Source organism: Pseudomonas sp. MDV22-iso1 (genome assembly GCF_058145095.1).
The window spans coordinates 1-52,530 of the sequence record NZ_JBYVMF010000035.1 but is presented as its reverse complement, the minus strand read 5'-3'; the positions used below and the strand labels follow the sequence as shown (position 1 = coordinate 52,530).

The window sequence follows — 52,530 nt, the reverse complement described above, 5'->3', positions numbered from 1 at the left end:
GTTTTTTTGAAAGCGGGTAGACAGTGGGGGGCGAGTCCATACATAGCAGCTGGCGCAGCCTGCGTTGGGGCGCGAAGCGGCCCCGATTTTCAGGGAGACATCAAATCGTCCAAAAAGCGACCGCTTCGGTCGAGCGCGACCCCGGAGCCAACGCAGGCTTCGCCAGCTGCTACAGGGGTATGTGTTACTGCTAATTTTGTTGCATCCACAGAGCCTTGTTTTTAAAAGGCTCTTGGCTCCTCTCAATGCTGGTCAAATTAGTGGCTAATAGCTATAACTCAACTCAGGGCCATTGAGCTTTCCCGGCGCTTGGCGTTTTGAGTCTGCCTCTATGTCGTTGCACGTCATGCGCCCAAAGATCCTGGGTTTCATCAGTGAAGATGCTTCGGCCTGGCTGGTTGCGCTGCTGGTATTGCTCGTCGGCGGCATTCTCACGGGGCTGCTGGCCTGGTCGACACTGAATCTGTTTCACCATCAATTGCGGCAACGCTTCCAACTGCTCGCCAGTGAACGTTACAGCCGTATCGAAGAACGTTTTGAAGATCAGGAACAGCGCCTGGACGGGTTGCGCCGGTTCTTTGCCAATTCCGGCACGGTGTCCCGCGAGGAATTCGACGGTTACGCCAGGCCACTGTTGCATCGCACCCAAGCCTACTCATGGGCGCCGCGGATCTCCCGTGCCGCGCGGCCTGCGTTTGAACGCGAGGTGCAGGAAGAAGGGTTGAGCGAGTTTCGTGTCCGCGAACTGGATGCCACCGGGCAGTTGCAAACGGCTGCTGAGCGGGACGAGTACGCTCCGGTGCTGTACACCCAGACCCAAAGCCGTCTTCCCACCCCTCTGGGATTCGATTTGCTTGCGCAACCGTTGCGCCGCGCCACGCTGGAGCGGGCCGACAGCCATGGTGGCATGGCGGTGTCGCAACCACTGTATCTGCTGGGGATTGAGCCGACCTATGCCCGGGGAATCCTGTTGGTGGCACCGGTCAGCCGGCAGCCGGCGGCGGGGGGTATGCCGGATGGTTACGTCATGGCCGTTATCAGCATGCGCCAACTGCTTGCAGACGGATTGCCGGAGGATAATCACGATTTCCTCTCGGTGCGCATTCTTGATCTGTCCACCGGGGATCAGCATGAAGTGCTGTATGAGTCGAGCAATACGCCCGCCGTCAGCGAACTGTCATCGACGCAACTGATCCGTCTGGCCGACCATGATTATCAGGTTGAAATGCGGCCCAGTACCTCGTTTCTGCAGGCCAACCATTCTTCGGTGAGCAGCCTGGTGGTGTTGGGCAGCTTACTCAGTCTGCTGCTCAGCGCCTTGCTTTACGTGTTGGTCAGCCAACGTCAGCGGGCGCTGAAACTGGTCGAGCAACGGACCCAGGAACTGCGTGCCCGCGAGCAGGAGTTGCGCGGCACCCACGGGCAACTGCGTGGTGTGCTGAACGCCGCGACGCAGGTGGCGATCATCGCCACCGACCTGCGCGGCGTCATCACCACGTTTAATGCCGGTGCCGAACACATGCTCGGCTATTCCAGTGCCGAAGTGGTGGGGCACATGACCCTGGAGAATCTGCACCTGCCCCGGGAATTGGTGGCGCGTTCGGCGGAGTTGAGCGCGCGGTATGGCAAGCCGATTCCCACCTGTCAGGCGATGCTGGTCGAGGGCGGTGAGGAGGGCGGTCATGAAGCGCGGGAATGGACGCTGGTGCGCAGCGATGGCAGCCACCTTGCGGTGAACATGTTGGCGACACCGGTGCTCGACGAACTAGGCCTGTGGGTCGGACACCTGGCGATCTGCATCGACATCACCGAACGCAAGCGCGTCCACGAAGCACTGGCGGCGCGTGACCTGCTGTTGAAAAAGCTCAGTGCCCATGTGCCGGGCGGGATCTACCAGTTCAAGATGGAATTCGACGGGCGCTTCAGTGTGATCTACGCCAGTGACGGGATTCGCGAGATCTACGAACTCGAACCGGATGTGCTGCTGCTCAATGCCGAAGCGATCTTCACCCGGATTCATCCGCAGGACACCACGCGGGTGCGCGCCTCGATCCGCGCTTCGGCGGACAACCTGAGCCCGTGGCGCGAGGAGTATCGCGTGCAATTGCCCCTGCGTGGGCTGCGCTGGGTCCGTGGCGAAGCGACCCCTGAGGAACTGCCCGGCGGCGGTGTGCTGTGGCATGGCTACATTTCAGACATCTCCGACCTCAAGCGCGTGGAAGAAGAACTGCGGGCGCTGTCGGTGACGGATTCACTGACGGGTATTCACAACCGCCGCTACTTTCAAGAGCGCCTGACCACCGAAATGGCCAGGGTCGAGCGTGGCGGCGGCGAGTTGTCGGTGATCATGCTCGATGTCGATCACTTCAAACGGATCAATGACCAGCACGGTCACGCGATCGGTGACCGGGTGCTGCAGGCCGTGTGCGAGCGTATCGGCGCTCGCCTGCGTCGAACGGATGTGTTTTGTCGTTTGGGAGGCGAGGAATTCATGGTGCTCTGCCCGGATATCGGCGGCGAGCATGCGCATGTGCTGGCGTTACAGCTATGGCAGGCGTTGCGCAGTTCGCCGATTGACGGCGTCGGGATCGTTACGGCGAGTTTCGGTGTGGCCAGCTGGCGAGTCGGGGAGGGCGCGGACGCGCTGTTGCTGCGGGCGGATTCGGGGGTGTATGCCGCGAAACAGGCGGGAAGGGATCGGGTAGAGGCAGAAATAACCTGAAGGTGCACCCAAACCCTGTAGGAGTGAGCCTGCTCGCGATTGCGTCGTGTCATTCACCATTAAGTGTCGACTGACACGACGCCTTCGCGAGCAAGCTTTGCTCCCACAGTTGATCTTCTGTGTCTGGACGAGTCGGTTACAGCACCGACGCCGTCTCTGGCAGTTTCGGCTGGCGATACAGGTCCAGCAGCACCTGATCCAGCACCGACGATGCGCCGAAGGGAGCCTTGTCGTTGAGGATCGCGACCACCGCCCAGGTATTGCCGTTGATGTCGCGGCTGAAGCCGGAGATCGCTCGAACGGTGTTCAAGGTGCCGGTCTTGACGTGCGCTTCACCGCGCATCGCGGTGGTCTTCAAGCGCTTGCGCATGGTGCCGTCGGTGCCGGCAATTGGCATCGAGCTGATGAACTCGGCAGCGTACGGGCTGCGCCAGGCGGCCTGCAGCATCGCCGCCATTTCCCGGGCGCTGACACGCTCGGCGCGGGACAGGCCGGAGCCGTTTTCCATGATCAGGTGCGGCGCGGTGATGCCTTTCTTCGCCAGCCACTGACGAACCACGCGCTGGGCAGCCTTGGCGTCGTCGCCATCGGCGTCGGTGCGGAACCGCTGGCCCAGGCTCAGGAACAGCTGCTGTGCCATGGTGTTGTTACTGTATTTGTTGACGTCGCGGATGATTTCCGCCAGGTCCGGCGAAAAAGCCCGGGCCAGCAATTTGGCATTTTTCGGCGTAGGCGCCAGAACGTCCTTGCCCTGAATGCTGCCGCCCAGCTCTTTCCAGATGGCCCGGACCGCACCGGCGGTGTAGGTCGCGTGGTCCAGCAGCGACAGGTACGTCTGGGAGCTGCAGCCATCGCCCAACTGGCCGCCAACCGTCACGGTCACGCTGCCATCGGGTTGGGTCACCGGGTTGTAGCGCACGCCGCCGGTGCACTGCTTGGAGTTGATGGCCTTGACCTGATTTTCGATACGGATCGAGGCAATCGGTGGCTCGACCGACACCAGTACCCGGCCGTTGTCATTGCGGGCCACAAAGCGCAGGGCCTTGAGATTGACCATCAGCGAATCGGGTTTGACCAGGAACGGCTTGTTCTCGTCATTGCCGTCATCGTTGAACTCGGGCAGTTGCGGTTGCGTGAAGAAATTGCGATCCAGCACCAGGTCGCCGGTGATCTGCGTGACGCCATTGGCGCGCAGGTCTCGCATCAGCAACCAGAGTTTTTCCATGTTCAGCTTCGGATCGCCGCCACCTTTAAGGAAGAGGTTGCCGTTGAGAATGCCGCCGCTGAGGGTGCCGTCGGTGTAGAACTCGGTTTTCCACTGGTGGTTCGGGCCGAGCATTTCCAGCGCCGCGTAAGTGGTGACCAGCTTCATGGTCGACGCCGGGTTGACCGAGACGTCCGCATTGAAAATGGTCGGTGTGCCCGGGCCGTTGAGCGGAATCAGCACCAGGGACAGGGCGTTGTCCTGCAGTTTGCTGGCCTTGAGGGCCTTTTCAACGTTGGGAGTCAAACCGGTATTAATGGGCGCAGCGGCAAGCGGGAGGGCCAATGGGAGAAGTAAACCGGCCAGCAACAATGGACGCAAAGATTTGATCATATGAAATAGAACCCTACAGCCGAGGGGAAAAAGACGAGGGCATGAAGATAAATTCCCTCAGTAGTCATGAAAGTGTCGGCATTATGCCCCAAGGTGTAGGGGCTTGTGCCGTGACCTGGCCCGCTAATAAGCTATTTTTTTACCGACGGTAGGTCGCCGCGCCCAGAGAGTCGGGCAATTGGCGGCTTAAACTGCTAAAGTGCCGCCCGTTATTACTTATGAGGATTGTTCCAATGGCGACTAACCGTTCCCAGCGTCTGCGCAAAAAACTGTGCGTTGATGAATTTCAAGAGCTGGGTTTCGAACTGAACCTGGATTTCAAAGAAGATTTGGCTGATGAAGCCATTGATGCTTTCCTCGATGCGTTCCTGCAAGAAGCCATGGAAGCCAACGGTCTGGGTTATGTTGGCGGCGACGACTTCGGTCTGGTTTGCCTGCAGAAACGTGGCTCGGTATCCGAAGAGCAGCGCGCTGCTGTTGAAGCCTGGCTCAAAGGCCGCAGCGAACTGACCGAAGCAACCGTCAGCCCGCTGATCGACGTCTGGTACCCGGAAAAGCCAATCAATCCGGTAGCTTGATGTTAGAAAAAACGGCGACCCAAGGGTCGCCGTTTTTTTATGCCTGCTTTTTGTAGGAGCGAGCTTGCTCGCGATGGACGTTAACGATTACGCGTTTTTTCTGAATACACGCGGCGCCCTCGAGTCCATCGCGAGCAAGCTCGCTCCTACAAGGGATCAGGCTTTACGCCAATTCAAGATCACTAACGTCACCACCCCCGCCACAATCCCCCAAAACGCCGAACCGATGGAAAACAGCGTCAGCCCCGACGCCGTCACCATGAAGGTGATCAGCGCCGCTTCACGCTCCTTCACTTCGCTCATGGCAATGCTCAGCCCATTGATGATCGAGCCGAACAACGCCAGCGCCGCAATCGACAGCATCAGTTCTTTGGGCAGCGCGGCAAACAGCGCCGCCAGTGTCGCACCGAACACACCGGCGATCCCGTAGAAAATCCCGCACCAGACCGCCGCCGTGTAGCGCTTGTTGCGATCTTCGTGGGCATGCGGCCCGGTGCAGATCGCTGCGCTGATGGCCGCCAGGTTGATCCCGTGTGAACCGAACGGTGCCAGCAGCAGCGAGGCGATCCCGGTGGTGGTGATCAGCGGTGACGCGGGCACGTTGTACCCATCGGCGCGCAAAACCGCGATCCCTGGCATGTTTTGCGAGGTCATGGCCACGACAAACAGCGGAATGCCGATGCTGATGGTGGCCGCCAGGGAGAAGTGCGGCGTGGTCCACACAGGCGTCGCCACTTCCAGGTGGAAGCCACTGAAGTCCAGCAACCCCATGAACCCTGACAAGGCCGTACCGATCAGCAATGCAGCCAGCACGGCATAACGCGGCGACAGGCGCTTGATCACCAGATAAGTGAAGAACATCCCCAAGACCAGCGCCGTGCGATGCTGCGCCGCGACAAAGATTTCACTGCCGATCTTGAACAGAATCCCCGCCAATAACGCCGCCGCCAAGGAGGCCGGAATCTTTTTGACCAGACGCTCGAAGCTGCCGGTCAAACCACAGATCGTGACCAGGACGGCGCAGGTGACGTAGGCGCCGATCGCTTCGCCGTAGCTGACACCGCCGAGGCTGGTGATCAGCAACGCTGCGCCGGGCGTCGACCAGGCGATGGTGATGGGCGTCCGATAACGCAGGGACAAGCCGATCGAGCACACCGCCATGCCAATCGAGATCGCCCAGATCCACGACGAAATCTGCCCGCTGGTCAGGCCGGCGGATTGGCCGGCCTGGAACATCAACACCAGGGAGCTGGTGTAGCCGGTCATCATGGCGATGAAACCGGCAACGATCGCCGAAGGTGACGTATCGGCCAGAGGGCGGAGCTGCGTGTGCGTGGCGTCGTTCATGACGGGGTGTTCCTTGCTCTAGTGAAGATGCCCGAGCCTTTGTAGCAGCTGGCGAAGCCTGCGTCCGGCTGCGGTGTGGCGAGGGGATTTATCCCCGTTGGGTCGCGCAGCGGCCCCAAATCTTTACGACTGCTGCGCAGCCGGACGCAGGCTTCGCCAGCGGCTACATGACCCAGGTTAACGCGCGGGTTATGGATTCAAGCCTAAACTCAAACGTAACCCTGCGTTGCAATACAGCGGAGGCAACAAACAGCCGTACAGTCGTGTTGCCACCATCCATTGTGTACAATCGCGGTGTTTTTTACGCGATACTTGCCAGCGACCCACTGTGCCGTATTACAGTCACGGTCAATTCGCCGCAGTTCTCCCGACTCGAGTGCCCATGAACGAACAGTTGCAGCCCCTCAAGAAACAACCGCGAGCAGGCAAAGCCGGCCGCAGCGGTACCCAGGACGATATTGTCTACGCGCATATCTTCGAGGCCATCCTCGAGCAGCGTCTGGCGCCCGGCACCAAGTTGAGCGAAGAAGCGCTGGGGGAAATTTTCGGGGTCAGTCGCACCATCATTCGCCGTGCGCTATCGCGCCTGGCCCATGAAGGGGTTGTGCTGCTGCGTCCCAATCGCGGCGCAGTCGTTGCCAGCCCGAGTGTCGAAGAGGCACGGCAGGTGTTCCTGGCCCGGCGTCTGGTGGAGCGAGCGATCACCGAACTGGCGGTGCAGCACGCGACAGCCGAGCAGATCGCCGAGCTGCGTCAGATGGTCAACGACGAGCGCGACAGCTTTTCCCGTGGCGATCGCGGTGCAGGTATCCGTCTGTCGGGCGAGTTCCACCTGAAACTGGCTGAAGCGGCAAAGAATGCACCGCTGATCAGCTTCCAGCGCAGCCTGGTGTCGCAGACCTCGCTGATCATTGCCCAGTACGAAAGCGGCAATCGCTCGCACTGTTCATACGACGAGCACACCCAGTTGATCGATGCCATCGAAGCGCGCAATGGTGAGCTGGCGGTAGATTTGATGATGCACCACATGGATCACATCGACAGCAAGCTCAACCTTGACGAAGAAAGTGCGTCGGATGATTTGCACGCGGTGTTCTCGCATTTGTTGCAGACCAAGAAGCCTGGGCGGCCAGCGGCCAAGCTTTAAAAGATCGCAGCCTCGTTTCACTCGACAGCTCCTACAGGAGTACGAGTTCCTCTGTAGGAGCTGCCGAAGGCTGCGATCTTTTGATCTTTCTGACAGGCAATAAAAATCCCCCGGGCTGAAAAGCGGCGGGGGATTTTTTATGCCTGAAGACTTAGCGCTGATGCACCAGTGCACCCGCCGCATAGGTCTGCAGCACCGTCCGGTCATCGCCCAGCGTCATCAGTACAAACAACGTCTCGGCAATGTTGTTGGCCTGCTTCAAGCGATAGCTGAGAAGCGGCGTAGCGTTGTAATCCAGCACCAGGAAATCCGCGTCGGTGCCCGGCAGCAACGTGCCGATCTTGTCTTCCAGACGCAGCGCACGGGCACCGCCCAGGGTCGCCAGGTACAGGGATTTGAACGGGCTCAGTCGTGCGCCTTGCAGCTGCATGACTTTGTACGCTTCGTTCAAGGTTTGTAGCAGGGAGAAACTGGTACCGCCGCCGACGTCCGTCCCCAAACCGACATTCAGTTTGTGCTTCTCGGCCATCGGCAGGTTGAACAGGCCGCTGCCGAGGAAGAAGTTCGAGGTCGGGCAGAAAGCGATGGCCGAACCGGTTTCTGCCAGTCGCGCGCACTCGTCGTCGCACAGGTGCACGCCGTGGGCGAAGACCGAGCGCTCGCCGAGCAATTGGTAGTGATCGTAGACGTCCAGATAGCCTTTACGCTCCGGGAACAGTTCCTTGACCCACTCGATCTCTTTCAGGTTTTCGCTGATGTGGGTCTGCATGTACAGATCTGGATACTCGCTGAGCAACTGCCCGGCGAGGGTCAATTGTTCCGGCGTACTGGTCGGGGCAAAGCGCGGCGTGACCGCGTAGTGCAAGCGGCCCTTGCCGTGCCAGCGTTCGATCAATGCCTTGCTTTCCACGTAGCTGGATTCAGCGGTGTCGGTCAGGTAGTCCGGCGCGTTGCGGTCCATCATCACTTTGCCGGCGATCATGCGCAGGTCCAACTGCTCGGCAGCTTCGAAGAACGAGTTCACCGATTGCGGGTGCACGCTGCCAAATACCAGTGCCGTGGTGGTGCCGTTGCGCAGCAATTCCTTGATGAAAATGTCCGCGACTTCGTCGGCGTGAGCCTTGTCGGCGAACTGGCTTTCGCACGGGAACGTGTAGGTGTTGAGCCAGTCCAGCAGTTGCTCGCCGTAGGCACCGACCATGCCGGTTTGCGGCAGGTGAATGTGGGTGTCGATGAAGCCCGGGGTAATCAGGGCGTCCTGATAGTGGGTGATGTCGATATCGGCCGGCAGGGTCGGCAGCAATTCGCTGGCGTGGCCTATGGCGCTGATCTGGCCGTTATCGACCACCAGCAAGCCGTCCTCGAAATACTCGTAGGAGGCTTCGATGCCCACTTCGGCGGGATCGGCGATGCTGTGCAGGATGGCGGCGCGGTAGGCTTTTCGAGTCAGAGGCATTGTCGTTCTCAATTCGTGGCTTTCAGGTTTGAAGCGTGGCTGCGACGTGAAGCGGGCAGCAGCTTGGCAATCGGTTCGGCGCTGGACGTTTGCTGGCCGAAATTGGCGTTGTAGGTGGCGATGATTTCGCCGGCGATGGAGATAGCGATTTCCACAGGCAATTTGCCTTTGACGTCGCCGATGCCCATCGGGCAGCGCATGCGTTGCAGCACGGCGCTGTCGAAACCGCGATCACGCAGGCGATGTTCGAACTTCACCCGTTTGGTCTTCGAACCAATCAGGCCGAAGTAGGTGAAGTCGTTGCGCTTGAGGATTGCGGCGGTGAGTTCGAGGTCGAGCTGGTGATTATGGGTCATGACGATGCAGTAACTGCCGGCGGGCAAATCGTCGATTTCATCCACCGGTTCTTCGGCGACGATCTTGCGCACGCCGTGGGGAATCAGCTCAGGGAACTCCGCATCCCGCGAGTCGATCCAGCGCACGCGACAGGGCAGGCTCGCCAGCAGCGGCACCAGTGCACGGCCCACATGGCCGGCGCCGAACACGGCGATCTGCGCCTGGACCTGGCCCATGGGTTCAAACAGCAACACGGTCACGCCGCCACAGCATTGGCCCAGGCTGGCGCCGAGGCTGAAGCGCTCCAGGTGCGTGTCCTGCTTGCCACTGGCGAGCATTTCGCGGCCGATCTGCATGGCCTTGTATTCCAGGTGCCCGCCACCGATGGTGTCGAACGTCTGGTGGGCGCTGATGACCATCTTCGAGCCGGCATTGCGTGGCGTCGAGCCGAGCTCTTCGATGATGGTCACCAACACGCAGGGTTCACCGCGGTTTTGCAGGTCGGCGAGGGCGTCGATCCAGTTGTACATGTTTCACCTCGACATCTGTGTAGTCAGTTCGGGCCTCATCGCCAGCAGGCTGGCTCCCACCTTTGGATCTCTGTTAGCCACAGAATGTGTGCTCACTAAAAATCCACTGTGGGAGCTAGCCTGCTAGCGATTGGAGGCGACTCGGTCTTAAAGCGAAGCCAACTCCGGCTCGCCCTCAACCACCTTCGCCACCTTCAACTGACGCATCTGCTCGCAGCCCCACAACACCCGCTCCGGGGTCGCCGGCGCGTCGATGTGCGGTTGATGTTTGTAGTCGCCCAGACTCGCCACTGCATCCTTGATCGCACACCACGCCGCGATGCCGAGCATGAACGGTGGCTCGCCCACTGCTTTGGAATGGAACACCGTGTCTTCCGGGTTCTTGCGGTTTTCCACCAGCTTCACCCGCAGGTCCAGCGGCATGTCCGCGACCGCAGGGATCTTGTAGCTGGCCGGGCCGTTGGTCATCAGTTTGCCCTTGTTGTTCCACACCAGCTCTTCCATGGTCAGCCAGCCCATGCCCTGGATGAAACCGCCCTCGACCTGACCGATGTCGATGGCCGGGTTCAGCGAGGCGCCGACGTCGTGAAGAATGTCGGTGCGCAGCATTTTGTACTCGCCGGTCAGGGTGTCGATGATCACTTCACAACAGGCTGCGCCGAACGCAAAGTAATAGAACGGCCGGCCACGGGCCTGACTGCGGTCATAGAAGATTTTCGGGGTCTTGTAGAAGCCGGTGCTCGACAACGAAACCTGGGCGAAATAGGCCTGTTGAATCAGCGCTTCGAAGGTCAGGATGTGATCGCGAACCCGCACGTGGCCGTTGTGGAATTCCACGTCCTCTTCGCTGACCTTGTATTGACGGGCAGCGAATTCGACCAGGCGTTTCTTGATAATTTCGGCGGCGTTCTGCGCGGCTTTACCGTTCAGGTCAGCACCGCTGGAAGCCGCAGTCGGCGAGGTGTTCGGGACCTTGTCGGTGTTGGTGGCGGTGATTTGCACGCGGTCGATTTCGACTTGAAAGACCTCGGCCACGACTTGCGCAACCTTGATGTTCAAGCCCTGACCCATTTCGGTGCCGCCATGGTTCAGGTGGATGCTGCCGTCGGTGTAGATGTGGATCAGCGCACCGGCCTGGTTGAGGAAACTGGCAGTGAAGGAAATACCGAATTTCACCGGGGTCAGCGCCAGGCCTTTTTTCAGGATCGGGCTGTTGGCGTTGTAGCGGCGAATCGCTTCGCGACGCTCGGCATACTGGCTGCTTTCCTCCAGCTCGGCGGTCATTTCCTCGAGCATGTTGTGCTCGACGGTCTGGTAGTAATGGGTGACGTTGCGCTCGGTCTTGCCGTAGTAGTTGGCCTTGCGCACCGCCAGCGGATCGACGCCCAGATGGCGGGCAATCGCGTCCATCACTTCTTCAATGGCGACCATGCCTTGCGGACCGCCGAAGCCACGATAAGCCGTGTTCGAGGCGGTGTTGGTTTTGCAGCGGTGACCGTTGATGGTCGCATCGCCCAGGTAGTACGAGTTGTCGGCGTGGAACATCGCACGGTCGACAATCGAGGCCGACAGGTCTGGCGAGCAGCCGCAGTTGCCGGCCAGTTCCAGAGCAATCCCGTGCAGGCGACCGGTGCTGTCGAAGCCGACGTCATACTCGACGTAGAACGGGTGGCGCTTGCCGGTCATCAGCATGTCTTCGACACGCGGCAGGCGCATCTTGGTCGGCTGGCCAGTGAGGTGAGCGATCACGGCACAGAGGCACGCCGGGCTCGCCGCCTGGGTTTCCTTGCCGCCAAAACCACCGCCCATGCGACGCATGTCGACGACGATCTTGTTCATCGACACGTCCAGCACCTCAGCGACCAGCTTCTGCACTTCGGTGGGGTTCTGGGTCGAGCAGTAGACGATCATCCCGCCGTCTTCAGTCGGCATCACCGAAGAGATCTGGGTTTCCAGGTAAAAATGCTCCTGGCCGCCAATGTGCAACGTGCCTTGAATGCGATGTTCAGCGCTCGCCAATGCACTGGCCGAATCACCCCGCTGATGGGTATGACTGTCGAGCACGAAGTGACGTTTGCGCAGGGCTTCGACGACATCCAGTACCGGTTCGAGGTCTTCGTATTCGATGATCGCAGCCATGGCGGCCTTGCGTGCGGTTTCCAGGTCTTTCGCGGCCACGGCGAGCACCGGTTGACCGACGAACTGCACGTCATCGATGGCCAGCAGCGGATCGCCGGGCAGCAACGGGCCGATGTCTTTCAGGCCCGGGACGTCTTCATGGGTGATTGCGATGCGCACGCCTTCGAAGGCGTAGCAGGGCGTGGTGTCGATGCTGATGATTTTCGCGTGGGCGCGGTCCGACAGCCGGGCGTATACGTGCAGCTGGTTTGGAAATTCCAGGCGGTCGTCGATGTACTGCGCTTCACCGGAAACGTGCTTGGCGGCGCTGTCATGCTTGACGCTGCGGCCGACGCCACTGGTCAGGTCCTTGGCGAACAGTTCAGCCAGTTCGGCTTGGGTCTTCTCTACAGCGTGATGATTAGACATAAGCGGTCACCCGAGTCTCGATGTGCGGTGTTTGCAGTTCGATGAAGTATTTGCGCAGCAGGTTTTGCGCGCTGAGCAGGCGGTATTCCTTGCTGGCGCGGAAGTCCGACAGCGGCGTGAAGTCTTCGCCCAGGGCGGCGCAGGCACGTTCGACGGTGGCGTGATTGAACGGTGAGCCGAGCAAAACCGCCTCACAGCTTTTCGCGCGTTTCGGCGTGGCAGCCATGCCACCGAAGGCGACGCGGGCATCAGCGATCACGCCGTTTTCGATGCGCAGATTGAACGCAGCGCAGACCGCTGAAATGTCATCGTCCAGGCGCTTGGAAACCTTGTAGGCGCGGAACAGTTGTTCGACGCTGGCGCGGGGCACAATGATCTTTTCGATGAACTCGCTTTCCTGGCGCGCCGTGACCCGGTAATCGATGAAGTAATCTTCCAGCGCCATCGTGCGACGGGTTTCGCCTTTGCACAGAACGATCTGCGCGCCCAGGGCGATCAACAGGGGCGGCGAGTCACCAATCGGCGAGGCGTTACCGATGTTGCCGCCGAGCGTGCCCTGGTTGCGAATCTGCAAAGAGGCGAAGCGCTGCAGCAAATCGCCAAAGTCCGGGTATTCGGATTTCAACGCTTCGTAGCAATCGGAGAGGGCGGTCGCGGCGCCGATTTCCAGACGGTCGTCGAAGCGTTCGATGCGCTTCATTTCGGCGACGTTGCCGACGTAGATCATCACCGGCAAGGTGCGGTGGAATTGCGTGACTTCGAGCGCCAGGTCGGTACCGCCCGCCAGCAGGCGAGCTTGTGGGTATGCATCATAGAGGTCGGCCAGGTCGGCCACGGTCAGCGGCACCAGGCAGCGCTTGTCACCGCTGTTGAGTTCGCCGATGTCGGTGGGTGCGATGGCTTTCAGGCGGGCAATGGTGTCGGCTTCGCGAGCGTCGAATTGGTCCGGCTGTTTAGCGCAGCAAGACTGCTCGGCGGCTTCCAGGATCGGGCGATACCCGGTGCAGCGGCACAGGTTGCCGGCCAGGGCTTCGTGGGCTTTGTGCGAGTCTGGTTGGTCGCTGTTCTTTTGCAGCGCGAACAGTGACATCACGAAGCCTGGGGTGCAGAAGCCACACTGCGAACCATGGCACTCGACCATGGCTTTCTGCACGCTGTGCAGTTCGCCTTTGTATTTGAGGTCTTCGACGCTGATCAGCTGTTTGCCGTGCAGCGACGATACGAACGTCAGACATGAGTTGAGGCTGCGATAGCGAATGTGCTCGCGGCCGTCGTCATCCGTTTGCAGCTCGCCAACCACCACGGTGCAGGCACCGCAGTCACCGCTGGCGCAGCCTTCTTTGGTGCCGGGTTTGCCCACATGGTCGCGCAGATAATTGAGCACGGTCAGGTTTGGGTCCAGGGCGTGCTCGCTACGGAGTTCCTGGTTAAGTAAAAACTGGATCACGGAAGGCCTCGCAGACTCATTATTGTTGTTAACCGCTTTGAACCGAATTTATCAGGTCTGACTTTTCGGTCAATGATTTTCTGACTTAAAGGTCAGGAAAACCCGTTTTGGCGATCAACAACGCGTTCCATCAGTATTGACCCTCTCGGGATAGCCTGCTTTTTTGCGGGAATCGTGCCAAAAACCGCTGAGTGGGCACTCCGCCACAACCCCTCATGTGCGCTACACTGCGCCGCCTGTGCAGATCGAAAGAGTTTGAAGGACAATCATGACGTTCAAGGCGCCGGATAGCCTCGCCGAGCAAATTGCTCACCACCTCGCCGAACGCATCATTCGCGGTGAAATGAAGCCCGGGGAGCGGATCCAGGAACAAAAGGTCACGCTGGCCCTCAATGTCAGTCGCGGCTCGGTTCGTGAGGCCTTGTTGATCCTCGAGCGTCGCCACCTGATCGCGATCCTGCCGCGACGGGGCGCGCACGTGACCGAGTTGACGGCGCACAAGGTTCAGAGCCTGTGCACATTGATGAGCGAGCTTTATATCCTGCTCGGCAATGCAGTAGCTGCCGGCTGGAAAGTCCAGGCCGACATGGCGCCGTTCGTGCAGATCCAGCAGCGCCTGACCGACAGTTTGGAGCGCCAGGACATCCGCACCTTTGTGGATGACAGCTTTAATGTGATGCGCGCTGCGTATCCGTTCGCCAATAACCCGTATTTGCAGGAAACCGTCGAAAATCTGCAGCCGGCCATGAGCCGTGCGTATTTTCTCGCCCTGGATCAGCGCAAGGCATCGATGAGCGAGTTCCTTGAGCTGTTCGAGCGCTTGCTCGCCGCCGTGCTGGCGCGTGACTTTGCGCAAATCCGTGAAGTGCTGACCGCCTATGGCCAACGCAGCTGCGATCTGGTGGTTTCCGCCCTGACGGACGCCTAAGCGTGCGGCTCAAGTGCATCAAGCTGGCGGGGTTCAAATCCTTCGTCGACCCGACCACGGTGAACTTCCCCAGTAACATGGCGGCGGTGGTCGGGCCCAATGGTTGCGGCAAGTCGAACATCATCGACGCCGTTCGTTGGGTGATGGGCGAGAGCTCGGCCAAGAACCTGCGCGGCGAGTCGATGACCGACGTCATCTTCAACGGCTCCACCAGCCGCAAGCCCGTGAGCCAGGCCAGCATCGAACTGGTGTTCGACAACTCTGACGGCACGCTGCTGGGCGAATACGCTGCCTATGCGGAAATTTCCATTCGCCGCAAAGTGACCCGCGACAGCCAGACCACCTATTACCTCAACGGCACCAAATGCCGTCGTCGCGACATCACCGACATCTTCCTCGGCACCGGCCTGGGGCCGCGCAGCTACTCGATTATCGAGCAGGGGATGATCTCCAAGCTGATCGAGTCCAAGCCTGAGGACCTGCGCAATTTTATTGAAGAAGCGGCGGGCATCTCCAAGTACAAGGAGCGCCGACGCGAGACCGAAAACCGCATTCGTCGCACCCACGAAAACCTCGAGCGCCTGACTGACCTGCGCGAAGAGCTGACGCGTCAACTCGAGCGCTTGCATCGCCAGGCCGAGTCGGCCAGGAAGTATCAGGAATACAAAGGCGAGGAGCGTCAGCTCAAGGCCCAACTGTCGGCCTTGCGCTGGCAGGCGTTGAACGATCAGGTCGGCCAGCGCGAGGCGATCATCGGCACCCAGGAAGTCACCTTCGAAGCCCTGGTCGCCGAGCAGCGCAACGCCGACGCGAGTATCGAACGCCTGCGTGACGGGCACCACGATCTGTCCGAGCGCTTCAATCTGGTGCAAGGGCGCTTCTATTCGGTCGGTGGCGATATTGCCCGGGTCGAACAGAGTATCCAGCACGGCCAGCAACGGTTGCGCCAACTGCAGGACGATCTCAAAGAAGCCGAACGCGCGCGCCTGGAAACCGAATCGCACCTGGGCCACGACCGCACGCTGCTGCTGACCCTCGGCGAAGAGCTGGACATGCTCACGCCAGAACAGGAAGTCACCAGCGCAGCCGCTGAAGAAGCCGCCGCCGCGCTGGAAGAATCCGAAACCACCATGCACGGCTGGCAGGAACAGTGGGACACGTTCAACCTGACGGCTGCCGAGCCCCGTCGCCAGGCCGAAGTTCAGCAGTCGCGCATCCAGCAGCTGGAAACCAGCATGGAGCGTCTGGCCGATCGTCAGAAGCGTCTCGGCGAAGAGCGTGCGTTGCTGTCGGCGGACCCGGAAGACGCCGCGATCATGGAACTCAGCGAGCAGTTGGCCGCCAGTGAAGCGACGCTGGAAGACTTGCAGGCCAGTGAAGAGGCCCAGGTCGAACGCCTCGAACAACTGCGCCAGGAATTACAGCTCGCGCTACAGAATCAGCAACAGGCACAGGGTGATCTGCAGCGTCTGAACGGACGCCTCGCATCCCTCGAGGCCCTGCAGCAAGCTGCGCTCGACCCTGGCACCGGCACCGCTGAATGGCTGCGTGAGCAACACCTGGCGGACCGTCCCCGTCTGGCCGAAGGCCTCAAGGTTGAAGCCGGTTGGGAGTTGGCGGTGGAAACCGTTCTGGGTGCCGACCTGCAAGCAGTGCTGGTGGATGATTTTGGTGATTACGACCTGGCCGGATTTGCCCAAGGAGATCTGCGCTTGCTCAGTCCGGCCAGTGACGGGCTGCGTGTTGCCGGCAGTTTGCTCGACAAGGTTGAGGCGCTGATCGATCTGTCGCCTTGGCTGGGGCAGGTCAAACCGGTCGACAACCTCGAACAGGCCCTGGCCCAGCGCAGTCAACTGAGCGCCGGCCAGAGCCTGATCAGTCGCGACGGTTACTGGGTCGGCCGGCACTTTCTGCGCGTGCGTCGGGCCAGTGAAGCGGAAAGCGGCGTGCTGGCTCGCGGTCAGGAAATCCAGCGCCTGAGCATTGAGCGTGAAGAGCGCGAAGCCACGGTCGAAACCCTGGAAACCCAGCTGCAAAATCTCAGGGCACAGCAGCGTCAGCAGGAGAACGGCCGCGAACATTTGCGTCGCCTGTTGCAAGACGAAGCGCGTCAGCAAGGCGAGCTGAAAGCCCAGTTGTCCGCCGGCAAAGCCAAGGTCGAGCAATTGACCCTGCGCCGCACACGGCTGGACGAAGAGCTCACCGAACTTGCAGAGCAACGTGCCCAGGAACACGAAAACATCGGCGAGGCGCGCCTGCAATTGCAAGAGGCCCTCGACAGCATGGCCCTCGACACCGAGCAACGCGAGCTGCTGATGGCCCAGCGCGACAGCCTGCGCGAACGGCTTGATCGCGTGCGGCAGGAAGCCCGCCAGCATAAGGATCATGCGCATCAGTTGGCGGTGCGACTTGGTTCGCTCAAGGCTCAGCACGATTCAACACGGCAAGCATTGGAACGACTGGAAATGCAGTCCGAACGCCTGACCGAAAAGCGCGAGCAATTGAGCCTCAATCTGGAGGAGGGCGAGGCACCGCTGGAAGAGCTGCGCCTCAAGCTCGAAGAGTTGCTCGACAAGCGCATGACCGTCGACGAAGAACTCAAGACCGCGCAGATCGCCCTGGAAGACGCCGACCGCGAATTGCGCGAGGCCGAAAAGCGCCGCACCCAGGCCGAACAACAATCCCAGCTGATTCGCAGTCAACTGGAAATGCAGCGCATGGAATGGCAAGCGCTGACGGTGCGTCGCAAGACCCTGCAGGATCAGTTGCTGGAAGATGGCTATGACCTGCACGGCGTGCTCGCCACGCTGACGGCAGAGGCCAACGAGAAAGACGCCGAAGAAGAACTCGAACGCATTGCTGCACGGATTCAGCGCCTGGGTGCGATCAACCTCGCGGCCATTGACGAATACACGCAGCAATCGGAGCGTAAGCATTATCTGGATGCGCAAAACGACGATCTGGTCGAAGCGCTCGACACCCTCGAGAACGTGATTCGCAAGATCGACAAGGAAACCCGTAACCGCTTCAAAGATACCTTTGATCAGATCAATGGCGGTTTACAGGCACTTTTTCCAAAAGTTTTCGGTGGCGGACGCGCGTATTTGGAACTGACGGGCGAAGATCTACTCGATACAGGGGTAACGATCATGGCGCAGCCGCCAGGAAAGAAGAACAGCACCATCCATTTGCTCTCCGGTGGCGAAAAAGCCCTGACCGCATTGGCCCTGGTTTTTGCGATCTTCAAGCTCAATCCTGCGCCGTTCTGCATGCTCGATGAAGTGGATGCGCCTTTGGATGACGCGAACGTTGGACGCTATGCACGGCTGGTCAAAGAGATGTCCCAGACAGTGCAGTTCATCTACATCACCCACAACAAGATCGCCATGGAAATGGCCGATCAACTGATGGGGGTGACGATGCACGAACCGGGCTGTTCGCGACTGGTGGCGGTGGATGTCGAGGAGGCGATGGCGTTGGTGGACGCCTAGCAGCGTAGCCACAAGCGGCAAGCTTTGAGCGGTCAGTGACGAGCTTGCGGCACCTGGCGTGGAGCTTGTAGCAGCGAAGCCCTGTAAAGTTGCCTTTGGTCGTGCTAGTTTAATATCAATTTTTCGTATGCGTGGGCAAAACGCCTGTCAGAACATAGAGTTGGCGCCACGTTTTAAAGCGGTTTGCGAGTTGTAAACCCCTTATTTTTCAGCATTTTTTATAGAGGCACGGGATTACATGGAAATCGGTCTGCGCGAGTGGCTGATCGTCATCGGCATTATTGTCATTGCCGGTATTCTTTTCGATGGCTGGCGCCGTATGCGCGGCGGCAAGGGGAAACTGAAGTTTCGTCTTGATCGAAACCTGTCCAATTTGCCGGACGAGGACACCAGCGCCGAGCTGTTGGGCCCGCCCCGCGTTCTGGATACCCATAAGGAACCGCAACTGGACGAGCATGACCTGCCGTCGGTGAGCATGCCTGCCCGTGAAGCCCGTGAATCGGGTTCCAAGCGTGGCAAGCGGGGTCACGGCGAGCCCTCTCAGGGCGACCTGAACCTTAACCTGGACCTTGATGGCGGACCGAGCTTCAGCAGCCGTGACGATGATTTCCCGGATGACACCAAGCCGTCCAGTTCGGCCGTGGAGCGGGATCAGCCGCAAGCTGAAGAAGTATTGGTGATCAGTGTGATCTGCCGCGATGCCGCTGGCTTCAAAGGGCCGGCGCTGTTGCAGAACATTCTGGAAAGCGGCCTGCGTTTTGGCGAAATGGACATTTTCCACCGTCACGAAAGCATGGCCGGCAACGGCGAAGTCCTGTTCTCGATGGCCAACGCCGTCAAGCCAGGCATCTTCGACCTGGACGACATCGATCATTTCAGCACGCCGGCTGTGAGCTTCTTCCTCGGCCTGCCAGGTCCTCGTCATCCCAAGCAAGCCTTTGACGTGATGGTGGCAGCAGCTCGCAAGCTGTCCCAGGAGTTGAATGGTGAACTGAAGGACGACCAGCGCAGCGTGCTGACCGCCCAGACGATCGAGCATTACCGTCAGCGCATCGTTGAATTCGAACGTCGTGCCCTGACCCAGAAGCGATAAAGGCAAAAGATCGCAGCCTCTTTTCACTCGACAGCTCCTACAGCGATCGCGATGTTCTGTAGGCGCTGAGTAGGAGCTGTCGAGTGAAACGAGGCTGCGATCTTTTGATCTTAACGAGATAGAACAGGAGCAGCCTCGGCTGCTTTTTTGCTTTATGAGAGAACACCCATGACCGCCGCCAAAAACCGCATTCAAGCGCTGCGCGCTGAGCTGGATCAGCACAACTATCGCTATCACGTGCTGGACGAGCCGAGCATTCCGGACGCCGAGTACGATCGGTTGTTCCATGAGCTCAAGGCCCTCGAAGCGGCCCATCCCGAATTGATCACCAGCGACTCGCCCACGCAGCGAGTGGGCAGCGCGGCGCTGTCGGCGTTCACTCAGGTGCGCCACGAAGTGCCGATGCTCAGTCTCGGTAACGCCTTCGAAGAAAACGACATGCGTGAATTCGATCGCCGGGTCACTGAAGGACTGGACCTGCCGGTCGGCGACCTCTTGGGTGGCGGGGCGGCGGTGGAGTACAGCTGCGAACCCAAGCTCGATGGCCTGGCGGTCAGTCTTTTGTATCAGGACGGCGTGCTGGTGCGCGGTGCTACGCGAGGCGATGGCACCACCGGTGAAGACATCAGCGTCAACGTGCGCACTGTGCGCAATATCCCGCTCAAGCTGCAGGGCACCGGCTGGCCCGCCACCCTGGAAGTGCGCGGCGAAGTCTTCATGTCCAAGGCCGGTTTCGAGCGGCTCAATGCCACGCAACTGGAAGTTGGCGGCAAGACCTTTGCCAACCCGCGTAACGCTGCGGCCGGCAGTTTGCGGCAGCTCGATTCAAAGATCACCGCCAACCGTCCACTGGAATTTTGCTGCTACGGCATCGGCCAGGTGTCGGCGGACATCGCCGACACCCACATCGGCAACTTGAAGCAGCTTCAGGCGTGGGGCATGCCGATCAGTCGTGAGCTGAAACTCGCCCATGGCATCGATGAGTGCCTGGATTACTACCGCGACATCGGTGAGCGCCGCAACGATCTGGCCTATGAAATCGATGGCGTGGTGTTCAAGGTCAACAGCATTGCTTCACAGCGTGAACTGGGTTTCCGCGCGCGCGAACCGCGCTGGGCAATTGCCCATAAATTCCCGGCGATGGAAGAGCTCACCGAGTTGCTCGACGTGGAATTCCAGGTCGGTCGCACTGGCGCGGTCACGCCCGTGGCGCGCTTGAAACCGGTCAAGGTGGCTGGCGTCACTGTGGCCAACGCCACCCTGCATAACATGGATGAAGTGGCGCGCCTGGGCTTGATGATTGGCGACACGGTGATCATCCGCCGTGCCGGTGATGTGATCCCGCAAGTGGTGCAAGTGGTCCTTGAGCGTCGCCCTGACGATGCGCGGCCGGTGCACATTCCGCAGCAGTGCCCGGTCTGCGGCTCCCACGTCGAGCGCACGCAACTGGTCAAACGCAGCAAGGGTCGTGAGACCGTCAGTGAAGGCGCGGTGTATCGCTGTGTCGGTCGCCTGGCCTGCGGTGCGCAACTCAAGCAGGCGATTATCCATTTCGTCTCCCGTCGTGCTTTGGACATTGAGGGGCTGGGCGACAAGAGTGTCGAGCAACTGGTGGATGAAGGCCTGGTGAATTCGCCCGCTGACCTGTACGCCCTGACGTTTGAACAAGTCGTCGACCTCGAAGGCTTCGCCGAGCTGTCCAGTAAAAAACTGCTCAGCGCCATCGAGGACAGCAAGAAACCGAGCCTGGCGCGCTTTATCTACGCTCTCGGAATTCCCGATGTCGGCGAGGAGACGGCCAAGGTCCTGGCGCGTTCTCTCGGCTCGCTGGAGCGTGTGCAGCAGGCCTTGCCGCAAGTACTCACCTACTTGCCGGATGTCGGCCTGGAAGTGGCTCATGAGATTCATAGCTTCTTCGAAGACACGCACAACCAGCAGGTGATCGCTGATCTGCTTAAACACGGCATGCAGATTCAGGATCAAGGTGAGCTGGGCGCCGAGTTCGCCGCCAGCACCACCCTGGGTGGTTTCCTCGACAAACTGCACATTCCTTCGGTGGGCCCGGGTGGTGCACAGAAGCTGGCAGACAAGTTTGGTTCACTGGAAGCGGTGATGAGCGCCGACTGGCTGGACATGCGCCAGACGCTGCCGGAGAAACAGGCGAATTCGGTTCGGGAGTTTTTTGCAGTCGCTGAGAATCGACAGATCGCTGAAGCTGCCGAGAAGCAACTGCGCGATTTCGGCATGCACTGGCAGAGCGAGAAGAAAGTGGTCGAAGGCTTGCCGCTGGCAGGGCAAACCTGGGTGCTGACCGGCTCGCTCGAGTTGATGAGTCGCGATGTGGCCAAGGACAAGCTGGAAAGCCTGGGCGCCAAGGTGGCAGGTTCGGTGTCGGCCAAGACTCATTGCGTGGTGGCAGGTCCGGGTGCCGGTTCGAAGTTGGCCAAGGCAAATGAGTTGGGGTTGAAGGTGCTGGATGAAGAGGCGTTTGTCGCGTATCTGAAAGATCACGGCATTTCTGTCGGGGATTGAAAACGTAAGATCAAAAGATCGCAGCCTGCGGCAGCTCCTTGTATCTCGACTATCGCTCCATCAGGAGCGATAGTTCTCGACTGATCATCGAGGGAGGGATCTGGAAGCCGTGCAGCTCCTTAGGCTTCTTGCCTGTGACGTAGATTGTGCTCCAACCCTCCACACTCACTCGTACAGTTCGAACGGTATCTTGGGCCCGTCTCTGGCGAGAGCCCGCATTCACAAGGTTGGACAGAGTGCAGTGATGATCGAAATTGATCTAATTGGGGAGACGGTAATGTCCAGTTTCGTCGGCGTCGATGTCGCAAAAAACACCTTTGATATCGCTACACATTCGCCAAACGGCAAGCACAAAACCAAGGCCAAACTGGCTAACGAAACCAAGGGTTTCAAAGAGTTTGAAGCCTGGTTACATAAGCAAGTCGAGCCTTCTGCCCTGATCGTGATGGAAGCCACCAGCGTCTATCACTTGGAGCTCGCTGAGTTCGTCTACAACAAGGGCTACAGGGTTTGCGTAGTCAATCCAGCCACGACCAATGCGTATGCAAAAAGCGAATTGCGTCGGATCAAAACCGATAAAAGCGATGCAAAGCTGATTGCCGACTTCGCCAAAGAAAAACATGAAAAGCTGCAGCTCTGGGCACCGGAGCCGCTGAAGTATCGCCAGTTGAAAGCCATGGTGCGCCGCCTGGATGACCTTCAGGAAATGGAGAAAATGGAGCTCAACCGTCTCGATGTGTCTGATGAGAAGGTCAAAAATTCGATCAATTCCGTGCTACGTCACATCGAAAAAGAGATCGCTGAAACGCATAAGGCGATCAAAAAACACATCGATGATGACCCGGACATGCGCCAGATGCGCGACTTGATCGTGACCATCGACGGTATCGGGCAGAAAACACTTGAGCGGCTGCTGGCCGAGCTGGGTGACTTGCGCAAATATGCCAATCCTCGCCAACTGGTCGCAGCTGCCGGGTTGAACCCCAAGCTGCAGGACTCGGGGCTGCTCAAAGGCCGCACCGTGATCTCGAAGATTGGCTCCGCACGCGTGCGGGCAGGCCTTTACATGCCCGGATTAGTCGCACTGAAGCATAACAAGGCGATCATGGACATGAAGGATCGCTTGAAGGCCAACGGCAAGGCCCCCAAGCAGATCATCTGTGCCGCGATGCGCAAACTGCTGCATTTCGTTTACGGCGTGCTCAAGTCGGGCCAACCATATGACCCGAAACTTGCGCTTGCTCAGTGAGATTCAAGACGGTATCTACAGGGATGTGTATGCAATTCGTTGGAAGGTGCGATTCCGCTTTTGTAGGAGCTGCCGCAGGCTGCGATCTTTTGATTGCACCACGCATGGCGTTGGAACCATCTTCTCGCGGCAATGATCTAGTCTTGGCAAGCCCCAGGGAGAGATCGCCATGTACCGCTTCTTCGAACAACTTAGCTCACGCATCGCCGCGCCTTTCATCAGTGAAAGTTCGCGCAACAGCAAGGTGTGGCAATGTCGCTGCGGGCAGGCGCTGTTCTTTCGCAACAGCCAGTGCCTGGCGTGTTCGGCAATGCTCGGGTATCAGCCGGAGAAAAGCCGGTTATCGTCGTTGCAACCAGGGCCGCAAGTCGATACCTGGGTCCTCGACGCCGAGCCCGACGCGGGGCTGTTCCGTCGCTGTGCCAACCTCGATTCCCCGGCCGCCTGTAACTGGTTGCTGGCGGCGGATGACCACAATGCGTTGTGCATCGCCTGCAGCCTGAACCACACCATCCCCGATCTCTCCATTCCCGAGAACCCTGAGCGCTGGCGCAAGGTCGAGACGGCCAAGCGTCGTCTGGTCGCTCAACTGGTCAGCCTCGGTTTGCAGGTGATTCCCAAGACCGTCGACGAAGAGACCGGACTGGCTTTCGATTTCATCGGCGTCGATCTCGAAGGCACGCCACCCACTACCGGTCACGCCAACGGTCTGATCACCCTGGACATCAAGGAAGCCGACGATGTCCACCGCGAGAAAATCCGCGTACAGATGCACGAGCCATATCGCACGCTGCTCGGGCATTTTCGTCATGAGGTCGGGCATTACTACTGGGACCGCTTGATCGCCAACAGCCACTGGCTGGAACCTTTCAGAAGCCTGTTCGGTGATGAGCGTCAGAGCTATGCCGATGCGCTGGAGCGCCATTACCAGCAAGGTGCGCCGCTGGACTGGCAGCAACATGCCGTCAGTGCCTATGCCACCATGCATCCGTGGGAAGACTGGGCCGAGACCTGGGCTCACTACCTGCACATGATGGACGCGGTGGACACCGCCCTCGGGTTTGGCATGAGCGCCCGGGAAATGGATTTCGACTACCAGCCGTTTCCCCCCGAAACCTTGTATGACCCACAGCACCCCGGTGGCGCCGCGTTCCTGTCGTTCGTGAACGCGTGGATCGAGCTTGCGGGCATGCTCAACGAGTTGTCGAGCAGCATGGGTCAGCCGGATTTCTATCCGTTCGTCCTGCCGCCAGCAGTGATCGCCAAGCTGCACTTCATACACCTGGTGATTCAGGAAGAGGGCGGCAAAGCGGATGAGGTGGTGCAGGTTCTGTAGCCACTACAGGCCCGAAGCAAAACATCAATCCTTGTAGCACCACCGATCCTTGTAGCAGCTGGCGAAGCCTGCGTTCGGCTGCGCAGCGGTCGTAAAACCATACACTGCGGTGTAACAGGAGAACCGTGTTTACCGGATTTACGACTGCTGCGCAGCCGGACGCAGGCTTCGCCAGCTGCTACAGGTGTTCTGTGTGCCGGGTGTTGCGTTAACCGAATGTCAAACATTTTGGCAATGGCGCATGTCATTGACCGGCCTCATATTTTTTAATCTGCTCGAACGGTTGTAACTTCGTCTCAGATAGGTACAATGGCGCGGCTCGCCGTCAGGTGAGCGTCGTTATGGTGACCCCATCGGTCCCCCCGCAACGATTACCCGTGAACCTGGTCAGATCCGGAAGGAAGCAGCCACAGCGGGAACATTGTGTGCCGGGGTGTGGCTGGTGGGGTTGCCTCCATAACGCCCCGCGAGAGTCATCTCGCGTTATCTGAAAAAAATACTTTTATGCTGTGTCTGCCATGGGTGTTGTCCAGGCGGCCTTTTGCTGTGTCCGGGTTTTGACTTCAGGGCTAAGGCTGGCCGATGTACAGGCGGATGATGTCGTCGATCTCCCCAGACATTTTCATCCGCACCAACGTACGCAGAATTCGTTGCACAGGCACCTTGGGGTCGTTGCGCACGTAGCAACCCACGCGCTGCTCCTGCAGCAATGCCACGCTTTGCAGGTGCCGCTCAGGCAGCAGGCGCTGGTTGAACCAGTCCAGTGCCCACTGATTACTCACCGCGTAGCGATAGCGACCCGCCATGAGCTTTTCCAGCACTTGTTCCTGATTGCGTGCGTCTTCGCGCTGCAATTTATCCGCGTCGAACAACGGTTGCAGGGTGGGGTAGGTGTAGCTGCGGACGGTGCCGATGGATTGCCGTGGCAGATCTGCCGGAATCACCCCGGTCAGCGGGTCTGGCCGGCTGATCAGCACGTCAGGCTGAACCCAGAGCGGGATGCTCCAGATGTAATCGCCGGACTGGTTCGGCAGCCAGGACTGCGCAGCATAGCAGCGCACGTCGACCTCACCGTGCTCCATGGCGCTCTGCACCCGCGCCCGGGGCAATACATGAAATTCGGCAGGGACACCCACTTGGGTCGCCAGGCTCAACATCACGTCGTACAAAATGCCCTGCGTCGGTCGCCCTGATTCGAATTGCACCATCGGCATGCTCCAGCTATCGGGCACCACGAAGCGCAATGGCGCTTCTGCAGCTACGCCACTCAAACTGATCAAGCACAATGCCCCCAAGGCACACCGCATAAACGCTCCGGTACGGCTGAATCCCGAGCCTTTGAAAGCTCCCTGAATGCATCTTAGCCAGATTAGACGAGCACACCGGATGCAATTTTAGCCTTGCTCCGCTAGCATTAGCCGCTTCTGCTTCCCAGTGGCGACGGTTTTCGATGAGTTATCAGGTTCTTGCACGTAAATGGCGTCCGCGCTCGTTCCGCGAAATGGTCGGCCAGACCCATGTGCTCAAGGCTCTGATCAATGCCTTGGACAGCCAGCGGCTGCACCACGCCTACCTGTTTACCGGTACGCGCGGCGTCGGCAAGACCACCATCGCGCGGATCATCGCCAAATGCCTGAACTGTGAAACAGGCATCACCTCGACGCCGTGCGGCGAGTGTTCGGTGTGCCGCGAGATCGACGAAGGTCGCTTCGTCGACCTGATCGAGATCGACGCCGCGAGCCGGACCAAGGTCGAGGACACCCGCGAGCTGCTCGACAACGTGCAATACGCGCCAAGCCGTGGGCGCTTCAAGGTCTACCTGATCGACGAAGTGCACATGCTCTCCAGCCATTCCTTCAATGCGCTGCTGAAGACCCTTGAAGAGCCGCCGCCCTACGTCAAGTTCATCCTGGCGACCACCGACCCGCAGAAACTTCCTGCAACGATTCTGTCGCGGTGCCTGCAGTTCTCCCTGAAAAACATGACACCGGAACGTGTGGTCGAGCATTTGACCCACGTACTGGGCGTCGAGAACGTGCCGTTTGAAGACGACGCCCTGTGGTTGCTGGGTCGCGCCGCCGACGGTTCGATGCGCGATGCCATGAGCCTGACCGATCAGGCCATTGCCTTCGGTGAAGGCAAGGTCATGGCGGCGGATGTGCGGGCAATGCTCGGCACTCTCGACCACGGTCAGGTCTTCGACGTTCTGCATTCGCTGATCGAAGGCGATGCCAAGGCGTTACTCGAAGCCGTCCGTCACCTGGCCGAGCAAGGTCCGGACTGGAATGGCGTGCTCTCGGAAATTCTCAACGTGCTGCACCGTGTCGCGATTGCCCAGGCCTTGCCTGAGGGTGTCGACAACGGTCACGGCGACCGCGACCGGGTGCTGGCCCTGGCCCAGGCCTTGCCGGCTGAAGACGTGCAGTTCTACTACCAGATGGGCCTGATCGGTCGTCGCGATCTACCGCTGGCGCCGGACCCTCGTGGCGGCTTCGAAATGGTCCTGCTGCGAATGCTCGCCTTCCGGCCGGCGGACACGGCGGACGCCCCGAGGCAACCGCTAAAGCCAGTGGGGATCAGCCAGGCCACAGTTGATTCCGCAAATTCAGTGGCTGCCGCGCCGGTTGTTGCGCCGGTAGTCGCTACGGCAGTTGCACCGGTCATCCCGGCGCCTGTTGCTGCGCCAGTGCCCGTTCCTCAGCCCGTTGCGCCCGTCGTCGAGCCTGAGCCGGTGGTCGAGCCTGTAGCGGTCGAACCGGTCGTCGACCTGCCCTGGAATGACCCGGTCGAACCTGAAGTCATTCAGCAGCCCGCTGTCGAGCCCATGCTGGATACTGCCAGCGAGCAGCCCGAACTGCCGCCGATGCCCCTGCCGACGCCCGACAGCGTTGTGCCGGACGCGCCTGAATGGGCGGCTGCACCGATTCCTGAGCCCACCGTGGCGCAAGTCGATGCTGCCACGCCGGGCGTGGACCTCGATGACGAGCCGCCACTGGACGAAGACTACATCGAGCCGGACATCGATTCGGCCTACAGCTACCTCGACGAACTGGCCAGCGAACATGCCGCCGAGCCTGCACCGGAGCCCGAGCCAGAACCGGCGGCCATGCCGGCCACCGGCCTGGCCCTGCAATGGCTTGAGCTGTTCCCGAAATTGCCGATCTCCGGCATGACGGGCAGCATCGCCGCCAACTGCACGTTGATTTCGATCGAGGGCGACCACTGGCTGATGCACCTGGACCCGGCCCACAGCGCCTTGTTCAACGCGACCCAGCAGCGCCGTCTCAACGATGCATTGAACCAGTACCACGGGCGTACGCTGTCCCTGAGCATGGAATTGATCAAGCCTGAGCAGGAAACCCCTGCTCAGGCTGCGTCCCGGCGCCGGGTCAACCGTCAGCGCGAGGCGGAGGAGTCGATCCACGGTGATCCGTTCATCCAGCAAATGATGCAGCAGTTCGGTGCGGTCATCCGTAACGATACTATTGAACCTGTCGAAGCCCTGGTCAGTCAGGGCTAATAACTGAAGGTGTTCGGCCGCAAGCGTCGGGCGCCGTTTTTATCCAAGTACTTTTGAGGTGATTCCCATGATGAAAGGTGGCATGGCCGGCCTGATGAAGCAGGCGCAGCAGATGCAGGAAAAAATGGCCAAGATGCAGGAAGAGCTGGCCAACGCCGAAGTCACCGGCAAAGCCGGTGGCGATATGGTCACCGTGGTCATGACCGGTCGTCACGACGTGAAGCGCGTGACCATCGACCCAAGCATGGTTGAAGGCCTGAGCGAAGACGACCGGGAGATGCTGGAGGCTGTTTTCGCCGCCGCCGTCAACGACGCCGTCCGCAAGATCGAAGCCAATAGCCAGGACAAAATGTCCGGCGTGACCGCTGGCATGCAACTGCCGCCGGGAATGAAACTGCCATTCTGATTCGCCAAAACGCGTCAGATGGGCTACAAAAAAATGCCAGGCACCGCGCCTGGCATTTTTGTTTCTGCCTGATGAGATTCGGTGTCCATGACGCCGTAATCGCGAGCAGGCTCACTCCCACAGGTGACCGGGTTCCAATGTGGGAGTGAGCCTGCTCGCGATGAAGTCGACCCGGTCTCGGGCAGAAACATCGAACGCCACACCGCCACAACGGTCTGCTCCCTATACCCCCAAATTCACGATCAAGGAGACGCTCACATGCCAGACGCATTGACCCTCAACCAACGTATCGTCCTGGCGTCACGCCCGGTAGGCGCGCCGACGCCGGAGAATTTTCGCCTGGAGCGCGAGGCGTTGCCCGACCTGGCCGACGGTCAGCTGCTGCTCAAGACCCTCTACCTGTCGCTTGATCCTTACATGCGCGGACGCATGAGTGACGCGCCTTCCTACGCCGCTCCGGTCGAAATCGACGAGGTCATGACCGGTGGCGCTGTCAGCCGGGTCGAGCGCTCCCGCAATCCGAAATTCCATGAAGGTGATCTGGTGGTTGGCGCGACGGGCTGGCAAAGCCACAGCATCAGCGACGGGCGCAATGTCATTCCGGTGCCGTCCGGGCTGCCGAGTCCGTCGATGGCGCTGGGTGTGCTCGGCATGCCCGGAATGACTGCCTACATGGGCCTGATGGACATCGGCCAACCACAAGCCGGCGAGACGCTGGTGGTTGCCGCCGCGTCGGGTGCTGTCGGTTCCGTGGTCGGCCAGGTAGCGAAGATCAAAGGCTTGCGCGTGGTCGGTGTGGCCGGCGGCGCAGAGAAGTGCCGGTATGTGGTCGAAGAGCTGGGGTTCGACGCCTGCATCGACCACAAGGCCGAGAACTTCTCCCATGAGCTGGCCCTGGCGTGCCCCAAAGGCGTCGACATCTACTACGAAAACGTCGGTGGCAAAGTGTTCGATGCCGTGCTGCCGCTGCTGAATGCAAAGGCGCGGATACCTCTTTGCGGTCTGATTGCCGGCTACAACGCCCATGAAGCGCCCACTGGCCCGGATCGCCTGCCGCAGTTGCAGCGCACGCTGCTGACCAAGCGAGTGCGTATTCAGGGTTTCATCGTGTTTGACGACTACGGTGATCGCCAGCCGGAATTCGTAAGCGCCATGGCGCCGTGGGTCCGTGATGGGAAGGTGAAATTCCGCGAAGACGTGGTCGATGGCCTGGAAAACGCCCCCGAGGCGTTCATCGGCCTCCTGGAAGGACGCAACTTCGGCAAACTGGTCGTACGGGTTGCCCAAGACTGAGTAATTGACGCTAAAGAGAGGCGCGGGTATAAACCGCGTCTCGTTGATTTGTCGGACGTTTCCCCATGAGCTTCAGCCCTTTGATTCGCCAACTGATCGATGCCCTGCGAACGTTGCCGGGTGTGGGTCAGAAAACCGCCCAGCGCATGGCGTTGCAGTTGCTCGAGCGTGATCGCAGCGGCGGCTCGCGACTGGCCCTGGCCCTCAGCCAGGCCATGGAAGGGGTCGGTCACTGCCGGATGTGCCGCACGTTGACTGAAGAAGACTTGTGCCCGCAATGCGCCGACACCCGTCGTGACGACACCTTGCTCTGTGTGGTGGAAGGGCCGATGGATGTTTACGCGGTAGAACAGACCGGTTTCCGGGGGCGCTATTTCGTGCTCAAGGGCCACCTGTCGCCTCTCGATGGACTGGGGCCAGAGGCCATCGGGATTCCCCAGCTGCTGGCGCGCATCGAAGAGGCCGGCACATTTACCGAAGTCATCCTGGCCACCAACCCGACGGTGGAAGGTGAGGCCACGGCGCACTACATTGCCCAACTCCTCAGCAACAAGGGTCTGATCGCTTCGCGGATTGCCCACGGCGTGCCGTTGGGTGGGGAGCTGGAGCTGGTGGACGGCGGGACGCTGGCGCATTCGTTTGCCGGGCGTAAGCCGATCGCTTTGTAGTGCTTGTACTGACGCCATCGCTAGCAGGCTAGCTCCCACATAGGAATTAGGGTGCTCACAAAATCCCTGTGGGAGCTAGCCTGCTAGCGATGCAAACACCTCGGTCCATCTGAATCGCACATTCCTGTTGAAAACCAAGCAAGCGCTCGGTTAACTTCGCTGAACCTTCAGTGGAGTTCGCCGATGCCTGCCTTTCAGGAATACTTCGATCCCAGCCACCAATTGGTTCGTGACAGCGTCAGACGATTCGTCGAGCGTGAGATTCTCCCGGACATCGACCAATGGGAAGAAGCCGAAAGCTTTCCCCGGGAGCTCTACCTCAAGGCCGGTGCAGCCGGGATATTAGGGATCGGTTATCCCGAGTCGTTGGGCGGCTCCCATGAAGGCGATCTGTTCGCCAAAATCGCTGCCAGTGAAGAGTTGATGCGTTGCGGCTCCGGAGGATTGGTGGCGGGGCTCGGCTCGCTGGACATCGGTCTGCCGCCGATTCTCAAGTGGGCCAGGCCTGAAGTGCGTGATCGCGTGGTGCCGCAGGTGCTGACCGGGGAAAAGATCAGCGCCCTGGCCGTCACCGAGCCCAGCGGTGGCTCCGACGTCGCGAACCTGAAAACCCGCGCTGTCCGCGACGGCGATTTTTATCGGGTCAGCGGCAGTAAAACCTTTATCACCAGTGGCGTGCGCGCGGACTTTTATACCGTCGCGGTGCGCACGGGCGACCCCGGTTTCGGTGGTATCAGCCTGCTGCTGATCGAAAAAGGCACCCCCGGTTTCACGGTGGGTCGACAGCTCAAGAAAATGGGCTGGTGGGCGTCAGACACGGCCGAGCTGTTCTTCGACGATTGCCACATACCGGTAGGAAATTTGATCGGTGCCGAGAACATGGGCTTTGCCTGCATCATGGGCAATTTTCAAAGTGAGCGCCTTGCCTTGGCATTGATGGCCAACATGACCGCACAGCTAGCCCTGGAGGAGAGCCTGAAATGGGCCCGTCAGCGCGAGGCGTTCGGCAAACCCATCGGCAAATTCCAGGTGCTCAAGCACCGCCTCGCTGAAATGGCCACGGCACTGGAAGTCTCCCGGGAATTCACCTACCGCCAGGCGGCGAAAATGGCGGCGGGGAAGAGTGTGATCAAAGAAATTTCCATGGCCAAGAATTTCGCAACCGACACGGCGGATCGCATTACCAACGATGCGGTGCAGATTCTGGGGGGGATGGGGTACATGCGTGACAGTCTGGTGGAACGGTTGTATCGGGATAACCGGATTCTGTCGATCGGTGGGGGAACGCGGGAAGTGATGAACGAGATTATCAGTAAACAGATGGGGCTTTGAGGGGCATTTGTGGTGTTGCGGCTGACGCTATCGTCGGAATGCCGCCCAGAACAGGCTCACTCCTACATTGAATTGCTGTCGTACACGAAACCCGGTTACGACACGAATCAATTGTAGGAGTGAGCCTGCTCGCGATGAGGCCCTTGAGGCCGCCGCTTACTTATCCGTCAACGCAAACTGCGTCAGGCAAAAAGTGGGAATACCCATGTCTTCCAGGCGCTGCGATCCACCCAGCTCCGGCAGGTCAATAATCGCCGCCGCTTCATGCACCCGGGCGCCCATGCGACGAATCAGGTTCGTCGCTGCAATCAGGGTGCCGCCGGTGGCGATCAAGTCATCGAACATCACCACCGAATCGCCCTCGCACAGGCTGTCCGCGTGCACTTCCAGAAACGCTTCGCCGTACTCGGTCGCATAACCTTCGGCCAGCACGTCAGCAGGCAGTTTGCCTTGCTTGCGAAACAACACCAGCGGCTTGTTCAACTGATAGGCCAGTACCGAGCCAATCAGGAAGCCGCGCGCGTCCATCGCACCGATGTGCGTGAAATCGGCCTCGACATAACGGTGGGCGAAGCTGTCCATCACCAGGCGCAAGGCCGTCGGCGACTGAAACAGCGGGGTGATGTCACGAAAGATAACGCCCGGCTTCGGGAAGTCGATCACGGGGCGAATCAGGGATTTGATGTCGAAGGAGTCGAAGACCATCGTCGAGGTGTCCTGGCAGGCTGCAAACGTCGCAGTATAACGGCGGCTGAACCGTTTCGCTCAGCCGCCATCGCTGAATCAGCCGTCGAGTGAGCCGCCGGCCAACGCGCACAGCTGGATTGGGTCCAGGATGTGGATTTCCTTGCCTTCAGCGGCGATCAGCTCGTTTTGCTGGAAGCGCGTGAACACCCGGGACACGGTTTCCACCGCCAGACCCAGATAATTGCCGATTTCGTTGCGCGACATGCTCAAGCGGAACTGGTTGGCCGAAAAACCCCGGGCACGGAAACGGGCCGAGAGGTTGACCAGGAACGTGGCGATGCGCTCGTCTGCGGTTTTCTTCGACAGCAGCAGCATCATTTGTTGATCGTCGCGGATTTCGCGGCTCATCACGCGCATTAGCTGGCGGCGCAGCTGCGGCAATTGCACCGACAATTCGTCGAGGCGATCGAACGGGATTTCGCACACCGAGGTGGTTTCCATGGCTTGTGCCGAAACCGGGTATTTTTCGGTGTCCATGCCCGACAGGCCGACCAGTTCGCTCGGCAAGTGGAAACCGGTAAGTTGCTCTTCGCCGCCATCGCTCAGGCTGAAGGTCTTCAGGGCGCCGGAGCGGACTGCATAAACGGAATCGAACGTGTCGCCCTGGCGAAACAGGAACTCGCCTTTTTTCAACGGGCGGCCACGTTTAACGATGTCGTCCAGCGCATCCATGTCTTCCAGATTCAGGGAAAGTGGGAGGCACAGAGGTGCCAGGCTGCAATCCTTGCAATGGGCCTGGTTATGAGCGCGCAGCTTAACTGGCTCGGACATTTCTTCAATCCTTGTGGGAAAAAACACACATAAGACGTAAGGGTAACTCACGAGAGGACATTCAAGCCAGTCCGCGGCGATTTTGCCGCAGGTGTTAAATCACTCGCGAAAATCGCTGGCGGTTTTGCTGCTCCAGATACGCGTCGAACACCATGCACACCGAGCGCACCAGCAATCGCCCAGCGGGAAGCACGTTGATCCTGTCGTTATCGAGTTCGATCAAGCCGTCCTTGGCCATGGCTTGCAGCTGCGGCCAGAGTTCGCCGAAGTAGCCACGAAAATCAATGTTGAACGACCGCTCTATGTCGGAAAACTCCAGGTTGAACGTGCAGATCAGTTGCTGGATGACGGCGCGGCGTACACGGTCATCGGCATTGCACACCAGGCCGCGATTGGTGGCCAGTTGAGAAGAGGCGAGGGCGTTCTGGTACTGATTGAGATCGCTGCTGTTCTGGCAGTACAGGTCGCCGATCTGACTGATGGCCGAGACGCCCAGGCCAATCAAATCGCAGTGACCGTGGGTGGTATAGCCCTGAAAGTTGCGTTGCAGGGTCGATTCTTCCTGGGCAATCGCCAGCTCGTCGTCGGGCAGGGCGAAGTGATCCATGCCGATGTAGCGATAACCGGCAGCGGTCAGTTGTTCGATCGTGCGCTGCAGCATTTCCAGCTTCTGTGCCGGTGTCGGCAGTTCGTCACTGTTGATTCGCCGTTGTGGCATGAAGCGTTCGGGCAAATGCGCGTAGTTGAATACTGAGAGACGATCGGGCTGCAGTGCGATGACTTCTTCAACGGTACGGGCAAAGTTTTCCGGCGTCTGCTTCGGCAAGCCGTAAATCAGGTCGATGTTGATCGAGCGAAACAGCAGAGTGCGCGCCGCGTCGATGACCGCGCGGGTCTCTTCCAGGCTTTGCAGGCGATTCACCGCTCGCTGCACGGCGGGATCGAGGTCTTGCACGCCAATGCTGACGCGGTTGAAGCCCAATTCGCGCAGCAGTCCCATGGTGGACCAGTCGGCTTCGCGCGGGTCGATTTCAATCCCGTAGTCACCGGAATCGTCGTCCAGCAAATTGAAGTATTTGCGCAGGTGCGCCATCAATTGGCGCAGCTCGTCATGACTGAGAAAAGTCGGCGTGCCGCCGCCGAAGTGCAATTGCTCGACCTTTTGCGCCGGGTCGAGGTGACACGCAATCAGCTGGATTTCCTGCTCCAGACGCTGCAAATAAGGCTGGGCTCGCCCGCGATCCTTGGTGATGACTTTGTTGCAGGCGCAGTAGTAGCAGATGTTTGCGCAAAACGGCACGTGCACATACACCGACAAGGGGCGCAGGGCTTTGCGGCTTTCGCGCAGTGCATGGAACAGGTCGAACGTACCGACCAGCCCGTCGAATTGCACAGCGGTCGGATAAGAGGTGTAGCGCGGTCCCGCCAGGTCATAACGGCGGATCAGATCGGTGTCCCAACGAATGGCGTCGAGCATCATGCGGGCATTCCCCCGGATAGGCTGGCAGTGTTGGCGAGTCTAGGGGGCGAGGCGTTGGGGCATCTTGATTTGCATCAAGGTCGGGGATGTGAGTCGCAGGTGATGGCCCCATCGCGAGCAAGCTCGGCTCCCACAGGAATTTTTGTACGGGGAACACCGACCTTTAGCAGCTGTCGATGCTGCAGGGTCAGTGGCCCATGAGCCAGTGCTGATGCGGTCCGGGCAACGTCCACAGGCCGAACAGTATCACCAGTAATCCGCCGGTCATGCGCACGCTGCGTTTACGTAACAGTGCCGTTACCCGTTCGGCTGCCAGCCCCGTGGCGAGCAGTACGGGCCAGGTGCCGAGCCCGAACGCGAGCATCAGCAATGCACTGTCCAGCGCATTGCCCTGGCTCGCCGCCCACAACAGCGTGCTGTAAACCAGACCGCACGGCAGCCAGCCCCACAGCGCGCCCAGCAGCAATGCCCGGGGCAGGCTCGACACCGGCAGCAGTTTGTTGGCAACCGGCTGGATATGCCGCCACAGGCCGCGACCGAGGCTTTCAATGCGTGTCAGCCCGCTCCACCAGCCCGCCAGGTACAGCCCCATGGCGATCAGCAACAACCCGGCAATGACCCGCATGAACATCGCCGCCGGACTGTTGGCGACTGCCCAGCCCGCCAGGCCGATGAGCAAGCCGGCCGTTGCGTAGCTGAGGATGCGTCCGAGGTTATACGCCAGCAACAGCCGGAAGCGTCGGCTGCGTTGCTCCTTGGGAATGGCCAGGGTCAACGCGCCCATCAGGCCGCCACACATGCCCAGGCAATGCCCGCCACCGAGCAGACCCAGAATGACCGCAGACACCAGCAGTGGCGCCAAATCAAGCATGGGGCGGTGCCTTGTCTTCCGGTTTGGCCGGGTGGCCGCTGATTTCGTCGACGGCAGCCTGGTGCTTAGGGTCCTGGTCGTCGAACAAAATACTGTGGGCCGGGCCGTCGAGGTCGTCGTACTGACCGCTGTCGACTGCCCAGAAGAAGATGTAAATCGCGATGCCCACGATCAGCAGCGCGGCCGGGATCATCACGTATAAGGCTGGCATGGGTTCAACTCCATGCCCGCGCGGCTCAGGCCGGCAGCGGGCGGGTTTCTGGCGTGGCACGGACGGTCGGCGTACTCGGCAGGCGAGTCAGGCGCAACGCGTTCAGCACCACGGTCAACGAACTGATGGACATGCCGATCGCGGCCCATACCGGCGTGATCCAGCCGAGGGCGGCGAACGGCAACATGAGGCCATTGTACAACCCGGACCACAATAGATTCTCGATGATCACCCGACGGGTTCGCCGAGCGAGGCTGAAGGCCTGTACCAGGGCATCCAGACGGTTCGACAGCAGCACCGCATCCGCGCTGGTTTTTGCCAGATCGGTCGCCGATCCCATGGCGACGCTGATGTCCGCCGCAGCGAGTACCGGCACATCGTTGACCCCGTCTCCGAGCATCAACACTTTGCGGCCTTCCTTGTGCAGTTGTCGCAGGACTTGAAGTTTGTCGTCCGGCCGCAAGCCGCCACGGGCTTCATCGATGCCCAGTTCGGCGGCAACGCTGGCGACCATGGGCGAGCTGTCGCCGGACAGCAACAGCGTGCGCCAGCCACGGGCCTTGCACGCGGCCAGCAACGCCGGGGCGTCGGCGCGCAAGCGGTCGTCGAGTACAAACCAGGCCAAAGGACCGTGACGGTCGCCGAGCAATAGCCATTGGCCGGCTTCATCGGGCATGACGGGTACGGCGGCGCCACTGAGTTCACACACAAATCCCGGCTGGCCGATGCGCAGGCGCTGTTCACCCACCAGGCCTTCGAGGCCAAGTCCCGGCGTGCTGTGCACCTCTTCGGCAGCCAGCGGTGCCCGGCCAAAAGCTCGGGCGATCGGGTGTTCGGAGCGGTTTTCCAGCGCGGCGGCCAGGCCCAGGCATTGATCGCTGTCGAGTGGGCCGAGGGGGCGGATCGACCGCAACGCCAGGCGACCTTCAGTCAGGGTGCCGGTCTTGTCGAAGATCACCGTGTCGATCTGGTTCAAGCCTTCCAGCACGTGGCCGCGCGTCAACAGCAGGCCCAGTTTGTGCAGTGTGCCGGTGGCGGCGGTGAGCGCAGTTGGCGTTGCCAGCGAGAGGGCGCACGGGCAGGTCGCGACGAGCATCGCCAAGACAATCCAGAACGCCCGCGACGGATCGAGCTCCCACCACACCAGGCCGATGACGGCGACGGCAATCAGCGACAACAACAGAAACCATTGCGCGGCACGGTCGGCAATTTCTGCCAGACGCGGTTTTTCGGCCTGGGCGCGGTCCAGCAGTCGGACGATGGCGGAGAGGCGCGTGTCCTGGCCCAGCGCCAGGACTTGAACCGTCAACGCGCCTTCGACGTTCAGCGTGCCAGCCGTCACCGCATCGCCCTGGGTGCGTGGCTGTGGCAGGTATTCGCCGGTCAGCAGGGACTCGTCGACACTCGACTGACCATCGAGAATCTTGCCATCGGCCGGCAGGATCGCTCCGGGATGCACCAGAACCTGATCGCCGACCCGTAGTTCACTGAGCAGGATGCGCTCGCTTTGGCCGTCGGCGCTGAGCCTCAGGCAGGAGGCGGGCAGCAGGTTCACGAGTTGAGCGGTGGCCGCGGCCGTGCGTTCTCGGGCGCGCCGCTCCAGATAGCGTCCGGCCAGCAGGAACAGGGCGAACATGCCGACCGCATCAAAATACAGTTCACCGACGCCGGTTATGGAGGTCCAGATCCCGGCAAGGTAGGCGCTGCCGATGGCCAGGGAGACCGAGACGTCCATGGTCAGGTGGCGGGTCCGCAGGTCGCGCATGGCGCCCTTGAAGAACGGCGCGCAGCTGTAGAACACGATCGGTGTGGTGAGGAACAACGCGACCCAGCGCAGGATGGTGTGCAACTCGGGGCTGAGGTCGATGTTGAATTCCGGCCAGGTGGCCATGGTCGCCATCATCGCCTGGAACCACAGCAGACCGGCGACGCCAAGTTGGCGCAAGGCCAGGCGATTTTCGCTGGCCAGTTGTTCGCTGGCGCGGTCGGCTTGATAGGGGTGGGCGGCGTAACCGATGTGGCGCAATTCACTGAGCACCTGGCTCAGCGGCAGTTGTGCATCGGCCCAGCGTACATGCAGGCGATGGTTCGACAGGTTGAGACGGGCTTCGGCGACGGCTGGCAGGGCGCGCAGGTGTTTCTCGATCAGCCAGCCGCACGCCGCGCAGCTGATGCCTTCCATCAGCAGGGTGGTTTCGGCTAGATCGCCGTCATGGCGCACGAAAGGTTTTTGCACGTCGGCGCGATCGTAGAGCGCCAGTTCATCGACCAGTTGCACCGGCAAGGCTTCGGGGTTGGCCGAGGCTTCGCTGCGATGCTGGTAATAGCTTTCCAGTCCCCCGGCTACGATAGCTTCGGCCACGGCCTGGCAACCCGGGCAGCAGAACTCGCGGGTTTCCCCGAGGACGGCAGCGGTGAAGCGGCTGCCGGCCGGGACGGGCAGGGCGCAGTGGTAGCAGGACAGTTGGGTGGTCATCTAAGTGGCCATGAAAACAATAGTGTTAAAACCGGGCCAGGTTCTGTGGCGAGGGGATTCATCCCCGTTCGGCTGCGAAGCAGTCGTAAAACCTGTGCGCAAACATAAGGCTGGAAGAATGCAGGGGGCCGCTTCGCAGCCCAACGGGGATAAATCCCCTCGCCACAGTGGGTGTTTACTTCTTCAGGTCTTCGGCGCCCTGTAGCGGCTCATCGCCCAGCAGCAGGTCCTTGTCATGGCTGACCTGTTCTTCCTCGAACATGCGCCAGGTTGTTCCATCCTGCACGCCCAGCAGCTCCACAAAACGACGACCCTCAACCTTGTCGTTCACCTGGCCAATGTAGCGGCCTTGTTCGGTGTCGCTTTGGGTCAGGGTGATCTTGCGGTCTTTCTCTGGCTGGGTCGGGGAGATCAGGTTGAGTTCCAGGGTTTTCGGCTGGCTGTTACCGCTCAGGTGCAGGTCGACTTCACCGGTGACGCCATCCAGATGGACCTTGGCTTGCAGTTGCAGGGTCTGCGCCAGCAGCTCACGGTCCAGGGAACGGTTGATGCCCTTGCCGGCCTCGTAGTAGTTGTCGTTGACCAGGTTGTCCGGGTTATTCACCGCAATGGTCACCATGGACAGGGTCAACGTCACCGAGCAGGCCAGGATGGCGATGATGATCCACGGCCAAAGGTGCTTGTACCAAGGACTTGCGGCGTTTGTTGCGGGCATGTTCATTTCTCTCAACGAATTTGTGGGCCGATGAATCGGCTCTTGGCTTCAACGTGGACGCTGTCGTCATCGGCATCCTTGAGGATGAATTTCACCTCGTTGGTGCTCGATGGCAGTTGTTCCGGCGCGCTCGACAGTTCCACCGGCTGGCTGAAAATCTCGCCAGCGGCGACTTTGATCTCACGCTTGCCTTGCAATTTGAGGTCCGGCAGACCGGTAGCTTCCAGCACATACGTGTGGTCGCGCTGGTCCTTGTTCATGATCTTCAGGCTGTAAACGTTTTCGATCCGGCCTTCGGCGTTCTCGCGGTACAGCACGCGGTCCTTGCTGACGTCGAAGCCCACCAGTGAACGCATGAAGAACGCGCCGATCAACAAGCTGATCATCGCCAGCAGCACCACGGCATAGCCGATCAGGCGCGGGCGCAGTTTATGGGTTTTCTGGCCGGACAGGTTGTGCTCGGTGGTGTAGCTGATCAGGCCGCGCGGATAGTCCATTTTGTCCATGATGCTGTCGCAGGCATCGATGCAGGCGGCACAGCCAATGCATTCGATCTGCAGGCCGTCGCGAATGTCGATGCCGGTCGGGCACACCTGGACGCACATGGTGCAATCGATGCAATCGCCCAGACCCTGGGCCTTGTAGTCGATGCCTTTCTTGCGTGGGCCACGGGCTTCGCCTCGACGCGGGTCGTAGGACACGATCAGGGTGTCCTTGTCGAACATCACGCTCTGGAACCGAGCATACGGGCACATGTAGATGCACACCTGCTCGCGCAACCAGCCGGCGTTGCCGTAGGTGGCAAGGGTGAAGAAGCCCACCCAGAAATACGACCAGCCATCAGCCTGGCCGGTGAAGAAATCGATGACCAGTTCGCGGATCGGCGAGAAGTAACCGACAAAGGTCATGCCGGTGACGAAACCGATCAACAGCCACATCGCGTGCTTGCTGAATTTGCGCATGAACTTGTTGGCGCTCATCGGCGCCTTGTCGAGCTTGATGCGCTGGTTGCGGTCGCCTTCGGTGACCTTCTCGCACCACATGAAAATCCAGGTCCAGACGCTTTGCGGGCAGGTATAGCCGCACCAGACGCGCCCGGCGTACACGGTAATGAAGAACAGGCCGAACGCGCTGACGATCAGAATCCCCGACAGCAGAATGAAGTCCTGAGGCCAGAAGGTTGCGCCGAAGATAAAGAATTTACGTTCCGGCAGGTTCCACCAGACGGCCTGATGGCCCGACCAGTTCAGCCAGACCGTCCCGAAGTACAACAGGAACAACAAGGCACCGCCCATCATCCGCAGGTTGCGGAACAGTCCGGTGAAAGCGCGTGTGTAGATCTTTTCTCGAGAGGCGTAGAGGTCGACGCTGTTGTTCGCGTTCTTGGTAGGCGGTGTGACGTCGTGTACCGGAATCTGGTTGCTCATCATTGCATCCCACGGCAGTGGAAAAATGCCGCGGTCAGTGCATGCCGACCGCGGTCAAAAAGAGGTGTTGCAGTGGCGCAATGATACGCCTGTCGCTCTAGGGCGAGGGTGCGACCTTTGGTCGCGTTGGGGAAAAATCATGAATGGTGTAGCAGATGTAACAAAACATGATGCAGGTCAATTGACTATAGCCGAACGTTCCTGGGCAGCGTTCAAGGCAGATATCCTCGGCCCAGGCTATCGATACCGCCCGAACCGCCAACACCCCCGGTACTGCGCGGAGGTTTGCTGGGGGTGCGCTGTTCGGCAGCAAAGCTGGCGCGACGATTTGTCGGTGTTGCGGCTGTACTTTCTTCTACTGGCGAAACATCCGCGACCACGGTGGCTTCGTCGGTCGAAACGGGATCTGCGGTATTGCAGATTTGAGTGTCGACGTCGTGTTGATCAGTCATGTGATGAACTCCTTGTTTATTGATGAGGTGCTTCCTTGTCCATGACTACTCCGCTTGGCAGAAAGTATCTGTCGGTCGGTCGTCAGGAGATTTCAAGCTACCGAAGTCTCCCGGCCAGGCCTACTGAAGAAAGGTTTCAGTTTATGAGGCTTTTAATTCATCAGGCTTAATGCAAAACGGCCCCGCCAATTCACATTGGCGGGGCCGTTTTTTATTGCATCAAGCGTTACTGAGCGTCTGCCGCCGGTGCTTTCTCGCCGTGAGACAAGCTGTAGACGTAAGCGGCCAGCAGGTGAACCTTGTCGTTACCTTGCAGCTGTTCCTGCGCAGGCATCTGGCCCTGACGGCCATAACGGATGGTCTGCTGCAGCTGAGCGAAGCTCGAGCCGTAGATGAACGCGCCCGGGTGAGTCAGGTCAGGTGCGCCCATCGCCGGGGTGCCTTTACCTGCCGGACCGTGGCACGCCACGCAGTTGCCAGCGAAGAGCTTCTGGCCGGCAGCCGGATCGGCCTTGGTGCCTTCCGGCAGCTTGCGACCATCGAGGTTGGTCAGTACGAACGCAGCCACGTCCGCAACGCCTTGCTCGCCGATCACTTCAGCCCACGCCGGCATCACGGCGTGACGACCGCCCATGATGGTGGTCTTGATGGTTTCCGGTTCGCCGCCCCAGCGCCAGTCGGCGTCGGTCAGGTTAGGGAAGCCATAAGCGCCTTTGGCGTCGGAACCGTGGCAGACCGAGCAGTTGGAGGCGAACAAACGGCCACCCATCTTCAGGGCTTGCGGGTCCTTGGCGACTTCTTCAATCGGCATGGAGGCGAATTTGGCGAAGATCGGACCGAACCTGGCGTCCGACTTGGCCATTTCCTTTTCCCACTCGTGAACGCCAGTCCAGCCGGTCTGGCCGTTGGCGAACGCGGTCTGCTTCTCGTTATCGAGGTAGTTGTACCCCGGCAACAGGCCTTTCCAGTTACCCAGGCCCGGGTACAGCACCAGATAACCCAACGCGAAGATGATGGTGCCCACGAACAGCATGAACCACCATTTCGGCAGTGGGTTGTCGTACTCCTCGATCCCGTCGAAGGAGTGGCCAACCGTTTCTTCCGTCTGCTCGGCGCGCTGACCCTTGCGGGTGGACAGCAGCAGCCAGGTCAGGGCGAAGATGGTGCCGAGACTGAGGACTGTGACGTACAGACTCCAGAACGTAGTCATCCTTTGTTACTCCTAGAAGCTTGCTCGACGTGCTTGATGGCTTCGGGATCATCCGCGAAAGGCAGCAAGGTCGCGTCTTCAAACTCCGACTTGCGCTTGGGGCTGAATACCCATAACGCCAGACCGATGAAGGCCACCATTACAACAACGGTGCCCAGGCCACGAATCATCCCGATATCCATCTAAATCACCGTTTGCTTTTGATGATGGTGCCCAGGCCTTGCAGATAGGCCACCAGCGCGTCCATTTCGGTTTTGCCCTTCACAGCATCCTTGGCGCCGGCGATGTCTTCGTCGGTGTAAGGGACGCCGAGCGTGCGCAAGACTTCCATTTTCTTGGCGGTGTCTTTGCCGTCGAGCTTGTTTTCCACGAGGAACGGGTAAGCCGGCATTTTCGACTCAGGCACTACGTTGCGCGGGTTGTACAAATGCGCACGCTGCCAGTCATCGGAGTAACGACCGCCAACACGGGCCAGGTCCGGACCGGTACGCTTGGAACCCCACAGGAACGGGTGGTCCCAGACACTTTCACCGGCGACCGAGTAGTGGCCGTAGCGTTCGGTTTCAGCACGGAACGGGCGGATCATCTGCGAGTGGCAGCCGACACAACCGTTGGCGATATAGACGTCGCGTCCTTCCAGCTCAAGGGCGGTACGAGGCTTCATGCCTTCGACCGGCTTGTTGGTGACATCCTGGAAAAACAGCGGAACGATCTGGGTCAGGCCGCCGATGCTGACGGCGATAACCATGAAGAAGGCCAGCAGGCCAATATTCTTCTCGACTGCTTCATGCTTCATCAGTGAGCTCCAACTACAGCAATCTGTGCGGCGGCTTCGGCTTCAGCCGGGTTCGAGGCACGTACGGTACGCCATACGTTGTAAGCCATGAACAGCATGCCGCTGGCGAAGAACGCACCGCCCAGGGCGCGGACGATGAAACCAGGGTGGCTGGCTTGCAGCGCTTCGACGAACGAGTAGGTGAGGGTGCCGTCATCGTTGATTGCACGCCACATCAGACCCTGGGTGATGCCGTTGACCCACATCGAAGCGATGTACAGAACGGTACCGATGGTCGCGAGCCAGAAGTGCGTGTTGATCAGGCCGATGCTGTGCATCTGCGCGCGACCGAACAGTTTCGGGATCATGTGGTAGATGGCGCCGATCGAGATCATCGCAACCCAGCCCAAAGCACCGGCGTGTACGTGGCCGATGGTCCAGTCGGTGTAGTGCGACAGCGAGTTGACGGTCTTGATGGCCATCATCGGGCCTTCGAAGGTCGACATGCCGTAGAAGGCCAGGGACACCACGAGGAAGCGCAGGATCGGGTCGGTGCGCAGCTTATGCCAGGCGCCCGACAGGGTCATCATGCCGTTGATCATGCCGCCCCAGCTCGGAGCCAGCAGGATGATCGACATCGCCATGCCCAGGGACTGAGCCCAGTCCGGCAGTGCGGTGTAGTGCAGGTGGTGCGGACCGGCCCAGATGTACAGGGTGATCAGCGCCCAGAAGTGCACGATCGACAGGCGATAGGAGTAGATCGGACGTTCGGCCTGCTTCGGAACGAAGTAGTACATCATCCCCAGGAAGCCGGTGGTCAGGAAGAAACCTACCGCGTTGTGGCCGTACCACCACTGGATCATGGCGTCCGTCGCACCCGAGTAAGCCGAGTAGGACTTGAAGAAGCTGACCGGCAGGGAGGCGTGGTTGACGATATGCAGCATCGCCGTCACGACGATGAAGGCACCGTAGAACCAGTTACCCACATAGATGTGCTTGGTCTTGCGCTTGACGATGGTGCCGAAGAACACGAGCGCATAAACAATCCAGACGACTGCCAGCAGAATAGCCAGTGGCCATTCCAGTTCGGCGTATTCCTTGGTGGTGGTGTAACCCAGCGGCAAGGTAACGATTGCGCCGATGATCACCGCTTGCCATCCCCAGAAGTGGAAGGCCGCGAGGCTGTCGGAAATCAGTCGCGTTTGGCAGGTTCGCTGCACGACGTAATAAGAAGTGGCAAACAGTGCACATCCACCGAAGGCGAAAATCACCAGGTTGGTGTGCAGCGGGCGCAGGCGTCCAAAGCTCGTCCATGCCAGACCGAAGTTCAATTCCGGCCAGACCAGTTGCGAGGCGATGAAGACACCGAGCCCCATGCCAAGGATCCCCCAGACCACCGTCATGATGGCGAACTGGCGGACTACCTTATAGTTATAAGCAGTCGGACTGATTGCTGTGCTCATTCTAAGGTTCCACGGTTTGGGTGTTTTATTAGGAGTAAAAATCGGCCGCAAGTATGTAGAAAGCGGGGGGTCATTGCAACGCGCCATGACTTGGGTCAATGCTTTCAAAAGCTGATTCTGCGGCCTTTCCATGCGCTGCGTAAGGACAAAATTGCCCACGGGCAAAATGTCGGAGCGGACGAATCAGGTGAGGGGGTCAGGTCAGATGTAACGGGGTGTGTTCAAACGCAACGATCAGGTGACAAGAGGCAATGTGCGCGACAGCCGGTATCTACCAGCCTTTGCGGCCTGTCATCGAGCAAATTCGTTAAACGCATCACGTCGGGTCGACCTGGAACCGGCTCATGCCAGCCCGCATCGGAGGAAGCTTAGACCCGAATCCGGGGAACCGAAAGGCGGACCAAGGGAGGGTGCGACACTTGGTCGCAAAGGGGCAGGGAACTGCCGCATCCGGGTGAATGCGGCAGTAGAGCGGTCGAGAGTTATTCGCGTTTGCCTTCAGCTTGCAAGCGTTCGGTGTTCAGACCTTGGGACAGGCTGTACACATAGGCCGCCAGCAGTTGCACTTTATCGTTACCGAGCAACTCGTTCTGCGCCGGCATATGGCCCTGGCGACCATGGCGAATGGTCTGTTGCAGTTGCGCCAGGCTCGTGCCGTAGATGAAGCTTGCTGGATGGGTCAGGTTCGGCGCGCCCATAGCCTGGGTGCCCTGACCATTTGCCCCGTGACAAGCCACACACGTGGTGCTGAACGCCTGCTGCCCGGCCTGCAAATCAGCCGTGCTGTCTTCAGGCAACGGCAAGCCGGCCAGTTCGTGTCGCACATACGCCGCCACGTTCTTTACGCCTGCTTCGCCGAGGATTTCGCCCCAGGCCGGCATCGCCGCCATGCGACCGCCCATGATGGTGGTCTTGATCATCTCGGCGTCGCCGCCCCAGCGCCAGTCACTGTCCGCCAGGTTAGGAAAACCGAACGCGCCCTTGGCATCCGAGCCGTGGCAAACCGAGCAGTTGGAGGCAAACAGGCGGCCGCCCATTTTCAGCGCTTGCGGGTCTTTAGCGACTTCTTCCAGGGGCATTGCCGAGAATTTGGCGTAGATCGGACCAAACTTCGCATCAGCCTTGGCCATCTCCTTTTCCCATTCGTGCACACCGGTCCAGCCATCTTCATAGCCGGGCAGGACGCCTTTCCAGTTGCCCAGGCCGGGGTACAGCACCAGGTAACCCACGGCAAACACCAGGGTGCCGGCGAACAGCATGAACCACCACTGCGGCAAGGGGTTGTCGTACTCCTCGATGCCGTCAAAGCTGTGGCCCATGGTCTGGTCCACGCTGCCCTTGGTTTCACCCTTGCGGGTGCCGATCAGCAGCCAGGTCAGGCCGATCAGGCTGCCAATGGTCAGTACGCAGATCCACGTACTCCAGAAGGTGGTCATGGCCGGGTACTCCTTGTTGTTGCAGGTTCTGGGGTCTTGTCAGGTTGCGGCTCGTCGGCGAACGGCAGCATGCGGGCTTCGGCAAATGCCTTGCTGCGCTTGCTGTTGAACACCCACAGCGTCAGGCCGATGAAGGCCATAAACACCACGACCGTGCCCAGGCCGCGGATCATTCCAGTGCTCATTACGCTCAGTATTTCAAAGGGCATGGCCATGGCTCACCTCTTGCTCTTGATGGCAGTGCCGAGCACTTGCAGGTAGGCGACCAGGGCGTCCATTTCGGTCTTGCCCTTGAGCGATTCCGTGGCCCCGGCGATGTCCTCGTCGGTGTACGGCACGCCAAGGGTGCGCATGGTGCGGATCTTGGTTTCGGTGTGACTGCTGTCGAGCTGATTGGCCACCAGCCATGGGTAGGCCGGCATTTTCGATTCCGGCACCACGTTGCGCGGGTTGTACAAGTGCGCGCGGTGCCAGTCTTCGGAGTAGCGACCGCCAACCCGTGCGAGGTCCGGACCGGTGCGCTTGGAGCCCCACAGGAACGGGTGGTCCCAGACGCTTTCGCCGGCCACCGAGTAGTGCCCGTAGCGTTCGGTCTCGGCGCGAAACGGCCGGATCATCTGCGAATGACAACCCACACACCCTTCACGGATGTAAATGTCGCGACCTTCCAGCTGCAGCGCGGTGTAGGGCTTCATGCCTTCCACCGGTTTATTGGTCACGTCCTGAAAGAACAGCGGGACGATCTGGGTCAGGCCCCCGATGCTCACAGCAAGGACCATCAGCAACATCAGCAGGCCGACGTTTTTTTCGATTGTTTCGTGTTTCATGGCGGACTCCTCAGGCCATCTGCGCGGCAGCGGCAACGTCGGCAGGCTGCGAGGCCCGCACGGTGCGCCAGGTGTTGTAAGCCATCAGCAACATGCCGCTGAAGAAGATCGCACCGCCTATCAGACGCACGACGAAGCCTGGGTGGCTGGCCACCAGGGTTTCGACGAAGGAGTAGGTCAGCGTGCCGTCTTCATTGATTGCGCGCCACATGAGGCCCTGGGCGATGCCGTTGACCCACATCGAAGCGATGTAGAGCACGGTGCCGATGGTCGCGAGCCAGAAGTGCGCGTTGATCAGGCCGATGCTGTGCATCTGCGGCCGGCCGAAGATTTTCGGGATCATGTGGTACAGCGCGCCGATGGAAATCATCGCTACCCAGCCGAGGGCGCCGGCGTGTACGTGGCCGATGGTCCAGTCGGTGTAGTGGGAGAGGGCGTTGACGGTCTTGATCGCCATCATCGGACCTTCAAAGGTCGACATGCCGTAGAACGCCAGCGACACCACCAGGAAACGCAGGATCGGGTCGCTGCGCAACTTATGCCAGGCGCCCGAGAGCGTCATCATCCCGTTGATCATCCCGCCCCAGCTCGGTGCCAGCAGGATCAGCGACATCACCATGCCCAGGGACTGTGCCCAGTCCGGCAGCGCGGTGTAGTGCAAATGGTGCGGACCGGCCCAGATGTACAGGGTGATCAACGCCCAGAAGTGCACGATCGACAGGCGATAGGAGTACACCGGACGCTCGGCCTGTTTCGGCACGAAGTAATACATCATCCCGAGGAAACCGGCGGTGAGGAAAAAGCCCACGGCGTTGTGGCCGTACCACCATTGCACCATCGCATCGGTCGCGCCGGCATACGCCGAGTAGGACTTGGTGAAGCTCACCGGCAACTCGGCGTTGTTGACGATGTGCAGAATCGCCACGGTGATGATGAACGCACCGAAGAACCAGTTACCCACATAAATGTGCTTGGTTTTGCGCTTGACCAGGGTACCGAAGAACACGATGGCGTAGGCGACCCAGACGATGGTGATCAGGATGTCGATCGGCCATTCCAGCTCGGCGTATTCCTTGGAACTGGTGTAACCCAGCGGCAGGCTGATGGCCGCCAACAGGATCACCAGCTGCCAGCCCCAGAAACAGAACGCAGCAATCTTCGGGGCGAACAGTTGCGTCTGGCAGGTGCGTTGCACCGAATAGAACGAACTGGCGAACAGGGCGCAACCGCCGAATGCGAAGATCACCGCATTGGTGTGCAAAGGACGCAGGCGACCGAAGCTGGTCCACGGCAAATTGAAGTTGAGTTCAGGCCAGACCAACTGGGCAGCGAGAAAAACCCCGAGCCCCATGCCGACGATGCCCCACACCACCGTCATAATGGCGAATTGGCGGACCACCTTGTAGTTGTAGGCGGTACTGATAGAAGTGTTCATGGTTCCCCATCCACGGTTCAGCCGAAGTGAGCGCGCTGGCAAACAGCAACGCGTCCTTCGCCTGGAGTTATAGGCAGACTAAAAGCGAGGCAAGCATGGACAAAGAGCACAAGGCCAGTATTGACGGGGATCAATGGGCGCAGTGCCTGCGTGAAAAGGGATGGTTGTGGAATGCGGCCGTTACGCCGGCCTCGGCGACCTTGATTCTGGCCCATGGCGCGGGTGCACCGATGGACAGCACCTGGATGAACGACATGGCTGCACGCCTCGCGGCTCAAGGCATCAACGTTGTGCGCTTCGAGTTTCCGTACATGGCGCAGCGTCGCCTCGATGGGGGTAAACGCCCACCCAATCCGGCCCCCAAGCTGCTGGAATGCTGGCGCGAGGTGTATGCCCTGGTGCGACGCCATGTCGCTGGGCCGCTGGCCATTGGCGGCAAGTCCATGGGCGGACGCATGGCGAGTTTATTGGCGGATGAACTGGGCGCGGATGCGCTGGTGTGTCTGGGGTATCCGTTTTATGCCGTGGGCAAACCGGAGAAACCGCGGGTCGAGCATTTGGCGGGATTGAAAACGCCGACGCTGATCGTGCAGGGCGAACGGGATGCACTGGGAAACCGCGAGGCAGTTGAAGGGTATGAGCTGTCACCGAACATCGAAGTGTTCTGGCTGGCGGCGGGGGATCATGATTTGAAGCCGTTGAAGGCTTCGGGGTTTACCCATGAGCAGCATTTGGCGGCGGCTGTTATGAAAGTCGTCAACTATTTGTCTTGAGTTTTAAGTTGTTAGGTAATTGCTCAGGTGTGTATGAGTGGTCATTAGTTATGCAGCTTTTTTTTCAGTTCGGCGGGTTAAGTAAATGTATTCAGTTGGAAGTTTGTATGGCACAAATGGTTGGTTTATAGCTTTCACAAACCGCTCAAATTCTTAATTTTAATTTATTGGATGTCGCTATAAAAACTTGAGTTTGAGTATTGCTCCATGTCTAATTCTCTTTCTCGAGCGAACGTTTTCAGGTGCGCGGGGTAGACCCTGAAAGTCAGGGTGGGTGAAGTATTTTTCGATTTTTAGTTAGGGGTCGATTGGTGTGAGAATTGAACAGAGTTATTTTCTGGGGGAGCGATCGCTCTCTACTGATGGAATAGCTTCCGCTATGTCCGCGAAACTGTTGAGTTCCGTGAATACGGATACTGAGTTTTCTCTGCGTACGGTCCAATTGCCAGAAAATAAAAAAGCGAACGCAAGTGGGGGCGTCAGCTTCAAAGATGCCAAGCTCTTAGATAAAGACAGTGGAGGAGCATTGTTTACTCGGGATGCGAAATTCGTAGAGTTCGAGGGGGATGTGTATCGGGTGAAAAATCCTTTCTACAGTAACTATGTTGCTGCTGAGGAGGTGATCATGGGGAGTTTATTTAGAATGATGGGGTTGGGCGCTCCTGCGATGTTGCTCTGTAACGGTTGTGAAGATTTTTTTTCATTTGGCAAGAAAACGCGAGCGGATTTTTCTGAATTCTCTGACGTCTCCGGCTTCGCCTGCGTCGCCTCGCAGCTAGAACCGAGCTATAAGGATCTTGGCGCTTTTTTACTTGATACAAGCGTGATGGAGCGGCTCATAGTAAAAGCTGAAACTCATACGTCATCTTTTGTTCAGGAGGAAAAACTCCAAAGTTATAAAAAACTTGTTGAAACCCATGAAGCTGCTGATAGCAGGTTGAATGATATTTACACAAAATACCCTGGTAATAGTCATCGTAATTTACCGGGTGTTTTGGCTGAGGTCAGAAAGGAAAACCGTATAAAATTTGATGTGCTGGAGGCTTTGAATAAATACCTGCCGACAGAACTTGTTGTCGAGCAGCAGAAACATTTTTTCGCGTCCAGGCTTATCAATAATTGGGATTTTCTTAATTTTTCTTTTTGTAATTTTGGATATTTTCTACCCGAAGGGAACGAAGAGTTACAGTTCAAGGGTATGACCGTGGACTTCGGCGGGTCGGGCACGTTAGGATTTGGGGGGCTCTCGAAGAATGAAAGCTTCGATCGGGCGATCAAAGGGGCTCGCCCAGAAAATCCTCTCGAATCCACCAGTTTGTTTGAACGATCGGATTCAACGTTTGCTAGTGAGCTTCCGCGTTCGCTGGCGGGTATAAGTACAATACCTAGAAGCCGCCCACTTTTGTCGACTATTACGGATTTTGTAAAGCAGGAGGCGGAGCTGTATGAAACAAAAGGATTGCCTCTGTTTGAAAAAAGCTTCTCGCCGGCTTTAGAGATAGCCTATCGGCTGTCTGTTTTGCCTGATGAAGCAGTAGAGAAATTTCTGGCCGAGAAATGGGTAATGGGGGCCGCCGATTTCCCTTACAGAGATAACGATGAGAAGAACAATATAAATTCCGCTAAAATCACTGCAATAATGAAAGGCCGGAAAGAAGCTTTTGTCGGGTATTTCGGGGTGGAGGTGATCAGGCGATGGGAGCAGCAGAACATATTGCAAGCTGCGCAAATCAGGTCTGAAGTCGAGACAGGTCTAATTGGTTTGATTGAAGGTTATAAAATCAAGCCGCTTTCGATTCAAAGTCAGTCTATCTGATGGGGCTTAAGCCAGGCATATGTGGTGTTAGGATGTGTTATTAGCCAGGGATAGTCGCCGTGAAAATCTGTTAGCAGCTATTTAAAAGCCCAATGCTATGCATTGGGCGTTTTATTATTCAAAACATCTGGTTTTTCTTGCTGTTTACCGATTAAACCGCTCAACCAGCGAATACTGTGTACTGGCCGTCTTCGTCAGCTCCTCACTCAACAACGCCGAGTGCTGAGCCTGTTCAGAAGTCTGATCCGCCAGCAACGAAATATTGCTGATATTGCGACTGATCTCCTCAGCCACAGCGCTCTGCTCTTCAGTCGCTGCCGCAATCTGTGTGGTCATGTCGGTAATATTCGCCACCGCCTCACTGATCCCCACCAACGCCTGATCCGCTTCCAGTACCCGCGCAACCCCTTCCTCAGCCTGACGATGCCCGGCCTCCATGGTCTGCACCGCCGTACTGGCCGTCTGCTGAAGCTTGGCAATCAACGCATGAATCTGCCCGGTCGACTCGCTGGTGCGTTGCGCCAGTTGACGCACTTCATCCGCCACCACCGCAAAGCCACGACCCATCTCACCGGCACGCGCCGCTTCAATCGCAGCGTTCAACGCCAACAGGTTCGTCTGGTCAGCGATGCCCTTGATCACATCCACCACACCGCCGATCTCGTCACTGTCCTTGGCCAGCTGAGTCACGGTCATCCCGGTTTCCCCAACCACCACCGACAAGCGCTGAATGGCATCACGGGTTTCCCCGGCAATATCACGACCACGACCAGTCAGGCGATTGGCTTCCTGCGTCGCATCCGCCGTGCGCTGCACATGGCTGGCGACTTCCTGAGTCGTCGCGGCCATCTGATTAACAGCGGTCGCCACTTGCTCGGTCTCAACCCGCTGACGCTCCAGCCCCGTCGAACTTTTATGCGCCAACGTGTCGGACTGCTTCGCCTGCTCGGTCAGATGCTCGGCTGTATCCTGCAAACGAGTCAGGCAGGTTTTCAGACGCGCTTCCTGACTCAGGATCGACATCTCCAGACGCGCCTGAGCCCCGCGACTGTCGGTGTACATCTGCGCAATCAACGGATCAGACGTGGTCTGCTCAGCCAGGCGCAACAGACGCTTGAGGCCGCGCTGCTGCCAGCTCAAGCCCATCAAACCCAACGGCACAGACAAACCGGCAGCGAGCGCAAAACCCCAATGAGAGTTGAGCGACGCGCCAATCATGAAGCTCACTTGGCTGATCAGAATGAACGGCACCCAATCCTGCAGAACCGGCAGCCACTTATCCGTGGACGGCACCGCCGACTTGCCCTGATTGATGCGCTGATACAGCGCCTCGGCACGGCGAATCTGCTCAGCCGTCGGCTTGACCCGCACCGACTCGAAACCCACCACCTGATTGCCGTCGAACACCGGCGTCACATAGGCGTTCACCCAATAGTGATCACCGTTGTGGCAACGGTTCTTGACGATCCCCATCCATGGGAGGCCTTGCTTCAGCGTGCTCCACATGTGTGCGAACACCGCCGCCGGCACGTCCGGGTGACGCACCAGGTTATGCGGCGCACGGATCAAGTCCTCGCGAGAAAACCCGCTGATCTCGACAAAAGCGTCGTTACAGTAAGTGATCACGCCCTTGGCATCGGTCGTGGAAATCAACCGCTGTTGAGCCGGGAAGGTCCGTTCGCGTTGGGTAATGGGCTGGTTGTTGCGCATGGCTTATTCGATCCGTGAGGCTTTGACAGGGTGTCGGCGCTGTTACGGATTTATTGAGTTTTATTTTTCAACCCTGGAATCCAGTTCACAGAAAAACCGGGCAAAGCCCTCGCGAAAACCCCAGGCAAAAAAACCGGGCAAAAACCCCAAGCAAAATCTCCAGGTAAAACCTCCAGCAAGACCCCAGGCAAAACTCCCTGTGGCGAGGGAGCTTGCTCCCGCTGGACTGCGCAGCAGTCCCAATCCCGCACCTGACTCAAAACCCGTGGGAGCAAGGGTACTGCGGGAGCAAGCAGTACTGTGGGAGCAAGGCTTGCCCGCGATGATGTAGTGGTCAACTAATCCCGGACACGACGTTAAGTTTTTCTTCGGCCCGGGCT

42 protein-coding genes and 1 other RNA gene are annotated in these 52,530 nt (G+C 59.3%); 17 read left to right on the top strand and 26 right to left on the bottom strand.

What is annotated here, in order from left to right; all coding sequences use genetic code 11:
- The first annotated feature begins 331 nt into the window (after positions 1 to 331).
- A complete protein-coding gene (locus AC3ZVB_RS26840; protein ID WP_490148225.1) occupies positions 332 to 2,722 on the top strand; it encodes a sensor domain-containing diguanylate cyclase in 2,391 nt (796 codons plus the stop codon).
- Between the two features lie 136 nt (positions 2,723 to 2,858).
- Here the strand turns inward: AC3ZVB_RS26840 and dacB are convergent, their stop codons facing one another.
- Positions 2,859 to 4,319, bottom strand: a complete 1,461-nt coding sequence (gene dacB / locus AC3ZVB_RS26835; RefSeq protein ID WP_490148224.1) for a D-alanyl-D-alanine carboxypeptidase/D-alanyl-D-alanine endopeptidase — start codon at positions 4,317 to 4,319, stop codon at positions 2,859 to 2,861.
- A 233-nt stretch (positions 4,320 to 4,552) separates the two neighbouring features.
- Here dacB and AC3ZVB_RS26830 point away from each other — a divergent pair, with 233 nt between their 5' ends.
- On the top strand, positions 4,553 to 4,897 hold the full coding sequence (locus AC3ZVB_RS26830) for a YggL family protein (RefSeq protein ID WP_162438361.1): 345 nt from the start codon (positions 4,553 to 4,555) through the stop codon (positions 4,895 to 4,897).
- 156 nt (positions 4,898 to 5,053) lie between these two features.
- Here the strand turns inward: AC3ZVB_RS26830 and AC3ZVB_RS26825 are convergent, their stop codons facing one another.
- On the bottom strand, positions 5,054 to 6,244 hold the full coding sequence (locus tag AC3ZVB_RS26825) for a benzoate/H(+) symporter BenE family transporter (RefSeq protein ID WP_490148223.1): 1,191 nt from the start codon (positions 6,242 to 6,244) through the stop codon (positions 5,054 to 5,056).
- A 382-nt stretch (positions 6,245 to 6,626) separates the two neighbouring features.
- On the opposite strand from AC3ZVB_RS26825, the gene AC3ZVB_RS26820 reads away from it, so the two are divergent.
- Complete coding sequence (locus AC3ZVB_RS26820; protein ID WP_064378756.1) at positions 6,627 to 7,391, top strand: GntR family transcriptional regulator; 765 nt, start codon at positions 6,627 to 6,629, stop codon at positions 7,389 to 7,391.
- Positions 7,392 to 7,542: 151 nt separating this feature from the next.
- Here AC3ZVB_RS26820 and guaD read toward each other — a convergent pair whose 3' ends face one another.
- The 4 genes from guaD to xdhA all read right to left on the bottom strand — a co-directional run bounded on the left by guaD (position 7,543) and on the right by xdhA (position 13,707).
- Positions 7,543 to 8,847 carry a guanine deaminase gene (gene guaD / locus AC3ZVB_RS26815; RefSeq protein ID WP_162440794.1) on the bottom strand — a complete coding sequence of 435 codons (1,305 nt, stop codon included), beginning with the start codon at positions 8,845 to 8,847 and terminating at the stop codon, positions 7,543 to 7,545.
- An 8-nt stretch (positions 8,848 to 8,855) separates the two neighbouring features.
- On the bottom strand, positions 8,856 to 9,713 hold the full coding sequence (xdhC, locus tag AC3ZVB_RS26810; protein WP_490148222.1) for a xanthine dehydrogenase accessory protein XdhC: 858 nt from the start codon (positions 9,711 to 9,713) through the stop codon (positions 8,856 to 8,858).
- A 147-nt stretch (positions 9,714 to 9,860) separates the two neighbouring features.
- Positions 9,861 to 12,260, bottom strand: a complete 2,400-nt coding sequence (xdhB, locus tag AC3ZVB_RS26805) for a xanthine dehydrogenase molybdopterin binding subunit (RefSeq protein ID WP_490148221.1) — start codon at positions 12,258 to 12,260, stop codon at positions 9,861 to 9,863.
- Positions 12,253 to 13,707 carry a xanthine dehydrogenase small subunit gene (gene xdhA, locus AC3ZVB_RS26800; RefSeq protein ID WP_490148220.1) on the bottom strand — a complete coding sequence of 485 codons (1,455 nt, stop codon included), beginning with the start codon at positions 13,705 to 13,707 and terminating at the stop codon, positions 12,253 to 12,255. The genes xdhB and xdhA overlap by 8 nt, the downstream gene beginning before the upstream one ends.
- Before the next feature lie 268 nt (positions 13,708 to 13,975).
- On the opposite strand from xdhA, the gene AC3ZVB_RS26795 reads away from it, so the two are divergent.
- From AC3ZVB_RS26795 to ffs, 7 genes are all read left to right on the top strand, one after another.
- The gene (locus AC3ZVB_RS26795) at positions 13,976 to 14,635 is read left to right on the top strand and encodes a GntR family transcriptional regulator (RefSeq protein ID WP_490148219.1); all 660 of its coding nucleotides are present in this window, start codon (positions 13,976 to 13,978) and stop codon (positions 14,633 to 14,635) included.
- A gap of 2 nt (positions 14,636 to 14,637) precedes the next feature.
- On the top strand, positions 14,638 to 18,126 hold the full coding sequence (gene smc / locus AC3ZVB_RS26790; protein WP_162440789.1) for a chromosome segregation protein SMC: 3,489 nt from the start codon (positions 14,638 to 14,640) through the stop codon (positions 18,124 to 18,126).
- A 238-nt stretch (positions 18,127 to 18,364) separates the two neighbouring features.
- Positions 18,365 to 19,219 (top strand): cell division protein ZipA, encoded by an 855-nt coding sequence (gene zipA / locus AC3ZVB_RS26785; RefSeq protein WP_162440788.1) that lies wholly within the window; start codon positions 18,365 to 18,367, stop codon positions 19,217 to 19,219.
- 168 nt (positions 19,220 to 19,387) lie between these two features.
- Positions 19,388 to 21,751: an NAD-dependent DNA ligase LigA gene (gene ligA, locus AC3ZVB_RS26780; RefSeq protein ID WP_490148218.1), complete on the top strand. Its 2,364-nt coding sequence runs from the start codon at positions 19,388 to 19,390 to the stop codon at positions 21,749 to 21,751.
- A 109-nt stretch (positions 21,752 to 21,860) separates the two neighbouring features.
- Complete coding sequence (locus AC3ZVB_RS26775; RefSeq protein ID WP_490148217.1) at positions 21,861 to 23,000, top strand: IS110 family RNA-guided transposase; 1,140 nt, start codon at positions 21,861 to 21,863, stop codon at positions 22,998 to 23,000.
- A gap of 169 nt (positions 23,001 to 23,169) precedes the next feature.
- A complete protein-coding gene (locus AC3ZVB_RS26770) occupies positions 23,170 to 24,336 on the top strand; it encodes a zinc-binding metallopeptidase family protein (RefSeq protein WP_490148216.1) in 1,167 nt (388 codons plus the stop codon).
- Positions 24,337 to 24,687: 351 nt separating this feature from the next.
- Positions 24,688 to 24,784: signal recognition particle sRNA small type (ffs, locus tag AC3ZVB_RS26765), an RNA gene on the top strand.
- 121 nt (positions 24,785 to 24,905) lie between these two features.
- Here the strand turns inward: ffs and AC3ZVB_RS26760 are convergent.
- Positions 24,906 to 25,643: a substrate-binding periplasmic protein gene (locus AC3ZVB_RS26760; RefSeq protein WP_490148215.1), complete on the bottom strand. Its 738-nt coding sequence runs from the start codon at positions 25,641 to 25,643 to the stop codon at positions 24,906 to 24,908.
- Between the two features lie 143 nt (positions 25,644 to 25,786).
- Here AC3ZVB_RS26760 and dnaX point away from each other — a divergent pair, with 143 nt between their 5' ends.
- The 5 genes from dnaX to AC3ZVB_RS26735 all read left to right on the top strand — a co-directional run bounded on the left by dnaX (position 25,787) and on the right by AC3ZVB_RS26735 (position 31,555).
- Positions 25,787 to 27,856, top strand: a complete 2,070-nt coding sequence (gene dnaX / locus AC3ZVB_RS26755; protein ID WP_490148214.1) for a DNA polymerase III subunit gamma/tau — start codon at positions 25,787 to 25,789, stop codon at positions 27,854 to 27,856.
- A gap of 67 nt (positions 27,857 to 27,923) precedes the next feature.
- Positions 27,924 to 28,262, top strand: coding sequence for a YbaB/EbfC family nucleoid-associated protein (locus AC3ZVB_RS26750; protein WP_162441061.1), 339 nt, complete (start codon positions 27,924 to 27,926; stop codon positions 28,260 to 28,262).
- Positions 28,263 to 28,520: 258 nt separating this feature from the next.
- On the top strand, positions 28,521 to 29,555 hold the full coding sequence (locus AC3ZVB_RS26745; RefSeq protein ID WP_162441062.1) for an NADP-dependent oxidoreductase: 1,035 nt from the start codon (positions 28,521 to 28,523) through the stop codon (positions 29,553 to 29,555).
- Between the two features lie 65 nt (positions 29,556 to 29,620).
- Positions 29,621 to 30,223 (top strand): recombination mediator RecR, encoded by a 603-nt coding sequence (recR, locus tag AC3ZVB_RS26740; RefSeq protein WP_162441063.1) that lies wholly within the window; start codon positions 29,621 to 29,623, stop codon positions 30,221 to 30,223.
- Positions 30,224 to 30,406: 183 nt separating this feature from the next.
- Entirely contained in the window at positions 30,407 to 31,555 is a 1,149-nt protein-coding gene (locus tag AC3ZVB_RS26735) for an acyl-CoA dehydrogenase family protein (RefSeq protein WP_490148213.1), read from the top strand.
- A 156-nt stretch (positions 31,556 to 31,711) separates the two neighbouring features.
- Here the strand turns inward: AC3ZVB_RS26735 and AC3ZVB_RS26730 are convergent, their stop codons facing one another.
- From AC3ZVB_RS26730 to ccoN (AC3ZVB_RS26650), 17 genes are all read right to left on the bottom strand, one after another.
- Positions 31,712 to 32,260, bottom strand: a complete 549-nt coding sequence (locus AC3ZVB_RS26730) for an adenine phosphoribosyltransferase (protein ID WP_490148212.1) — start codon at positions 32,258 to 32,260, stop codon at positions 31,712 to 31,714.
- Positions 32,261 to 32,338: 78 nt separating this feature from the next.
- Entirely contained in the window at positions 32,339 to 33,073 is a 735-nt protein-coding gene (gene fnr / locus AC3ZVB_RS26725) for a fumarate/nitrate reduction transcriptional regulator Fnr (protein ID WP_162441065.1), read from the bottom strand.
- A 94-nt stretch (positions 33,074 to 33,167) separates the two neighbouring features.
- Entirely contained in the window at positions 33,168 to 34,550 is a 1,383-nt protein-coding gene (hemN, locus tag AC3ZVB_RS26720; protein WP_162441068.1) for an oxygen-independent coproporphyrinogen III oxidase, read from the bottom strand.
- A gap of 190 nt (positions 34,551 to 34,740) precedes the next feature.
- Positions 34,741 to 35,424 carry a sulfite exporter TauE/SafE family protein gene (locus AC3ZVB_RS26715; protein ID WP_490148211.1) on the bottom strand — a complete coding sequence of 228 codons (684 nt, stop codon included), beginning with the start codon at positions 35,422 to 35,424 and terminating at the stop codon, positions 34,741 to 34,743.
- Entirely contained in the window at positions 35,417 to 35,635 is a 219-nt protein-coding gene (gene ccoS, locus AC3ZVB_RS26710; protein ID WP_162441067.1) for a cbb3-type cytochrome oxidase assembly protein CcoS, read from the bottom strand. Before ccoS ends, AC3ZVB_RS26715 begins: the two co-directional genes overlap by 8 nt.
- 25 nt (positions 35,636 to 35,660) lie before the next feature.
- Complete coding sequence (locus AC3ZVB_RS26705; RefSeq protein WP_490148210.1) at positions 35,661 to 38,111, bottom strand: heavy metal translocating P-type ATPase; 2,451 nt, start codon at positions 38,109 to 38,111, stop codon at positions 35,661 to 35,663.
- Between the two features lie 175 nt (positions 38,112 to 38,286).
- Positions 38,287 to 38,826, bottom strand: a complete 540-nt coding sequence (locus AC3ZVB_RS26700) for a FixH family protein (RefSeq protein WP_490148209.1) — start codon at positions 38,824 to 38,826, stop codon at positions 38,287 to 38,289.
- An 11-nt stretch (positions 38,827 to 38,837) separates the two neighbouring features.
- Positions 38,838 to 40,253 (bottom strand): cytochrome c oxidase accessory protein CcoG, encoded by a 1,416-nt coding sequence (gene ccoG, locus AC3ZVB_RS26695; RefSeq protein ID WP_162440836.1) that lies wholly within the window; start codon positions 40,251 to 40,253, stop codon positions 38,838 to 38,840.
- A 212-nt stretch (positions 40,254 to 40,465) separates the two neighbouring features.
- A complete protein-coding gene (locus AC3ZVB_RS26690; protein ID WP_490148208.1) occupies positions 40,466 to 40,705 on the bottom strand; it encodes a hypothetical protein in 240 nt (79 codons plus the stop codon).
- Between the two features lie 226 nt (positions 40,706 to 40,931).
- Positions 40,932 to 41,915 carry a cytochrome-c oxidase, cbb3-type subunit III gene (ccoP, locus tag AC3ZVB_RS26685; RefSeq protein ID WP_490148207.1) on the bottom strand — a complete coding sequence of 328 codons (984 nt, stop codon included), beginning with the start codon at positions 41,913 to 41,915 and terminating at the stop codon, positions 40,932 to 40,934.
- The gene (locus AC3ZVB_RS26680; RefSeq protein WP_490148206.1) at positions 41,912 to 42,097 is read right to left on the bottom strand and encodes a cbb3-type cytochrome oxidase subunit 3; all 186 of its coding nucleotides are present in this window, start codon (positions 42,095 to 42,097) and stop codon (positions 41,912 to 41,914) included. The genes ccoP (AC3ZVB_RS26685) and AC3ZVB_RS26680 overlap by 4 nt, the downstream gene beginning before the upstream one ends.
- 5 nt (positions 42,098 to 42,102) lie before the next feature.
- Positions 42,103 to 42,711: a cytochrome-c oxidase, cbb3-type subunit II gene (gene ccoO, locus AC3ZVB_RS26675; protein WP_009042961.1), complete on the bottom strand. Its 609-nt coding sequence runs from the start codon at positions 42,709 to 42,711 to the stop codon at positions 42,103 to 42,105.
- Entirely contained in the window at positions 42,711 to 44,153 is a 1,443-nt protein-coding gene (gene ccoN / locus AC3ZVB_RS26670; protein ID WP_162440833.1) for a cytochrome-c oxidase, cbb3-type subunit I, read from the bottom strand. Before ccoN (AC3ZVB_RS26670) ends, ccoO (AC3ZVB_RS26675) begins: the two co-directional genes overlap by 1 nt.
- Before the next feature lie 482 nt (positions 44,154 to 44,635).
- Positions 44,636 to 45,589 (bottom strand): cytochrome-c oxidase, cbb3-type subunit III, encoded by a 954-nt coding sequence (gene ccoP, locus AC3ZVB_RS26665; protein ID WP_162440832.1) that lies wholly within the window; start codon positions 45,587 to 45,589, stop codon positions 44,636 to 44,638.
- Positions 45,586 to 45,786 (bottom strand): cbb3-type cytochrome oxidase subunit 3, encoded by a 201-nt coding sequence (locus AC3ZVB_RS26660; RefSeq protein ID WP_162440840.1) that lies wholly within the window; start codon positions 45,784 to 45,786, stop codon positions 45,586 to 45,588. Before AC3ZVB_RS26660 ends, ccoP (AC3ZVB_RS26665) begins: the two co-directional genes overlap by 4 nt.
- A 21-nt stretch (positions 45,787 to 45,807) precedes the next feature.
- On the bottom strand, positions 45,808 to 46,416 hold the full coding sequence (ccoO, locus tag AC3ZVB_RS26655; protein ID WP_162440831.1) for a cytochrome-c oxidase, cbb3-type subunit II: 609 nt from the start codon (positions 46,414 to 46,416) through the stop codon (positions 45,808 to 45,810).
- A 10-nt stretch (positions 46,417 to 46,426) separates the two neighbouring features.
- Positions 46,427 to 47,851 carry a cytochrome-c oxidase, cbb3-type subunit I gene (gene ccoN / locus AC3ZVB_RS26650; RefSeq protein ID WP_162440830.1) on the bottom strand — a complete coding sequence of 475 codons (1,425 nt, stop codon included), beginning with the start codon at positions 47,849 to 47,851 and terminating at the stop codon, positions 46,427 to 46,429.
- A gap of 95 nt (positions 47,852 to 47,946) precedes the next feature.
- On the opposite strand from ccoN (AC3ZVB_RS26650), the gene AC3ZVB_RS26645 reads away from it, so the two are divergent.
- Together AC3ZVB_RS26645 and AC3ZVB_RS26640 are read left to right on the top strand one after the other, a co-directional pair.
- A complete protein-coding gene (locus tag AC3ZVB_RS26645) occupies positions 47,947 to 48,624 on the top strand; it encodes an alpha/beta family hydrolase (RefSeq protein ID WP_490148205.1) in 678 nt (225 codons plus the stop codon).
- Between the two features lie 379 nt (positions 48,625 to 49,003).
- Positions 49,004 to 50,440, top strand: a complete 1,437-nt coding sequence (locus tag AC3ZVB_RS26640; protein ID WP_490148204.1) for a hypothetical protein — start codon at positions 49,004 to 49,006, stop codon at positions 50,438 to 50,440.
- A gap of 144 nt (positions 50,441 to 50,584) precedes the next feature.
- On the opposite strand, the gene AC3ZVB_RS26635 is transcribed toward AC3ZVB_RS26640, so the two are convergent.
- Positions 50,585 to 52,150 carry a methyl-accepting chemotaxis protein gene (locus tag AC3ZVB_RS26635; RefSeq protein WP_490148203.1) on the bottom strand — a complete coding sequence of 522 codons (1,566 nt, stop codon included), beginning with the start codon at positions 52,148 to 52,150 and terminating at the stop codon, positions 50,585 to 50,587.
- A 60-nt stretch (positions 52,151 to 52,210) separates the two neighbouring features.
- Positions 52,211 to 52,530, bottom strand: a 320-nt coding sequence (locus AC3ZVB_RS26630) for a hypothetical protein (protein WP_490148202.1), incomplete at its 5' end; no start/stop codon positions are given.

Bases quoted from the DNA above. Each gene is read 5' to 3' on its own strand.
- AC3ZVB_RS26840 (WP_490148225.1), top strand. From the start codon at position 332: ATGTCGTTGCACGTCATGCGCCCAAAGATCCTGGGTTTCATCAGTGAA.
- dacB (WP_490148224.1), bottom strand. From the start codon at position 4,319: ATGATCAAATCTTTGCGTCCATTGTTGCTGGCCGGTTTACTTCTCCCA.
- AC3ZVB_RS26830 (WP_162438361.1), top strand. From the start codon at position 4,553: ATGGCGACTAACCGTTCCCAGCGTCTGCGCAAAAAACTGTGCGTTGAT.
- AC3ZVB_RS26825 (WP_490148223.1), bottom strand. From the start codon at position 6,244: ATGAACGACGCCACGCACACGCAGCTCCGCCCTCTGGCCGATACGTCA.
- AC3ZVB_RS26820 (WP_064378756.1), top strand. From the start codon at position 6,627: ATGAACGAACAGTTGCAGCCCCTCAAGAAACAACCGCGAGCAGGCAAA.
- guaD (WP_162440794.1), bottom strand. From the start codon at position 8,847: ATGCCTCTGACTCGAAAAGCCTACCGCGCCGCCATCCTGCACAGCATC.
- xdhC (WP_490148222.1), bottom strand. From the start codon at position 9,713: ATGTACAACTGGATCGACGCCCTCGCCGACCTGCAAAACCGCGGTGAA.
- xdhB (WP_490148221.1), bottom strand. From the start codon at position 12,260: ATGTCTAATCATCACGCTGTAGAGAAGACCCAAGCCGAACTGGCTGAA.
- AC3ZVB_RS26795 (WP_490148219.1), top strand. From the start codon at position 13,976: ATGACGTTCAAGGCGCCGGATAGCCTCGCCGAGCAAATTGCTCACCAC.
- zipA (WP_162440788.1), top strand. From the start codon at position 18,365: ATGGAAATCGGTCTGCGCGAGTGGCTGATCGTCATCGGCATTATTGTC.
- ligA (WP_490148218.1), top strand. From the start codon at position 19,388: ATGACCGCCGCCAAAAACCGCATTCAAGCGCTGCGCGCTGAGCTGGAT.
- AC3ZVB_RS26770 (WP_490148216.1), top strand. From the start codon at position 23,170: ATGTACCGCTTCTTCGAACAACTTAGCTCACGCATCGCCGCGCCTTTC.
- AC3ZVB_RS26760 (WP_490148215.1), bottom strand. From the start codon at position 25,643: ATGCGGTGTGCCTTGGGGGCATTGTGCTTGATCAGTTTGAGTGGCGTA.
- dnaX (WP_490148214.1), top strand. From the start codon at position 25,787: ATGAGTTATCAGGTTCTTGCACGTAAATGGCGTCCGCGCTCGTTCCGC.
- AC3ZVB_RS26750 (WP_162441061.1), top strand. From the start codon at position 27,924: ATGATGAAAGGTGGCATGGCCGGCCTGATGAAGCAGGCGCAGCAGATG.
- AC3ZVB_RS26745 (WP_162441062.1), top strand. From the start codon at position 28,521: ATGCCAGACGCATTGACCCTCAACCAACGTATCGTCCTGGCGTCACGC.
- recR (WP_162441063.1), top strand. From the start codon at position 29,621: ATGAGCTTCAGCCCTTTGATTCGCCAACTGATCGATGCCCTGCGAACG.
- AC3ZVB_RS26735 (WP_490148213.1), top strand. From the start codon at position 30,407: ATGCCTGCCTTTCAGGAATACTTCGATCCCAGCCACCAATTGGTTCGT.
- AC3ZVB_RS26730 (WP_490148212.1), bottom strand. From the start codon at position 32,260: ATGGTCTTCGACTCCTTCGACATCAAATCCCTGATTCGCCCCGTGATC.
- fnr (WP_162441065.1), bottom strand. From the start codon at position 33,073: ATGTCCGAGCCAGTTAAGCTGCGCGCTCATAACCAGGCCCATTGCAAG.
- hemN (WP_162441068.1), bottom strand. From the start codon at position 34,550: ATGCTCGACGCCATTCGTTGGGACACCGATCTGATCCGCCGTTATGAC.
- AC3ZVB_RS26715 (WP_490148211.1), bottom strand. From the start codon at position 35,424: ATGCTTGATTTGGCGCCACTGCTGGTGTCTGCGGTCATTCTGGGTCTG.
- ccoS (WP_162441067.1), bottom strand. From the start codon at position 35,635: ATGCCAGCCTTATACGTGATGATCCCGGCCGCGCTGCTGATCGTGGGC.
- AC3ZVB_RS26705 (WP_490148210.1), bottom strand. From the start codon at position 38,111: ATGACCACCCAACTGTCCTGCTACCACTGCGCCCTGCCCGTCCCGGCC.
- AC3ZVB_RS26700 (WP_490148209.1), bottom strand. From the start codon at position 38,826: ATGCCCGCAACAAACGCCGCAAGTCCTTGGTACAAGCACCTTTGGCCG.
- ccoG (WP_162440836.1), bottom strand. From the start codon at position 40,253: ATGAGCAACCAGATTCCGGTACACGACGTCACACCGCCTACCAAGAAC.
- AC3ZVB_RS26690 (WP_490148208.1), bottom strand. From the start codon at position 40,705: ATGACTGATCAACACGACGTCGACACTCAAATCTGCAATACCGCAGAT.
- ccoP (WP_490148207.1), bottom strand. From the start codon at position 41,915: ATGACTACGTTCTGGAGTCTGTACGTCACAGTCCTCAGTCTCGGCACC.
- AC3ZVB_RS26680 (WP_490148206.1), bottom strand. From the start codon at position 42,097: ATGGATATCGGGATGATTCGTGGCCTGGGCACCGTTGTTGTAATGGTG.
- ccoO (WP_009042961.1), bottom strand. From the start codon at position 42,711: ATGAAGCATGAAGCAGTCGAGAAGAATATTGGCCTGCTGGCCTTCTTC.
- ccoN (WP_162440833.1), bottom strand. From the start codon at position 44,153: ATGAGCACAGCAATCAGTCCGACTGCTTATAACTATAAGGTAGTCCGC.
- ccoP (WP_162440832.1), bottom strand. From the start codon at position 45,589: ATGACCACCTTCTGGAGTACGTGGATCTGCGTACTGACCATTGGCAGC.
- ccoO (WP_162440831.1), bottom strand. From the start codon at position 46,416: ATGAAACACGAAACAATCGAAAAAAACGTCGGCCTGCTGATGTTGCTG.
- ccoN (WP_162440830.1), bottom strand. From the start codon at position 47,851: ATGAACACTTCTATCAGTACCGCCTACAACTACAAGGTGGTCCGCCAA.
- AC3ZVB_RS26645 (WP_490148205.1), top strand. From the start codon at position 47,947: ATGGACAAAGAGCACAAGGCCAGTATTGACGGGGATCAATGGGCGCAG.
- AC3ZVB_RS26640 (WP_490148204.1), top strand. From the start codon at position 49,004: ATGTCCGCGAAACTGTTGAGTTCCGTGAATACGGATACTGAGTTTTCT.
- AC3ZVB_RS26635 (WP_490148203.1), bottom strand. From the start codon at position 52,150: ATGCGCAACAACCAGCCCATTACCCAACGCGAACGGACCTTCCCGGCT.